Consider the following 56,534-nt stretch of genomic DNA (forward strand, 5'->3'; position numbering starts at 1 on the left):
GAGCGCGACCGGGCCATCACCCGGTCCTGCCTGCAGGTGCTGTCCGAGTTCAACCACCCGGTGGGCATCGTGACCAAGGGCGCCCTGGTCGAGCGCGACATCGACATCCTGGCGCCCATGGCCCGGCAGGGGCTGGTCCGCGTGGGCATCACGATCACAACGCTCGACGACGACCTGTCACGCCGGATGGAACCTCGCGTGCCCCTGCCGCGCCGGCGCCTGGCGGCCATCCGCCGGCTGGTCGATGCGGGGATTCCGGTGTGCGTCATGGTGTCCCCGGTGGTTCCGGGGCTGACGGATCACGAGCTGGAAACCATCCTGGCCGAAGCCGCTGCCGCCGGGGCCGATGCCGCCAGCTGGATCATGCTGCGCCTGCCGCGCGAAGTGTCGCCCCTGTGGCAGGACTGGCTGGCCGAACATGAACCGAACCGCGCGGCCAAGATCATGGCCCGACTGCGCGAGATGCATGGCGGGCGGGATTATGATCCGCGCTGGGGCCACCGGATGCGCGGCGAGGGCGAGTTTGCCGAACTGACGGCCCGGCGGTTCAAATCCGCCTGCCGCCGTCTTGGCCTGCGCGAACGCACCGCCCCTTTGCGCAGCGATCTCTTCGCGCGACCACCGATGCCCGGCGACCAGATGAGCCTGTTCTGACACAACCGGCGCCCCATCCGAGCGGCCGGCCCGGTAGGACAATCGGGGCAGGGATATTTTCAAAGAGAAAGAAGCAGCAGGTCGGTGCGCCGTCCCGGCCGCGCGCGGGCGTCCTGCTTCTTTCTCTTTCCAAGTATTCCCGGGGGAGTCCTCCAACGGAGGACGGGGGCAGCGCCCCCAGGTCATACGTTGCAGCAGGAATGACGCCCGGGGCCTATCCCCGACGCCGGCGCCCGCGCCGTTCGCGCACCGGCCCGCCGTCATCGCCGGTGCCGTCGCTGGCCGAGGAAAACCCGCCGAGTGCGGCCTGGATCGCGTCAAGATCGGGGGCCTCGCCGCCCGGCTCGACACTGTCCAGCGCCTCGCGCATGGCGCGCAGGTGATCGGGCGTCGTGCCGCAGCAGCCGCCGATGATCCGCGCCCCGCAATCGCGCGCCATCAGCGCATAGGTCGCCATCAGCTCGGGCGTGCCGTCGTAATGGATGTGGCCTTCGACATATTTCGGAATGCCCGCATTGCCCTTGGCAATCACCGGCACGTCGGTTTCGGCCGCCCGGAAGCCCAGCACCGTGCGCAACAGGTCCGACGCGCCCACGCCGCAATTGGCCCCGAAGGCCAGCGGCGCCGGATCGAAATCCCCGACCAGCCCGACCATCGCCTCCGAGGTCACGCCCATCATCGTGCGCCCCGCCGTGTCAAAGCTCATCGTCCCGCACCAGGGCAGGCCGGCCAGGGCAAAGGCCTCGGCCGCCGCGCGGAATTCCTCCGGTGCCGAGATCGTCTCGACCCAGAGCACGTCGACCCCGCCGTCCTTCAGCCCGTCGGCCTGTTCGTGGAACATCTCGACGGCCAGCTCGTGCGACAGCTCGCCCACCGGCTGCATGATCTCGCCCGTGGGCCCGACCGACCCGGCCACCACAACCGGGCGGTCCTGGCGATCGGCCAGGTCGCGGCCCAGCTCGGCGCCCACCCGGTTCAGCTCGCGCACGCGTTTCTGCGCATCGTGCAGCTTGAGCCGCGAGGCATTGCCCCCGAAGGTATTGGTCAGGAACAGGTCCGACCCGGCATCCACCGCGCCCTTGTAAAGCGCCGTGATCTTCTCGGGCGCATCGACATTCCACAATTCCGGCGGCTCGCCGGCCTTGAGCCCCATGTTGAACAGGTTCGTCCCGGTGGCCCCATCGGCCAGCAGGACGCCTTTCGCGGCAAGAAGATCGGCAAGGGAGGTGGACATGGCGGCTTCCTCGTGGCGTGGGCGGTGCGTTCACATTTCACAAACGGGCATTTCACGGACGCGTCATCACCGCAATTCCAAAACGTGCCGTATTTCGGCCAAAACCGACCCGCGCAGCGGGGCGGCCCCGGGGACGGAAGCGCCGCGCAGCGGCGCGCGGCAAGTATGACGAAAGGGGCGGCGAAACGAAAACGGGCGCCGCGTCAGCGGCGCCCGGGTGGGACATGGGCATGCGGGGCCGCGTCAGCGGCCACCGGCGGGGCCGGGCGTCAGCCCAGCTCTTCCATCAGCTGGGCCTTGGCCACCGGCAGCAGCTCGGCCAGCTTGGCCCGGATCGTGTCGGCGTCGCTCTTGTCGCCCAGGTCGCCGGCCAGCTTGCGCACGACATCCTCGTGGCCTGCTTCCTCGAAATCGGCGATCACCACGGTCTTGGCATAGGCCTGGGCCTCGTCGCCCGTCTTGCCCAGCAGCTCCGCCGCCCAGAGGCCGGCCAGCTTGTTGCGCCGGGCCGTGGCCTTGAACAGCATTTCCTCGTCATGGGCGAACTTGGCTTCGAAGGCGTGTTCCCGATCATCGAAGGTGCTCATGGCGTTCCCCTTTCTCCTCGATATCCGTTACCCGAGATATGCTGTCGCGCGCCTGCGCGATCAAGCTTTTCCGGTTCGCTTGCGACCATCGGGCCCATCGCGTATGAGAGCGCATGATCGCGCGGGGACGCCCGCGCCCCTCTTTTCCCGAAAGGCCCGTTTATGGCGCGTCGCAAGAAGATCTACGAAGGCAAGGCGAAGATTCTCTATGAAGGCCCCGAGCCGGGGACGCTTGTCCAGTATTTCAAGGACGATGCCACCGCCTTCAACGCCCAGAAGAAGGACGTGATCGAAGGCAAGGGTGTGCTGAACAACCGGCTGAGCGAGTTCTTCATGACCGGTCTCAACCAGATCGGCGTGCCGACCCACTTCCTCAAGCGGCTGAATATGCGCGAGCAGCTGGTGCGCTCCTGCGAGATCATCCCGCTGGAAGTCATCGTGCGCAACTATGCCGCCGGCAGCCTGACCCAGCGTCTGGGCATCGCCGAGGGCACCCAGCTGCCCCGGCCGATCGTCGAATATTGCTACAAGGACGATGCCCTGGGCGATCCGCTGGTCACCGAAGAGCACATCGCGGCCTTTGGCTGGGCCAGCCAGCAGGACATGGACGACGTGCTGTCGCTGGCGCTGCGGGTCAACGATTTCCTCAGCGGCGTGATGCTGGCCGTCGGCATCCGGCTGGTCGATTTCAAGATCGAGATCGGCCGGGTCTACGAAGGCGATTTCCAGCGCCTGGTCGTGGCCGACGAGATCTCGCCCGACAGCTGCCGGCTGTGGGACATCGAATCCGGCCAGAAGCTGGACAAGGATGTCTTCCGCCGCGACCTGGGCAACCTGACGGACGCCTATTCCGAGGTCGCCCGCCGGCTGGGTGTCATGCCCAAGAACTCGGGCCATGCCAAGCCCACCCTGATCAACTGAACAGACCCCAATCGAAGGGATAGCCCGATGAAAGCTCGTGTCACGGTGATGCTCAAGGATGGCGTGCTCGACCCGCAGGGCGAGGCGATCCGCCAGGCGCTCGGCTCGCTGGGGTTCGACGGGGTGACCGGCGCCCGCCAGGGCAAGGTCATCGAACTGGACGTGGCCCCCGACACCGAAGAGGCCCAGATCGCCGAGATGTGCGAGAAGCTGCTGGCCAACACGGTGATCGAAAGCTACCGGATCGAGGTGCTGTGATGCGCGCCGCCGTCCTGGTCTTTCCCGGGTCCAACTGCGACCGCGACCTGGCCATGGCCTTCCGCAATGCGGGGGCCGAGGTCGAGATGGTCTGGCACAAGGACACCGAACTGCCCGCGGGCGTCGACATCGTCGGCGTTCCGGGCGGCTTTTCCTTCGGCGATTACCTGCGCTGCGGGGCCATCGCGGCCAATTCGCCGATCTGCAAGGCCCTGGCCGCCCATGTCGAGCGGGGCGGCTATGCCCTGGGCGTGTGCAACGGCTTCCAGGTGCTGGCCGAAACCGGCCTGCTGCCCGGCGCCCTGCTGCGCAACGGCAACCAGCATTACATCTGCCGCAACGTGGGCCTGGAGGTTGCGACCTCGAATTCGGCCTATACCGAGGGCTACAACGCCGGCCAGGTCGTGACGATCCCGATCGCCCATCACGACGGCAATTACTTTGCCGATGGTGACACGCTGGACCGGCTCGAAGGCGAAGACCTCGTGGCCTTCCGCTATACCGACAACCCCAACGGCTCGCAGCGCGACATCGCGGGTATCCTGTCGCCCAACCGCCGGGTGCTGGGCATGATGCCCCATCCCGAACGCGCGGCCGAAGAGGCCCATGGTGGAACCGACGGGGCGGCGCTCTTCCGCGCATTGACCGGGGCGCTGGAAACCGCCTGACTTGAGCCTGTCGCAGCGGCGGCGTAGCTTGGCTGCCATGTCGAGCGAAGACAACACCACGGCGAGATCCGGCCGAAGCTGGGGCCGCCGCCCCGGCCACATCACCTGGCGCGTGCGCATGGTGCTGATGGCCCTGTTCGGCCTGGCCGTGGTGACGGTCTGGACGACCAATTCTCTGCTGACCGAACGCTTCACCTCGACCACGCGCAACCGGGCCGAACTGCGCCTGGCGCTGTACTCCGGCAACCTGCTGTCCGAACTGCGGCGCAATGCCATCGTGCCCCAGTTGCTGGCCCGCGATCCGGCGCTGATCGGGGCGCTCAATTCCTCCGATTACACCGCCTCGTCGCAGCGGCTGATTTCGTTCAAGGACGAAATCGGGGTGGCCTCGTTGCAGCTGCTGGACCGCGACGGGCGCATCGTGGCCGCGACCGACCGCGAAAAGCTGGGCGCCCAGCTGCGCAATGCCTCCTATTTCGTTGATGCCATGCGGGCCGATGCGACGATCTTCTCGACGATCGAACGCGAGGCCGGGGGCTATCAGTTTCTCTATTCCCGGCGCATCGAAAGCGGCACCAACGTGATGGGCGTGGTTGTCGTCGAGGTCGACCTGCGCAAGTTCGAACGGGCCTGGGCCGGCATTTCCGACGCGGTCATCGTGACCGACAGCAACGGCACGATCGTCCTGGCCACCGAGAACCAGTGGCGCGGCCTGTCCGAGGAAGACGCCCTGTCGCGCGAGACCCCAGAAAGCGCCATCGAACGGGCGATCCGGGCCACCGCCGACTGGACGGCCCTGCCGCCCGATGCCTACGTGCTGGGCGAGGGCGTGATGCGCATGGAAACCCGCATCCCGTTCCGCGGCTGGCGGATGGCCTCCTTCACGACCTATGCCTCGGTGCGCGAAAAGGTGAACGGGGTGCTGGCGCTCGAGATCATGGGCTTTGCCATCCTGCTGTCGCTGGTCTTCTACGCGCTCAGCCGGCGCACGGCCCTCCGCATGATGCTGTTCCAGCGGGAATCGGTCGAGCTGCGGGCCCTGAACACCCGGCTTCAGCGGGAAATCGCCGAGCGCGAGCGGGTCCAGGAAACCCTGGCCGTGACCGAACAGACCCTGGCGCAATCCTCCAAGCTGGCCGCCCTGGGCGAGATGTCGGCCGCCGTCAGCCACGAGCTGAACCAGCCCCTGGCGGCGATGAAGACCTACCTGGCCGGCGCGCGGCTGCTGCTCAACCGCAACCGGCCCGACGAGGCGATGGCCGCCTTCAAGCGGATCGACGGGCTGATCGAGCGGATGGGCGCGATCACCCGCCAGCTGAAATCCTATGCGCGCAAGGGCACCGATTCCCTGGCGCCGGTGAACCTGAACGAAGCACTGTCCTCGTCGCTGTCGATGATGGAACCGCAGCTGCGCCAGCGGGCCGTGCGGATCACCCAGATCCTGCCCACCGAGCCGGTGCTCGTGCTGGCCGACCGGGTGCGCATCGAGCAGGTCATCATCAACCTCTTGCGCAATGCCATCGATGCCACCAAGTCGGTCCAGGATCCCGAGATCGAGATCCTCCTGGCCAAGGGCGAGACCGCGCGGCTGTCGGTGCGCGACAACGGCCACGGGATCGAAGACCCCGACCAGCTGTTCGAACCGTTCTACACGACGAAACAGCCGGGCGACGGGGTCGGCCTGGGGCTGGCGATTTCCTCGGGGATCGTGGGTGACCTCGGGGGACGTCTGACGGCACGGAACGGACAGGCGGGTGGCGCAGTTTTCGATGTGCAACTGCCGATATACGAGCCGGCGCAGGACGCCGCGGAATAAAGAAAAGATCAAAGGAGCGCCGTGAATGGCTCAAGCCATGAAGATCGCGATCATCGACGACGAAAACGACATGCGCCAGTCGATCAGCCAATGGCTGGCCTTGTCGGGCTATGACACCGAAACCTTTGCCAGCGCCGAGGATGCGCTGAAACGGTTGTCGCCCGATTACCCGGGGATCGTGATTTCCGACATCAAGATGCCGGGCATGGACGGGATGCAGTTCCTGAAAAAGCTGATGGGCACCGACAGCACCCTGCCGGTCATCATGATCACCGGCCATGGCGACGTGCCGATGGCCGTCGAGGCGATGCGGGTGGGGGCGTTCGATTTCCTCGAAAAGCCGTTCAACCCCGACCGGATGTCGGAGCTGGCCAAGCGCGCCACCCGGGCGCGGCGGCTGACGCTGGACAACCGGGCGCTGCGGCGCGAGCTGTCCGACGGCACCCAGCTGATGTCCAAGCTGGTGGGCAATTCGCCGGTCATGGAACGCCTGCGCGAGGATATCCTGGACCTGGGCCAGTCCGACGGCCACGTGCTGATCGAAGGCGAGACGGGCACCGGAAAGACGCTGATCGCCCACGCGCTGCATGCCGTGGCGAGCCGCGCGGCCAAGAAATTCGTGCTGGTCAGCTGTGCGGCCTACGAGGACGAGGCGCTGGCCAAGCGGCTCTTCGGGCCGATGAACCCCGAGGACGAGCATCTGCCGGCCATCGAACAGGCGCGCGGCGGGACGCTGGTTCTGGAAGGGATCGAGAGCATCGGGCCGACGGTTCAGGGCAAGCTGCTGGCGACGATCAACCAGCAGGGCGAGCCGGCCGAGACACGGATCATCGCGATTTCCAACATGCAGGAACAGGGCCGCACCTGCGAAGACGCGCTGCGCCCCGACCTGTTCTTCCGGCTGGCCGCGCTGCGCATCATCGTGCCGCCGCTGCGCCAGCGGGGCGAGGATATCCTGCAGCTGTTCACCCAGTTCACCGAGAGCTTTGCCGACGAATACGGCTGCGACGCGCCCAAGGTCTCGGCCCAGGAGGCCGCGCAGTTCCTGCAGGCGCCCTGGCCGGGCAACGTGCGCCAGCTGATCAACGTGGCTGAACGGGCGGTGCTGCAATCGCGGCGGGGGACGGGGACGATTTCGTCGCTGCTGATGTCCGACCACGAAGAGATGCAGCCGGTCGTGACGACCGAGGGCAAGCCGCTGAAGGAATATGTCGAGGCGTTCGAGCGGATGCTGATCGACAATACGATGCGGCGGCACAAGGGCTCGATTTCGGCGGTGATGGACGAATTGTGCCTGCCGCGCCGGACGCTGAACGAGAAGATGGCCAAGTACGGCCTGCAACGGGCGGATTATTTGGGGTGAGGCGCGCCCGGAAATCGGTCCAGTGGACCGATTTCAGCGCCGAACGGGCGGAGCCCCGGGGCAGGCGCGCCCGGAGATCGGTCCAGTGGACCGATTTCAGCGCCGAACGGGCGGAGCCCCGGGGCAGGCGCGCCCGCGTCGACACCTACAGATGAAGCCTCGGGGCAGGCGCGTCTCGAAAACACCCATAGGACGTTGCCCGCCCCAATCGGCCCCCCGGGCCAAACGCCCGGGGTGTCTGACAAAGCAGCAGCCCCTGGGCGACCCATCCCCCTCAACCACACCCCAACCAAAAAGGGCGGAGCGCCACGCGCCTCCGCCCTTTCCATTTGCTCACCCCGCCATGCGGGGCGGGATCACATGTCGCCCGGCAGGGTAAAGACCACGAATTGGGTGAACTGGGTGGCCGCGTTGAAATTGTCGTCCGAGGCCAGGACCATGATGGGCCGGCCGCCGATCTCCGGACCCCAGGACAGGGATTCGATATTGTCGATGTCCAGCCCGTGATCACCTTCGCCGATCTCGAACCAGGGCGTCTTGGTCACCGGCGCCGCCGCCGCGATGTCGTCCTGGCCCAGGATGCTGTCGGCCCCGTCCAGCGACACGGTGAAGACCCGGATGTGGTTGCCGACACCATGGGCATAGCTGCGCTCGACGGCCACCAGCCGCCCGTCGGGCAGGGTTTCAAAGGCCGTCAGCCCGTTGTCGTTCCAGAAGGGTTCCTGGCTGGCCGCCTCGAAGATCGGTTCGGTCGGGTAGACATATTCGGCCACCGGCTCCAGCGAGTTCGTGTCGATCACCAGGATGCGTGCCGGGCTGCCGGCTTCCAGCGTTGCCCGGTCGCCGTCCTGGGCCAGGCCGTTCTCGGTGCCCACGAACAGGCGGCTGCCGTCGGCCGACAGGGCCAGGGCCTCGAAGGCCAGGTTGTTGAACACGCCCCGGGTGCCGTCGCTGTCGGGCGTGTAGGCCTCGGGGATTGTCAGCCGCCGGGTCGTGCCGTCGGCTGCGGTCACGTAGATCGCCGGCACGCCGGCCGCGTCGCGTTCGGTCGACCAGAACAGCCGCTGGCCCGCGCCGTCCCAGGCGATGCCCTCGGGGTCGGTCGCCCGCGGGGCAAAGGCCGCGCCGGTCTCGTCGGTCAGTTCGGTCATCGACACGATGTCTAGGGTCACCACACCGTCTTCGCCGGCCGTCAGCGCTAGGTCATAACGCCGGGCCGGGCCGTGGTCGGCGCGGTCGTCGGAAATGGCATGGAAATGCCCGGTCGCGGCGTCATAGCTGAGATCCGAGATGCCGCCGAAGGGCACGCCGGCGATCGACAGGCCCGAAGGCACGATGATCTGGCCCAGGAAATCGGGCGCCGGGCTGTCGGCCAGGGCGATGGACGCGGCCAGCAGGGCGGGCAGGGCCAGGGCGGTGGATGTCGCGGTCGGGGTCATGGGCGGGTTCCTTGGGATCAACTGTCGCGGCAGGGTAAGGCGCGCAGGTAACGGCCGCGACACGAAGCCATGACAGGGACGTGACGCCGGGGGCAAATCCCTTGGCGCGATCCCCCGGCGCCGGTGACGGGGCAGGGGAACTGTGCAGGGCAATGGGGGCTTTGGCGCCTCGTGCCCGATGGCAAGGGGGGCTGGCCCGCGTTTGGCGCCGCAGGCCCTCCGGTCCCATGGGCTAGCTGTGGAGGCCTGTCGACATCTGGCGCAGAAGGCAAGCGGGCGGCCCGGGTCCGGGGCGCGGGACAGAGGGCAGCCGAGGGTGGCGCGGCTCATGGGCTGCGGATCGTCAGGCTTCAGGCAACACCGGGCCTGCCGCTGGCCCCGAGGGTCGGACCGGCAACGCGAACACAACGCCCGCAAGCGGCCCGGAGCCGGGCAAGTCAGGGCCCGGCCCGCAGCCGAACAGGCCCCACCGTCGGCCAGGGTGCGGGGTCAGGGCCACACCCGGTGCGGCATATTCCTGCCCTGTGGATCGTTTTTATGCATTGTCATTTCGGTATGCGTAATCATATGGTGTTCCGACGGAGTGTGCCCCGCATTGGCGGCGGCCCCCCGTATCATTGAGTTTCGCTGCCCGACCCCTGTCGCCCTATGCGCCGGCAGGATGCGTGGGCAGACCGATACGGCCCGGACATGGGGCCACCGAACCGTCCGTAACCGGGCAAGCTCCCGGGTTCCGGGCAAAGAATGGGCAGGCGGTCCGCGACCGACCTGTCGGAGAAGAACCGCGATGACGCGCGTGCAACAGCTGAGAGGACAGGCCGCAGGGCAAACTGCCCGGCTGCGCACCGCGTTTCCCATCGCCTTGACAAGACAGACCGACCCGCGTGCCGTCCCGCCAGGGAGGGCGCGTCCGTTGGTGTGCAGTAAGGATACATGGCAAAGAAGATGCTCATCGACGCCACCCACGCGGAAGAAACCCGCGTCGTGGTGGTGGAAGGCAACAAGGTCGAGGAATTCGACTTTGAAAGCGAAAACAAGCGGCAGCTCGCCGGCAACATCTACCTCGCAAAGGTAACCCGGGTCGAACCGTCGCTGCAGGCGGCGTTTGTCGATTACGGCGGCAACCGGCATGGCTTTCTGGCCTTTGCCGAGATCCATCCCGATTACTACCAGATCCCCGTCGCCGACCGTGAGGCGCTGATGGAGGAAGAGCGCGCCTATGCCGAGGCGATGCGCGCGCGGGATGAAGAGGAAGAGAAGAAGAAATCTTCGAAATCCTCGCGGTCGCGGTCGTCGAAATCCTCGTCGTCCCGGTCCTCGCGGTCGTCGTCGTCGTCGTCGACCAAGGCCGCCAAGACCCGGTCGGATGATCCGGTCGAGACCAAGGACGTCGCCTCCCCCGAGGATGCCGCCGACAAGACGGCCGAGATCCGGGGCATGGAAACCATCGACCTGGGCGATGACGAGGATGCGGTCGGCACGACCGAGGCCCTGGTCGAAACCCCGGCCGACGCTGTGACCGAGGCGGCGGACACCGACGCCACCGCGGCCGAAACGGTCGTGGCCGAAGATGCCGTTGCAGCCGCGCCCGCGGCGGATGCCGACGAGGCCCCGGCCGAGGCGGCCGCCGCTGACGAGACCGTGGCCGAAGAGGCCCCGGTCGAAGAAACCCCCGCCGAAGACGCCGCCGAGGACACGGCAACCGAAGAAGCAGGCGACGCCGCCGCAACCGATGACGCCGCCAAAGACGCCTCGGACGAGGACGACGCAGCTGACGACGCGGGCGACGATAACGACGACGACAGCGACGGTGACGACACCGACCGCGACGACGCCGCCGCCCGTGACGACACGATCGAATCCGTGGCCGACGAGGACGACAGCGACGACATCCGTCCGCCGCGCAAGCCCCGTCCGCGCCGCTACAAGATCCAGGAAGTCATCAAGGTCCGCCAGATCCTGCTGGTGCAGGTCGTCAAGGAAGAGCGTGGCAACAAGGGCGCCGCGCTGACCACCTACCTGTCGCTGGCCGGCCGGTATTGCGTGCTGATGCCCAACACCGCCCGTGGCGGCGGCATCTCGCGCAAGATCACCAATGCCACCGACCGCAAGAAGCTCAAGGAAATCGCGACCGAGATCGACGTGCCCCAGGGCGCGGGCCTGATCATCCGCACCGCGGGCGCCAAGCGCACCAAGACCGAGATCAAGCGCGACTATGAATACCTGCAGCGGCTCTGGGAACAGATCCGCGAGCTGACGCTGAAATCCATCGCGCCGGCCAAGATCTATGAAGAAGGCGACCTGATCAAACGCTCGATCCGCGATCTGTACTCGCGCGAGATCGACGAGGTGCTGGTCGAAGGCGAACGCGGCTACCGCGTGGCCAAGGACTTCATGAAGATGATCATGCCGTCGCACGCCAAGAACGTGCAGCGCTACGAAGAGCAGATGCCGCTCTTTGCCCGCTACCAGGTGGAAAGCTACCTGGGCGGCATGTTCAACCCGACCGTCCAGCTGAAATCGGGCGGCTACATCGTCATCGGCGTGACCGAGGCGCTGGTGGCCATCGACGTGAACTCCGGCCGGGCGACCAAGGAAGGCTCGATCGAGGAAACCGCGCTCAAGACCAACCTGGAGGCCGCCGACGAGGTGGCCCGCCAGCTGCGCCTGCGCGACCTTGCCGGGCTGATCGTCATCGATTTCATCGACATGGACGAGCGCAAGAACAACTCGGCCGTCGAGAAGCGCATGAAGGACCGTCTGAAGACGGATCGCGCGCGCATCCAGGTCGGGCGGATCTCGGGTTTCGGCCTGATGGAAATGTCGCGCCAGCGGCTGCGCCCGGGCATGATCGAGGCGACGACCCAGCCGTGCCCGGCCTGCCATGGCACCGGCCTGATCCGGTCGGACGACAACATGGCGCTGACCATCCTGCGCCAGGTCGAAGAGGAAGGCGTGCGCCGCCGCTCGCGCGAAGTGCTGGTGAAATGCCCGGTGGGGATCACCAACTTCCTGATGAACCAGAAGCGCGAACACATCGCCCAGATCGAACAGCGCTACGGCCTGTCGGTCCGGCTGGAGGCCGATCCGCACCTGGTCAGCCCCGATTTCTCGATGGAACGCTTCAAGACGGCGACGCGCAGCGTGCCGGCGGTGAGCGCGCCGGTGGTCTCGGCCGACAGCTCGATCATGGACATGATCGATGCCGAGGACGAGGTCGAAGAGGATCTGACCGAAGTCCAGGCCGAAGAGCAAACCGACGAGCGGTCGGACGGCGGCGCGTCGAACAGGTCGAACGGCTCGGACGGTGAAACCTCCGAGGACGAGGATGCGCCCAAGCCCAAGAAGCGCCGTCGTCGGCGTCGGCGCAAGTCGAGCAAGTCGTCGAGCAGCGGGTCGGATGCCGAGAATGGCACCGAGACGGATGGCGAGACGGCCTCGGACGAGGATCAGCCCAAGGCGGATGCGGTGAACGACGCTGCGACCGAGGGCACCGAGGCGCCGGCCGAAGAGGCGGCGGAAGCGCCGGCCGAGGTCGAGCTGCCGATCGAGGCGAATGCCGAAGAGGCGCCCAAGCCGGCCTTTGATCCCGAACCCGAAGCCATGGACGAGCCGGTCGCTGCCGCCGAACCCGAGGTGGCGCCCGAAGTGGCGGCGATCACCGAGGTCGAGGCCCCGGCCGAAGAGGTGGCTGTCGATGAAGTGGTTGCCGATGAGGTAGTCGCGGAAGAGGTGGCCGAGCCCGTGGCCGAAACACCCGCCGAAGAGCCTGCCATCGAGGAACCGGTAAGCGAGGCCCAGGAAGAGGTGGCTGGCCTGGCCGATGCCTCGGACACGGCCGAAGAGGCGGTGGACACGCCGGCCGATGACGCGCCGGCCGACGAGGCCCCCGCAGCCCAAGCGGCGCCCGCACCCGAAGAGGCGCCCGCCACGGCCGATGAGGCACCCGGCGAAGAGGCCGACACGACCGAAATCGATTCGGACGAGCCGGCCAAGCCCAAGCGGCGCGGATGGTGGTCCATGGGCTCCTGACCGGACCCTTGCACGGAACAAGACAAGAGCGCGGCCCCCGGGCCGCGCTCTTGCATTTCAGGCGATCCCTGGATCCTGCGCGCAACACGTTTTCCGACGGAAAAACGGGTCCGGCCCTGTGCCAACACGCTGGATTGCAGGTCGGTGAAGGCAGCAGTGATTGCAGATCGGTTTGGGCAGGCGGGGCTTCAGTCCGCTGAGGGCGGTCCGGGATTGCGGGCTGATGCGGGAAGTCGTGGCTGTAGGTCGACGAGGGAGGCCGGGATTTCACGCCGGTAACGGCAGGCGGGCTGCAGTCCGCTGAGGGTGGTCCGGGACTGCGGGCCAGTGAGGGAGGTCGTGGCTGCAGGTCGACGAGAGCAGCCGGAGTTTCACGCCGGCGAAGGTAGAGAGGGTTGCGTGTCGGTGACGGCAGGCGGACTTGCAGGCCGGTGAGAGCAGTCCAGGGGTGCGGGCTGCCAAAGGAAGCTGCGATTGGAGGTCGATGAAGGCTGACGGGACTGCCAGCCGCCGAAGCCAGACTATAGCGCCGTCCGGCTCAGGCGGGCGGGATAGAAGGTCGGGTCAGGCGGGGTGTTGGCGCCGGTTGAGGCGCGGCTTCGGGGCCGGGTTCAGCCGCCCTTGCGGATCAGGTAGACCTGCATCTCGTCGCGTTCGTCCTGCGACAACAGGCCATGGCCGGCCTCGTTGCAGAAATGCGGCACGTCGATCACGGCAGCCGGATCATCGGCCCAGACCTGCAACACCGCGCCCCGGGGCAGGGATTGCAGGCGCTTGCGGGCCTTGAGGACGGGCAGGGGGCACAGCAGGCCCCGGGCGTCGAGCGTTTCGCTGATTTCGATCATTCCAGAGTGATAGGACGGCGCCCCAGTCCTGTCCATCACTCTGTCCGGGGCGCGCACCGGACATGGGCGCGGGCTTGCCGGGGCGGGTGGTCAGCGTTTTGTCCTTGTCCTTGTCCTTGTCCTTGTCCTTGTCCTTGTCCTTGTCCTTGTCCTTGTCCTTGTCCTTCTGTCTCTGTCTCTGTCTCTGTCTCTGTCTCTGTCTCTGTCTCTGTCTCTGTCTCTGTCTCTGTCTCTGTCTCTGTCTCTGTCTCTGTCTCGTTCCGCTTTTCCGATGCCCCGTCTCTCCTGTGGTGCGGGGATGCGTGGCGATGATGACCGCTCCACGGCTTTGCGTCCGACGAGGCGCCGAATAGCAAAATCCAACCAGCAGACTTTCGTTATGATTGAGGGACCCGCAGCGGGCAGATCACGGGCGATAAGATCCGACCCCTTCCTGACCTATGACGTCGATACCGGCCTGCGTGGTGCCCACCGAAATCTGCCTGTTTGATGGCGCTGACATCGGTCCGCCGGATGGCATTGATACCCGCCTGCGCGGTGATCTCGTCAGCTGACGGCACTCTGTCCTCCCGCATGCGCCGCGCTGGCCCGGTCGCCTATTGGCCATCGATGCGCGCCGCCGATGCCCGTCGACCTCTGCCCGCCCTGAGGTAGCTTGCCGCCTCCGCCGATGGGCGCCGCTTTGTGCTTGCCAATACAGGCCGTGTTGGGTCCGGCGATATGCGTCTGACCGATGCTTACCAACATGCGTTCGACCGGTGTCCGCCGGCTTGTGCTCTACCCGCCCTACGGTCACGGATACCGGCCCGACACGTGCCCCCAAACACCCGCCCGGTCCTGCGCCGCCAAAGGCACCCCCGGCCTGACACATGATCCACGGGGATGTGACCTTGCGGCGCGTGACTGGCCGGGCGGAATGGCCTAAGCGGGACGGATGTTCGGACTGGATATCATCGACGCCGCGCTTCTGCCGGCCATGGCCATCGCCCTCGTCGCAGGGCTGATCAGTTTTCTGTCGCCCTGCGTTCTGCCCATCGTGCCGCCCTACCTGGCCTACATGAGCGGCGTGTCGGTCAGCGATCTCAACGACGGGGCCAAGGGCCGGGGCTCGGCCCTGGTGCCGGCCGTGTTCTTCGTGCTGGGCCTGTCGACGGTCTTTCTGTTCCTGGGCTTCGCCGCCTCGGCCATCGGCTCGGTCTTCCTGGCCTACCAGGGCTGGTTCAACACCGTCGCCGGCCTGCTGGTCATGGGCTTTGGCGCGCATTTCGTCGGCGTCTACCGCATCGGTTTCCTCGACCGCGAGGCCCGGATCGACGTGGGCGACCGGGGGGGATCGTCCTTTGGGGCCTATGTGCTGGGCCTGGCCTTTGCCTTTGGCTGGACGCCGTGCATCGGCCCGCAGCTGGGTGCCATCCTGTCGTTGGCGGCCTCCGAGGCCTCGGTTTCGCGCGGGACGATGCTGCTGGCGGTCTATGCGCTGGGGCTGGGCGTGCCCTTTTTGCTGGTCGCGGCCTTTCTGCCCCGGCTGGGCGGGCTGATGGGCTGGATGAAACGCCACATGGAACAGATCGAGCGGGTCATGGGCCTGCTGCTCTGGACCGTCGGGCTGCTGATGCTGACGGGCGGGTTCTCGCGGTTTTCCTATTGGCTGCTCGAAACCTTTCCGGGCCTGGCCATGCTGGGCTGACGCGGACTGGTGGGCGTAGGTCCGGCCGGGCCTGAAGGTGGCGCAGAGAGGCCTTAATCCCGACAAGCTGGCGGGCTATGGTGGGCCCGAGAGGTCCGAGATGAGCAGCGCCCAGGGGCGGCAGGTGAGGCGGCGCCGGGTGTTTTACATTCCCGGCTACGATCCGATCCCGCCGCGCAAGTACCGAGAGATCTATCGCCGGGAAGGGGCCGAACAGGCCCGGATCTCGGGCTATCGCATCGCCGTGGCCGGGCGCCCGGCGGGGGCGGGGCCGTTCGGCTGGGACGTGCGGGCCACGATCGAGGGCGAAGAGGTCGCGGCGCGGGTCGAGGTGCTGGTCTGGTCGGACATCGTCAAGGCCAGCATGTCGGGCACCATCGCGGCAACCTATGGCCAGCTGTGGCGTACGGCCCGGGCCTACCTGGGCACGGGGGCGTTCTGGCCGTTGCTGCGCCTGCGCAAGGGCCCGGTGATTGCCGCGCTCTACCCGGTGGGGATGCTGTTACTCTACGCGCTGCTGGCCCTCGGGCTGGGACGGCTGGCTTTCTGGCTGGTGCTGGCGCTTTTGTCCGGGCTGGGGGCATGGGCGGCTCTGCCCGCCCTTGCGGCCGGTCTCGCGACGGCCATCGGGGTGCTGCGGCTGGCCCGAAGGGTCGACGGGCGGACCTTTGTTTTCTACCTGATGCATGATTTTGCCTATTCGGCCGAGGCCCGGGGGGCGATCCCGCCCGCCCTGTCGGACCGGCTGGCGCGTTTCGGCGACCTGGTGGCCGAGGCGCTGGCCGATGATGTCGAAGAGGTGCTGGTCGTCGGCCATTCCTCGGGGGCGCACCTGGCCGTAACCGTGCTGGCTGACCTGGTGCGGGCCGGGCGGGTGCCGCGGGACGGGCCGGCGCTGGCCTTCCTGTCGCTGGGCCAGGTGGTGCCCATGGTGTCCTTCCTGCCCGGGGCTGACCGGCTGCGCCGCGACCTGCGCGACCTGTCGGTGGCCGGGGGGGTGACCTGGGTGGATGTGACGGCGCCGGGCGATGGCTGTGCCTTTGCCCTGTGCGACCCGGTGGCGGTGACCGGCGTGGCGCCCGAGGACCAGCGATGGCCGCTGGTGATCTCGGCAGCCTTCACCCGGACGCTGTCGCCCGAACGTTGGGCGGCCCTGCGCTGGCGTTTTCACCGGCTGCATTTCCAGTACCTGCATGCGTTCGACCGGCCGGGCGATTACGATTACTTTTGCATCACCGCCGGGCCCCGGACGCTGGCCGGGCGGTATGACGGGCGGGCGCCGTCGCAGTCGCGCATCGTCACGCCCCTGTCAAACTATCGGTCGGTGGCGCCATGATGCCCCCGAAGCCGCCGTCGCGGCCCGACAGGGTATCGCTGCTACGGTATGCCCGGCTGTTTCGTCGGGACATCCTGTCGGCCCAGCCCGAACGGCTGTACCGAGCCTGGATGGCCGAGTTCCGCACGCCGTTCTTCCGGTCCTTCCTGGTCAACCAGCCCGACCTTGTGGCCGAGATCCTGAAGGCCCGGCCGCGGGATTTCCCCAAGTCGGACCGTGTGGGCGAGGGGCTGCGGCCGCTCCTGGGCAATTCGGTTTTCCTGACCAACGGGGCGACATGGGAACGCCAGCGGCGGATCATCGACCCGGCCTTCGAGGGCGGCCGGCTGAAGGACACCTTTCCGGCCATGCTCGCCGCGGCCGACCGGGCCGTCGAGGGGTTGGCGGAGGGCATCGTCGAGATCGAGGCGGTGACCAGCCAGGCGGCGGCGGACGTGATCTTCCGCACGCTGTTTTCCATTCCGATCGATCACCGGGTGGCGGGCGAGGTCTTTGACGCCTTCCGCAGCTACCAGCGCAGCCAGCCGATCCTGAACCTGGCGGCCTTTGTGCCGGTGCCGCGCTGGGTGCCCCGGTTCTTCTCGCGGCGCACGCGGGCCACGGCGCGGACGATCCGCGACCTGATCACAGGGCTGACCGAAGCGCGCCAGCGCGAGATCGATGCGGGCCGGGCGCCGGACGACCTGGCGACCAAGATCATGACAACGGTCGATCCCGAGACGGGGCAGGGCTTTGACACCGACGAGATGGTCGACCAGGTGGCGATCTTTTTCCTGGCCGGGCACGAGACCAGTGCCTCGGCCCTGGGCTGGGCGCTGTACCTGCTGGCCACCCATCCCGAGTGGCAGGAGAAGGTCGCGGCCGAGGCCCGGGCGGTGACGCATTGGGATTTCGCGGCGATGTCGCGGCTGCGGGTGACACGGGACGTGTTCCGCGAGGCGCTGCGGCTGTATCCGCCGGTGCCGATGATGGTGCGCGAGGCGACGGGCTGCGAACATTTCCGCGACCGGGAGGTACCCCGGGGGGCGCAGCTGGTGCTGAGCCCCTGGCACCTGCATCGCCATGCGCGGCTGTGGGACAATCCCGACGGGTTCGACCCCGAACGCTGGCAGGGGGAGAACGGGCGGCGTTGCGGGCGCGAGGCCTATATCCCGTTCTCGGCCGGGGCGCGGGTCTGCACCGGGGCGGGGTTTGCGATGATCGAAGGCGTGCTGATCCTGGCGCGGTTGATGGCGCGGTATCACGTGGCGCCGGTCGAGGGGCGCGTGCCGGTGCCGGTGGCGCATCTGACGGTGCGGTCCAAGGACGGGATCTGGTTGAAGGTCAATGCGCGGGGGTGACGGGCAAAACTTTCATTGAAAGTTTTGGGAAAAGTCTCGGGGAGACTTTTCGGGCGTCAGAGCCAGATGCGGATGGGTTCGTTGTTGCAGAAGATGACAACCTGCTCGCCGTTGAGCACGGCATGATAGCCACGTCTTCGAAGTTCTTGTTCGAAGGCTTCGCGTCCGACGATCATTTCCATGTCGCGAATGGAGCGACGCACGACCTGGCCTTCACGGGCGGCCTTGGCGTCGAAGATACGTTGCATCCAGAGATCGGGCGGCAGGTGACGGGAAATGTGGGACATGCCGCCAGTTTTGCGGCAGCGAGGTTAACGCGCCCTTAACCGGCGCAGGACAAACAGCCGGATGGCCGAGGCCAGCCCGGTATCAAGGTCGCGCCCGGCGTCGATCTCGGCCGCCAGGGCGTTGATCGCAATGCCATCCTCGGCCGCGATCTCGCGGAACACGTCCCAGAACTCGTCCTCGAGCGACACGCTGGTGCGATGCCCGCGCAGGGTCAGCGAGCGTTTGCGCGGCGGGCTCATTCGTCGGTCTTGTGGCCGTCCAGCCGGCGCTCGGCCAGGCTGGTCCGGGCCTTGTCGCGGGTCTTGTCGGCCTTGCTGCGCCCGAATTTCACCGCGTTCTCGTCGGCGCGGGCCTTCTTCTCGGCCCGCGCCTTGTCTTTCCGGAACCTGTTCAGGTTGACCGGTTTGCTCAATCCTTCGGCCCGATCATGTCTTCGGGACGCACCACGCGGTCAAAGGTCTCCTCGTCGACATATCCCAGCGCGATGGCCTCTTCCTTGAGCGTCGTGCCGTTCCTGTGCGCCGTCTTGGCCACGGTCGTCGCCTTGTCGTAGCCGATGGTCGGCGCCAGCGCCGTCACCAGCATCAGGCTTTCCTTCATCAGCTTGTCGATCCGGGTCTCGTTGGCCTGGATGCCGGCCACCATGTTGTCGGTGAAGGCCGAGGCGCTGTCGCCCAGCAGCTGCATGGATTGCAGGACGTTGTAGCTCATCATCGGGTTGTAGACGTTGAGCTCGAAATGACCCTGCGAGCCGGCCATGCCGACGGCCGCGTCATTGCCCATGACATGCGCGCAGACCATGGTCAGCGCCTCGGCCTGGGTCGGGTTGACCTTGCCGGGCATGATCGACGAGCCGGGTTCGTTTTCCGGCAGGATCAGCTCGCCCAGGCCCGACCGCGGGCCGGAGCCCAGCAGGCGGATGTCGTTGGCGATCTTGAAGAGCGAGGCGGCGACCGTCTTGAGCGCGCCCGAGAACATGACCATCGCGTCATGGGCGGCGAGTGCCTCGAATTTGTTGGGCGCGGTGACGAAGGGCAGGCCGGTGATCTCGGCCATGTTGGCCGCCACGGCCTCGCCCCAGCCTTTCTTGGTATTCAGCCCGGTGCCCACGGCCGTGCCGCCCTGGGCCAGCTCGTAGATGTCGGGCAGGCAGGCCTTGACCCGCTCGATGCCCTTGGCCACCTGGTGGGCATAGCCGCCGAATTCCTGGCCCAGCGTCAGGGGCGTGGCATCCTGGGTATGGGTGCGCCCGATCTTGATGATGTCCTTGAATTCTTCCGATTTCGCCACCAGGGCCGCATGCAGCTTTTCCAGCCCCGGCAGCAGCACGTCGCGGGCCTGCATGGCGATGCCCACGTGCATGGCCGTGGGGAAGGTGTCGTTGGACGACTGGCCCATGTTGCAATGGTCGTTGGGGTGCACGGGGGTCTTCGACCCCATCTCGCCGCCCAGCATCTCGATCGCCCGGTTGGAAATCACCTCGTTGGCGTTCATGTTCGACTGGGTGCCGGACCCGGTCTGCCAGACGACCAGCGGGAAATTGTCGTCGAACTTGCCGTCGATCACCTCGCCGGCGGCGGCGATGATGGCATCGGCCAGCTCGGGCGCCATCGCGCCGTTGGCCTTGTTGGCCATGGCACAGGCCTTCTTGACCACACCGAGCGCCCGGATGATCGGCACGGGCTGTTTTTCCCAGCCGATGGGGAAATTGATGATCGACCGCTGGGTCTGTGCGCCCCAGTACTTGTCGGAGGGGACTTCCAGCGGGCCAAAGCTGTCGGTTTCGGTGCGGGTCTCGGACATCTGTCGCTCCCTTGCGTGGACACTTGCAGGCGGGTTTAGCGGGGTGGCCGGGTTTAGGCAATCTGGCTGTTTCCCCTGCGGTTTCCGCAAGGTGCATGGCGGGCGGTGTCGCCAACGTGATGGGCGCGGTGAGAAAGGGCTTGAGTTCGCCGGGGCGAGAACGGAAACTTCGGCGCGGCGGGATCAAGCCCCGCCAGGATCAAGGAGATCGCCGATGCCCCGTTGCGCAGGTTCCCATGCCCGTCCGGCCCTGTCCCGGGTCCGCCCGGCCGCCCGTCGGGTGGCAGGCCGGTCCGCCGTGGCGCGGGCCGTGGCCCGCCCGGCCGATGACCTGCGCCCGCTCAAGACCCTGGGCCTGACCCTGCTGGTCGCCCTGGCGCTGGCCCTGCTGGCCGCGGGCCGGGCAGGGGCGGCCGAGATCGCCGATTTCGTGGGCTCGTACAAGGGCAAGGCCCAGATCGCCTCGGCCGGCGAGATGCACCAGCGCGACCTGTCGGTCGAGATCCAGGAGACCCGCGAAGGCTTCAAGGTCGATTGGAGCACGATCACCTACCGCGCCGACGGGCGGACCAAGGAAGCGGTCTATTCGATCAATTTCGTGCCCAGCGACCGCGACGAGGTCTATTCGGCGGCCATGCGCAAGAACATGTTCGGCCATGACGTGCAGATGGACCCGATGAAGGGCGAGCCCTATGTCTGGGCGCGCATCATCGGCGACACGATGACGGTCTTCTCGCTCTTCGTCGACGACCAGGGCGGCTATGAGATCCAGGAATTCAACCGCACCCTGACCGAAGGCGGGCTGGACCTGGATTTCCTCAGCGTGCGCAACGGCGCCGTGCGCCGGCGGGTCGAAACCTTCCTGGCGCTGGAATAGGCGCGGCCCCGGCGCGGGATCGGGTGTTGGTGCCTGCCGAGGCGGGGGTCAATGTGGCGATTGCGTTCGCTGCCGGCCGGACGAGGGGCGGCGCCTGATCCTTTGGCACTGCATGGCGTTTGACCCGTCGCCCGGGGGCAGCCTGTTGCTGCATCGTAATGTGCGAGGGCAACTCCGGTGGGGACGTGATCTGCGAGGTCGCCTGGGCCTCTGCAGCACGTCCCGGCTGAAACTTTACCTGTAAGGCAATCTCCGGCGGCACCCTTCCCGGGAAACACGCGCCGCGTCCACCAGGCCTTAGGGCGGCCATGGTTCCGGCGTCGGGCGGTGCAGGGGCAGCACGTCGGGGAAAACGCAACGGGCGCGCCCATCGGCACGCCCGGGATCGTTCAATGCGGCCCGAAGGCCCCGGCTTACTTGCGGAACTTGTCCAGCGACACGACCTCGGCATCCGAGGATTTGCGTTCCTCGGGCTCGGGCTGGTCTTCCGGCTCGATGGGTTCGGGCGGCTCGGTATCGGGGTCGTCATCCTCGGGCGATTCGAATCGCAGGCCGAATTCGACCGACGGATCGACGAAGGTCTTGATGGCGTCGTAGGGGATATAGAGCGGCTCGGGCTGGTCGCCAAAGTTCAGCGTGACGGCAAATCCGTCATCGGTCACGTCGAGATTGTCGAACCAATGCTGCATGACCACCGTCATCTCCGACGGATAGCGGTCCGACAGCCAGTCGGCCAACAGGGCGTCGGGATGGGTCGTGTCAAAGGTGATGAAGAAATGATGCGCCCCGGGCAGGCCATTGGCCTGCACATCCTCCAGCACGGCCTTGATCAGCCCGCGCATCGCCGTGTGCATCAGATTTCCGTAGTCGATATTGCGTGGCATCGCACCATTCCCTGCCGTCTTGGCTACAGAATAGGGGATTCGGAGGGAAACGAAAGACGCCCTTTGCGTTAATCCGTCAGAGCAGATTCAGCCCCAGTGCAACCGCCGCGCAAAGCGTCAGTACCGGCACCATCGACCAGCGTGCGCCAAAGGCCAGCGCGGCGGCCAGGGCGGTCAGGGCCAGGGCGGTGGGATCGAGGCTGGCCAGGTCGGGCCAGGGCAGGGCCAGCGGGCCGATGTCCAGCCGGCCGACCCGGGCAAAGAGCACGTGCAGGGCAAACCACAGCGAAAGGTTCAGGATCACGCCGACCACGGCGGCGGTCACCCCCGACAGCGCGGCGGTCAGGCGCGGGCGGGCGGCGAGACGGTCCAGGAAGGGACCGGCGAGGAAGATCCAGAGGAAACAGGGCACGAAGGTCGCCCAGAGCGCCACCGCCCCGGCGGCCAGCGCCAGCCCGGGGCCGCCCGACAGGAAGCCGGCCAGCATGGCCACGAACTGGGTCACCAGGATCAGCGGTCCGGGGGTGGTCTCGGCCAGGCCCAGGGCGTCGATCATCTGGGCGGTCGAGATCCAGCCGAATTGCGCGACCACGGTCTGGGTCATGTAGGCCAGCACGGCATAGGCGCCGCCAAAGGTGACCACGGCCAGCCAGGCAAAGAACCAGCCGATCTCGGCAAGCAGCGGCGGGCCGGCCAGGGAGAGCAGCGCCAGCGGCGCCAGCCAGAGCACCAGCCAAGTTGCCGCCGTGCGCAGGGGATGGGCCGCCGGCGGGGCAGGGGCCGCGGCCGGTGCAGCGGGGCCGGACATGCGTGCATAGCCCCAGGCCGCGGCGGCGGCGATGATCAGGGGAAAGGGCAGGTTCAGGGCGAAGATGGCCAGGAAGGCCAGCCCGGCCAGCGCCCAGGCATCGCGCGATTTCAACGCCCGCCGGGCGACCCCGCGCAGGGCCTGCAGCACGATGACGATGACCGCGGCCTTGACCCCGGTAAAGGCCGCCTGCACCGGGCCCAGCTGGCCGAAGGCCGCGTAAAGCGCGACCAGGACGCCGATGACAAGGGCGCCGGGCAGAACGAACAGCCCCCCGGCCAGCAGCCCGCCGGCCACCCCGCGCTGGCGCCAGCCGGCATAGGTGGCCAGCTGCATCGCCTCGGGTCCGGGCAGCAGCATGCACAGCGACAGGGCGCGCAGAAAACCGTCCTCGTCGAGCCAGGGCCGGTCTTCGACCAGCTCCTTGTGCATCAGGGCAATCTGGGCCGCCGGGCCGCCGAAGGACAGCAGGCCGATACGCCCGAAGACCTGGACCATCTCGGCCATGGAGGGCGGTTCAGGCTGATTATCCAGGGGATTGGCGGGGGCGCCGGCGCCATCCGGGCCATCGGGCGTGGGCGCGGTGTCGGGCGGCGTGGCGGCGGCAGTTTCGGGCACGGGGCTCTCCATCCGTCAGGCCAGCACGCGGCCCGGTTGCCGCGACCTGACCCGCCCGGGGCAAATCTGTCAATAGATCCGCCCGGACGCGCCGGTGGGCGCGTGGTGCAGGGGGGATGGGGGCGGCGTGTGACGATGCGGGGGAAACCCGATCAGGGATCGCGTGATGTGGCGAAGGGGCCAGGCCGTGCGGGGGCGACGTCAGGCAAGCCCCCCGATGCCAGGTGCAGATGCCGTTGCGTGGTATGTGGGTTGATCCCATTGCGCGGGGGGGCAGGATCAGGCCGTGGATTGTCCGATCGCACGCACGGATGCCGGATCACGCGGTGGATTGCCTGATCGTACGGACGGATACCGGATCACGCGGTGAATAGACGGATCGCGGGGGCGAATATCGGGTCGTGCCTTGGATTACTGGATCACGCGAACAGAAGCCGGGTCGTGCCGTGGATTGCCGGATCGCGCGAACGAAAGCCGGGTTATGCGGTCGGATGTCGGATCATGCAGGGGAGGGAAATGCAGGTTTCTGTTGCCAGGTACCTGCGAACCCCGCCTTACGCGGCTAGGCGCAAGGGCTTAGATTTCGGTCTTGTTACTGCTTACGCAGCAACGGCGACCGGAGCACGATTGTCGTTGGCAATTGTACTATGTTCGCCGGTAACGGTGGCAGACAGCCGAGACAAAGCATAACCCCTTTAGACGTTCGTCGATCCTGTTTCGGCCCCATGATCCCCCAACGCGGGATGTTTGGTGGAGCCGCCGGGTACCGCCCCCGGGTCCGATCCGCTTATTACGAGCGCGTTTATGTCCATAGCTCCGAAGAGCAGATCGAATGTATGGGAGAGCCGCGCGGGTTTCAAGAGCATGCCGCCGGGCGGTGCCCTGCGATCTGCCCGGGGACGCGGCGGCGCGGCGGGTGATTCACTCCGGTTGGGGTATTATGTGACTCTGCTTTGGGGTGTGTCGCGGCAGGGCTGCCCATTTTTTGCCCCGAATGCCGCGATATTGTTGTCGCTGCGTCAACAATTTCCTGACCTTTTCCATCATTGAATCGTGAAATTCACGGAACGCCACAGATTTTTCATGAATTGAAGCGACCTGCGCCCCCGGTTCTGTTAACACCCTGTCACTGACAATGGGCTGCCGATTGACGATTCCGGGAATTTTCCCCGGGCAAGTGTAGGGGGAAACAGCATGGCCACAGATGTTCAGACGGTTGATGACGTCGAGGTGAATCCCGACTCGAACAACCCTACGTTGTTCGACATGACCTCAACCCTCTACATTCTCGACGAAGGCGCAGACGATGACGGCTTTCAGCTCTCGGCCGAGTTGCAGGGCGCCGATACCGACCAGGACCGGATCGACGTGGCCATCGTCATCGACACCTCGGGGTCGACGCGCGATTCCTCGGGCAGCGATTTCACCGGCGACGGCAAGGACGAATCGATCCTCGAAGCCGAGCTGATCGCCGCGCTCGAAGTCTTTGATTCCTACATCGCCGCGGGCTACGAGGGCGACGAGGTGGTGATCTCGCTGGTCACCTTTGCCTCGGATGCCGATGACCGGGGCTACTACACGCTGGACGACCGCGACGATTTCGTCGCCATGCTGGACGACATCAAGGATGACGGGCCGAACGGGGGCACCGATTTCGACGAGGGGCTGAAATCGGCCGAAGACGCCTTTGAGGCGGCGGGCGCCGACCCGGATGGCACCAATATCGTGCTCTTCATGTCCGACGGCTATCCCACCGAATCCTCGGACAACGCCATCCGCAATGCCGCCGAAGACCTGGAAGACAATTACAACGCGGTGATCCGGGGCATCGGCATCGGCGACAATTCCTCGCTGACCAAGCTGAACATCCTCGACAATACGCCCGGCGGCGCGGTGCAGGTCGAAAACGGCCAGGAGCTGGTCGACATCATCGTCGAGCCGCTGACCGATGCCGATTTCCTGCGCTTCGAGATCGAGATCGAGGGTGTCGACGCCAATGGCGACCCGCTGACCCAGACGATCACCCTGCAGGAAAGCGACGCGGCGGTGATCAAGACGCCGCTGGGCTGGTCGATCGACAAGCTCGAGATCGACCCGAATTTCATCGCCCCGCAGGATCTGACGGTCACGGTCAACGGCATCTTTGCCGAGGATCCGGGCAACCCGGGCAGCGGCGAGCAATATGTCACGACAATGCACAACATCCCGCTGGTGATCTGTTTCACCCCGGGCGTGATGATCCTGACGCCGACCGGCGAGGTGGCGATCGAGGACCTGGGCATCGGCGACCGGGTGATCACCCGCGACCACGGTGTGCAGCGTATCCGCTGGATCGGGGCGACAACCCTGCCGGCGGGTTATGTCAACCGGACCTCGGCCATGCGCCCGGTGCTCGTGCGGGCCGGGGCGCTGGGGCCGGACCAGCCGGTGCGCGACATGCGCCTGTCGCGCCAGCACCGCATCCTGGTGCGCGACTGGCGGGCCGACCTGCTTTTCGGCAAGCCCGACGGTGTGCTGGTGCCGGTGGTCTCGCTCCTGAACGACAGCACGATCATCGAGGACCGGCCGACCGGCCCGGTGACCTATATCCACATGGCCTTCGACACCCACGAGGTGGTCTATGCCGACGGGATCGAGGCCGAGAGCTTCCATCCGTCGGAACGCTCGGTCTCGGGGCTGACGGCGGCGCAGCGCGAGGAATTGTTTACGCTGTTCCCCGAGCTGCGCGGCGCGCCGCAGAGCCATGCCTTTGACGCGGCGCGGTCGAACCTGCGGGCGCGCGATGCCCGGGTTCTGGCCGAAACCCCCGAGGATTGAACGACGCCCGGCCGGGCGATCCGGCCGGGTGCTGTTGCCGCTTCGGCCTGCCGTTGATCCGGGCCTTGTGGTTCGGATGGTTGAACCGCCTTTGGTCATCGTCCGCCCGTCGCGGTGTCGCTGCTGCCCGTGGCCCGGCTGCGGGCGGTTGGCTTTGCGCGCAAGTGGTGGTCGGGGCGCTGCCGCCGCCGTGACCGGCCCTTGATCCTGGCCCTTGATTTCGGCCTTTGACCAGCCTTTGACCATTGTCCGCCCGATGCGGCGGCACTGCCGGCGGTGGCGTGACCGCAGGCGGTCGCCTTCGTGCGCAAGTGATTGTCCGGGCAGGCGCAATCTGGCATGCAGCCTGTCATGGAACATGGCTGTCCGGCCCATGGTATCGGGCCGGCCGGCCGCAGGGTGAACATGGTTTGAAAGGGCCGGTACGCAATGATCGACCCCGGTTACTGCCGCGTCATGGTGCGGTACAATTCCTGGCAGAACAGCCAGCTGGCCGAATGCCTGGCGGATCTGCCGGCCGAAGAGCTGACGCGCGAGCGCGGAGCGTTCTTCGGCTCGATCCTGGCCACGCTGAACCACCTGCTGTGGGCCGACCTGATGTGGATGTCGCGGTTCGACGGCTGGGACAAGCCGGCCACGGGCATCGCGGGCAGCACGACGCTTTGTCCGACGCTGGCCACCTGGAGCGCCGAGCGCTACCGTACGGACCGGCGGCTGACGCTCTGGGCCGAGCGGCTGCGGGCGGTGGACCTGGCGGGCGACCTGACCTGGTATTCCGGGGCCACGGGGGCCGAAATGGCGCGGCCCATGGCGCTCTGCGTGACCCACATGTTCAACCACCAGACCCACCACCGGGGCCAGATCCATGCGATGATCACCGCCGCCGGGGCCAAGGCGCCGGTCAGCGACCTGGCCTTCATGCCCGACGAGGGGTGAACGGATCGGGTCGGTCGGGGTGGTGGCAGGGGCTGGCTGACACCTCGCATGCGTCCGAGCGTGTCTCCGGGGCAGGTGCCGGTGTTTCCGCCTTGCGTCACGCTTGTAGGGCTGGCCGCTTTCTGAGGGCTGAGGGCTGAGGGCTGAGGGCTGAGGGCTGAGGGCTGAGGGCTGAGGGCTGAGGGCTGAGGGCTGAGGGCTGAGGGCTGAGGGCTGAGGGCTGAGGGCTGAGGGCTGAGGGCTGAGGGCTGAGGGCTGAGGGCTGAGGGCTGAGGGCTGAGGGCTGAGGGCTGAGGGCTGAGGGCTGAGCTTTTCGTGTCCCTTGTCCCGCGTCTGCGCTCCGTGGCCGGCGTGCTCTTTTGAGCCCGGCGTCTTGCGGCCTGCACCGGTGCGTGGCCCCGAGGGGCGGGGGCTGCTGATTTTGCCATGCAGCACGCCCCGGCCGGGCGACGGCTGATCCTTGCGCCCTTGGCGGGCGGTGGCTTGTGCCGGTCCGGGCGGGCCGTTACCCCTTGGGCGATCGCCGGTCGGGGGACCGGCGCGGGAAGGAGAGTTCATCATGTTCAAGGCACTGGTCGTCGACAAGGATGCTGACAGCGGCAAGACCTCCGCGGCGGTGAAGGACATCGCCCTGGCGGATCTGCCCGAAGGCGAGGTCACCGTGGCCGTCGAATATTCGACGGTGAATTACAAGGACGGGCTGTGCATCGGCCCGGGCGGCGGGCTGGTGCGCAGCTACCCGCATGTGCCGGGCATCGACTTCGCCGGCACGGTCGAGGCCTCGGACGATCCGCGCTATGCGTCGGGCGACAAGGTCGTGCTGACCGGCTGGCGCGTGGGCGAGGCCCATTGGGGCGGCTATGCCCAGAAGGCCCGCGTGCGCGCCGACTGGCTGGTGCCCCTGCCCGAAGGGCTGGACACGCGCCAGGCCATGGCCGTGGGCACGGCCGGGTTCACGGCGATGCTGGCGGTGATGGCGCTGGAAGACCACGGGCTGACCCCCGGGCAGGGCCCGGTGCTGGTGACCGGCGCGGCCGGAGGCGTGGGGTCGGTGGCCACGGCGATCCTGGCCCGGCTGGGCCACGAGGTGGCCGGGGTGACCGGCCGGCCCGAGACGGCCGATTACCTGCGCAAGCTGGGCGCCACGACGATCGTGCCCCGTGAAGAGCTGGCCGAGACGGTCAAGCGGCCGCTGGAATCGGAAACCTGGGCGGGCTGTGTCGATGCCGTGGGCGGGGCCATGCTGGCCCGGCTGCTGGGTCAGATGAAATACGGCGGATCGGTCGCGGCGGTGGGCCTGGCCGGGGGCGCGGGCCTGCCGGCCACGGTGATCCCCTTCCTGCTGCGCGGGGTGAACCTTCTGGGGATCGACAGCGTCATGCAGCCTTATGACAACCGCCTGCGTGCCTGGCAGCGCATCGCCCGCGACCTGCCGATGGACCGGCTGGAGGACATGATCCGCCCGGCGACACTGGGCGATCTGCCGGGCCTGGGCGCCGACATCCTGAATGGCCGCGTGCAGGGCCGGGTGGTCGTCGACGTCAACGCCTGACGCGCGGTCATGGCGGCCATTGGGCCCTGACAGGGCGGCTTTTGGTCGGTTTTGGTTAAAAAATTGCCTCCATCGGGTGGGTTGTGCCCGGTGGGTGCGCTACCCTTTGTCAATCGCGGCACATTGCCCCTGCGGCAACAAAGATCGCGAAAGACGCGGCCGACCCCGGTTCGGACCGCGCTTGGACAGGAAGGAGCGCAAGTGTTCAGTAAAATCATGTGTCCGGTGGACCTGGCCCACGCGGACAAGTTGCAAAAGGCCCTGCAATGCGCAGCGGACCAGTCCAGGATGTACGGGGCCGAGGTGGTCTATGTCGGCGTGACATCGACCAGCCCCGGTTCGGTGGCCCACAACCCCCAGGAATTCGGCGACAAGCTGACGGCCTTTGCCGCGGCCCAGGGCGCGGCCCATGGCCATGCGGCCAGCGCCCATGTCCAGATCAGCCATGATCCCGGCGTCGACATGGAACGCAGCCTGCTGAAGGCCGTGAGCGAGACCGGTTGCGACCTGGTGGTCATGGCCAGCCACGTGCCCAACGTGCTTGATCACATCTGGCCGTCCAACGGCGGCAAGCTGGCCGAACATGTCAAATGTTCGATCATGGTGATCCGCTCGTGAGCCGGCGTGCGGACGGCCCGACAGGCCCCCGGACCAGCCCCCCAGCCACCCCAGACAGGGAGACCTTGCATGGTCGATGAAACCTCACAGGGCATCCCCGAGCCGGAAGGCCACTCGGATGTCATCGAGACCGATTACGAGATCGGTCAGGACAATATCGAAACCCAGATCGGGCCGTTCGGGCTCGATATTCACAACCCGGTCTTCCTGATTTCCGGGTTGGCCGTCATCCTTTTCGTTTTCTACACCCTCGCCCTGCCGGAGCAGGCCAGTTCGGTCTTTACCTGGCTGTTCGGCGCGGTGACCAAGGGCTTTGACTGGTTCTTCCTGTCGGCCGCCAACATCTTTGTCATCTTCTGCCTGCTGCTCATCGTCCTGCCCGTGGGCTCGGTGCGGCTGGGCGGCACGGATGCCACGCCCGATTACAGCTATATCGGCTGGTTCGCGATGCTCTTTGCGGCCGGCATGGGCATCGGCCTGATGTTCTACGGCGTGTCCGAACCGATGAGCCATTTCGCCTCGTCCATGGGCGGCACGGCCGTCGGCGAGGACGGGCTGCGCACCGACTGGGCGCCGCTGAACGGCGCGGCCGGCGATGAACAGGCCGCCGTCCGGCTGGCCTTTGCCGCGACGATCTTCCACTGGGGCCTGCACCCCTGGGCGATCTATGCCGTGGTGGCCCTGGCGCTGGCGCTGTTTTCCTACAACAAGGGCCTGCCGCTGACGATCCGCTCGGCCTTCTACCCGATCCTGGGCGAACGGGTCTGGGGCTGGTGGGGCCATGCCATCGACGTGCTGGCCGTCTTTGCCACGCTGTTCGGCCTGGCCACCTCGCTGGGCTTCGGCGCGACCCAGGCCAATGCCGGGCTGAACGAGCTTTTCGGCATCCCGATCTCGTCCTCGACCGAGGTCATCCTGATTTCCTGCATCACCGCCGTGGCGCTTGTCTCGGTGCTGCGCGGGCTGGATGGCGGGGTCAAGGTCCTGTCGGAAATCAACATGGGCCTGGCCTTTGCCCTGCTGCTCTTCGTGCTGCTGGCCGGCCATACCCTGGCCACGCTGACCGGCTTCCTCGATTACCTGGTGGCCTATGTCGAATACCTGCCGGCGCTGTCGAACCCGCTGGGCCGCGATGACGTCAACTTCATGCAGGGCTGGACGTCGTTCTACTGGGCCTGGTGGATTTCCTGGTCGCCCTTCGTCGGCATGTTCATCGCCCGCGTCTCGCGCGGCCGGACCGTGCGCGAATTCGTCATCTGCGTGCTGCTGATCCCCTCGCTGGTCTGCGTGCTGTGGATGTCGGTCTTTGGCGGCGTGGCGATCCAGCAGGTCGTCCAGGACGGCTATACCGCGGCGCAAGAAGCCGAACTGCCGCTCAAGCTGTTCAAGATGCTGCAGGAACTGCCCCTGACGGGCATCACCAGCCTGGTCGGCATCGTGCTGGTCATCGTCTTCTTCGTGACCTCGTCGGATTCCGGCTCGCTGGTGATCGACACGATCACCGCCGGCGGCAAGGTCGATGCGCCGGTGCCCCAGCGGGTGTTCTGGTGTGTCTTCGAAGGCGCCGTGGCCATCGTGCTGCTGCTGTCGGCCGGCGGGCTGGCCTCGCTGCAATCCATGGTCATCTCGACGGGCCTGCCGTTCACCGTGGTGCTGCTGGTCATGTGCTGGGCGATCTACAAGGGTCTGGTCGACGAACGGCGCTGACAGGATTGCGACTGGCAAGGGCGCGGGGTAAGCCTGTGCCCGGAAACGGCCCCGATGCGCGCGTCGCGTCGGGGCCGTCATCGTGACGGAGGATCTTCATGGCGCTGGACATTGAATTCGTGCGCGGCCAGTTTCCGGCCTTTGCGCAACCCGGGCTGGACAGCCAGCCCTTTTTCGAGAACGCCGGGGGATCGTATACCTGCCGCCAGGTCGTCGACCGGCTGCACCGGTTCTACACCCAGCGCAAGGTCCAGCCCTACGGGCCCTTTGACGCCAGCCGCCTGGGCGGCGAGGAAATGGACGAGGCCCGCGACAGGCTGGCCGCGCTGATGGGTGTCGAGCCGCAGGAACTGTCCTTCGGGCCATCGACGACGCAGAACACCTATGTGCTGGCCCAGGCCTTCCGGCAATGGATGAAGCCCGGCGAGACGATCATCGTGACCGACCAGGACCACGAGGCCAATTCCGGGCCCTGGCGGCGGCTGGCCGACGAGGGGATCACCGTTCGCGAGTGGAAGATCGACCCGGTCACCGGGCGGCTGAACCCCGAGGACCTGGAAAAGCTGCTGGACGAAAGCGTTCGGCTGGTCTGTTTCCCCCATTGTTCCAACGTGGTGGGCGAGATCAACCCGGTGATCGAGATCACCGCCATGGCCCATGCGGCCGGGGCCTTTGTCTGTGTCGACGGGGTGTCCTATGCCCCCCACGGCCTGCCCAACCTGGGCCAGATGGGTCCCGACATCTACCTGTTCTCGGCCTACAAGACCTATGGCCCGCACCAGGGCATCATGGTCATCCGCAAGGCGCTGGCCGCGCTGCTGCCCAACCAGGCGCATTATTTCAACGCCGACAGCCTCTACAAGAAATTCACCCCGGCCGGGCCCGACCATGCCCAGGTCGCGGCCTGCGCGGGCATCGCCGATTACATCGACATGCTGCATGACCATCACGGCGGCACCGGGCGCAGCCCGGCCGAGGCCGGCGATTTCGTGCATGACCTGATGCGCGACCACGAGATCGCGCTGTTGCAGCCGTTGCTCGATGCCGTGTCGTCGCGCAACGACCTGCGCCTGCTGGGCCCGGCCGAGGCCGCGCGCCGGGCGCCGACGGTGGCGCTGGACCTGGGCCGCCCGGCCGAGCCGGTGGCCGCCGCGCTGGCGCAGCGGGGGATCAATTGCGGGGGCGGCGATTTCTATGCCGTCCGGCCGCTGGGCGCGATGGGCGTCGATGCCCGCCAGGGCGTGCTGCGGCTGAGCTTCGTGCATTACACCACGATGGACGAGATCGACCGCCTGATCGCGGCGCTCGACGAGGTGCTCTGAGCCGCCGCCCGGTCCCCGCGACGCGGCGGCCGGGAGGCGGGCAGGGCGGGGCAGCGGCGGTTGACCGGCTGCATTAGCCGGGCCGGGCGCGGCGGATGGCCGGGGGCGGCACCTGCGGCAGGGCACTGCCGGTGGCCGGGTGCGGCACCTGCGGCCAAGCACTGCCGATGGCCGGGGGCGGCAGCGGTGGACTGGCACGCCGGACCGCCGGGCGCGGCAACGGCGGCTGGGCACGTCAGAGAGCCGCGCGCATCAACGGCGGCCGGGCAGGGCGTGTGATCCGGGTGTGTTAACCCGGCGACAGGGGGCGGCGGGCCATGCTTGCCGGATCGCGGCCAAGGGCTAGGTCTGGTCGCAACTCGATCCCGCGCGCCGCCAAGGAGCCCCGATGCCCGCACGTCCGATCCTCGTCTGGTTCCGCCGCGACCTGCGGCGGAGCGACCATGCCGCGCTGACCGCCGCCTGCGAGGCCGGCGGCCCGGTCATTCCGGTCTTCATCTGCGACGAGACGGTCGAGGACATGGGCGCCGCCCCGAAATGGCGCCTGGGCCTGTCGGTCGACCGGCTGGACCGCGATCTGCGCGCGGCCGGCAGCCGGCTGATCCTGCGCCGTGGCCCGGCGCTGGACGTGCTGCGCGCGCTGGTGGCCGAAACCGGGGCAGGGGCCGTGCACTGGACCCGCACTTATGACCCCCAGGCCATCGCCCGCGACACGGACGTCAAGGCCGGGCTGAAGGACGACGGCACCGAAGCGCGGTCCTTCCCGGGCCACGTGCTCTTTGAGCCCTGGACGGTCGAGACCAAGCAGGGCGGGTTCTACAAGGTCTATTCGCCGTTCTGGAAGGCCGTGAAATCGCGCGACGTGGCCGGGCTTTTGCCCGCGCCGTCGATGCCCGCGCCCGAGAGCTGGCCCGACAGCGACCGGCTTGAGGATTGGCAACTGGGCGCGGCGATGCGGCGCGGGGCCGGTGTGGTGGGCGATTTCGTCACCGTCGGCGAGGCCGCCGCGCAGGACCGGCTGGATGGTTTCATCGAAGACCGCATCGCCGGCTACAGCGAGGGCCGCGACCTGCCGGCCGAGGATCGCACCTCGCGGCTGTCCGAGAACCTGGCCTGGGGCGAGATCAGCCCGGCCCGGCTGTGGCATGCCGGGATGCGCGCCCGCGAGGACGACAGCGGCCGTGGCCCCGAGACCTTTCTCAAGGAAGTGGTCTGGCGCGACTTTGCCTATCACCTGGCCTATCACACGCCCCGCATCACGACCGACAACTGGCGCGAGGAATGGGAGGCCTTTCCCTGGAAGACCGACGAGCGTCTCAAGGAGATACGGGCCTGGAAACGGGCGCGCACGGGCATTCCATTCGTCGATGCCGCCCTGCGCGAGATGTACGTGACCGGCCACATGCACAACCGCGCGCGGATGATCGTGGCCAGCTACCTGACCAAGCACCTGATGTTTCACTGGAAGGTCGGGATGGACTGGTTCGCCGATTGCCTGATCGACTGGGACCCGGCCTCGAACGCCATGGGCTGGCAATGGACAGCCGGGTCGGGGCCCGATGCAGCGCCCTATTTCCGGGTCTTCAACCCGATCACCCAGCGCGAGAAATTCGATCCGCGCCGGGTCTATGTCGACCGCTGGATCGCCGAAGGCCGGGCGCGGCCCGACCGGCTGGCCCTGCGCTATTTCGAGGCCGTGCCCGAAAGCTGGGGCCTGTCGCCCGAGGATGCCTATCCCGATCCGGTGGTCACCGCCGAGGACGGCCGCCGCGCGGCGCTGGAGGCCTATGAAGGCCGGTCGTTCTGAGCGGCGCGCGCGCCGTGTTTCATCCGAAAACCGGTGTATTTTGTGCCAAAGAGCCGGGCGCCTGGCCCAATCCGCGTGATCCGGCCGGCGCCGGCCGGCCCGGGGGCGCACTTTTTGCACGCTGCCCGCTTGCCGCAGGCCGGATCCCGGCCTAGCCTTTTTCATGGACAAAGTGGGGGGACAAGATGATCCTGACCAGTACCGATGCCCAGGCCAACCTGCCGCGCTATTTCCCGCAGGTTTTCCAGCAGTTGCAAAAGACCAACGCCGGACGGCTGGACATGGTCCTGCCCGATGGCCGCCGCTTTCGCGCCCAGGGCGCGCGGCCGGGGTTCGTGGCCGAGATCCACATCCACAATCCCGATTGCTTTGCCCGGCTGATCCGCGAGGGCGACCTGGGCTTCTGCGATGCCTATCTCGACGGCTGGTGGTCCACCCCCGACCTGCAGGCCTTCATGGATTTTGTCCATGCCGAGAACGACGAGGTCTATGACGGCTTTCCCGGCATGGGGCTGGTGCGCACCTACGAAAAGCTGCGCTTCTGGCTGCAGCGCAACCACAAGGCCCAGGCCCGCAAGAACATTTCCTATCACTACGACCTGGGCAACGATTTCTACGGCCTCTGGCTGGACAGCACGATGACCTATTCCTCGGCCCTGTTCGAGACCGGCCAGGAAAGCACCGAACGGGCGCAGACGGCCAAGTACAAGAGCATGGTCGACCAGATGGGCGCCCGGCCCGGCGATCACGTGCTGGAAATCGGCTGCGGCTGGGGCGGCTTTGCCGAATATGCCGCGCGGGAACGGGGGCTGAAGGTCACCGGGCTGACGATTTCCAAGGAACAGCTGGCCTATGCCCGCGACCGCATCCAGCGCGCCGGGCTGGCCGACCTGGTCGAGTTCAAGCTGCAGGATTACCGCGACGAGCGCGGCCGCTACGACGGCATCGCCTCGATCGAGATGTTCGAGGCCGTGGGCGAGAAATACTGGCCGGTCTATTTCGAGACCATCCGCGAGCGGCTCAAGCCCGGGCGCAATGCCACGTTGCAGATCATCACCGTGGCCGACCGCCGGTGGGAGGTCTACAAGCGGGGGGTGGATTTCATCCAGAAGTACATCTTCCCCGGGGGCATGCTGCCCAGCCCGACGGTGCTGCGCGACCAGATCGAAAAGGCCGGGCTGGCCTTTGAACGGTCCATCGAGTTCGGCAAGAGCTATGACATCACCCTGCGGCGCTGGCATGAAACCTTCAACGACCGCTGGGAGTCGGTGGCCGCCCACGGGTTCGACGACAGGTTCCGGCGGATGTGGAATTTCTACCTGACCTCCTGCGCGGCGACCTTCGACAGTGGCAATTGCGACGTGACCCAGATCACCGTGTCGCGCCCGTCTTGATTTTGCGCCCCGGGGTCGTGCAGAACCCGGGGTGATCGCGGCCGGGCCGATCCGGCGGGATGCGGTCACGACCACGCAGAAACCCGGAAGACCGCCCCGATGCCCACAGCCGCCCGTCTCGTCGCCGCGCTCAGCCTGGCCCTGCTGGCCTTTGTCGTCTCGGGGATGGTCATCCCGCTTCTGCCCGACGGGCGGGGCGTGGGTGACTGGTTCGCGCCGGTCAACATGGCCATCGGGCTGGTCACCGGCTGGGTGGTCATGGGCCCAAGGGCGGGCCGGGGCACGGTGCCGGGGATCAACAACGGGCTGACGGCCATGGTGGCCATGATGTTCTGGGAACTCTTCGTCCATGCGACCGACGAGATGGTGCGCCTGGCCATGCGCAACCGCTATGACGGCCCGTTCGAGGCGATCGTTGGCATCCTCTACATCGGGCAGGATTACGCCATCATGATCATGACGACCGAGATCATCGTCACGCTTCTGGTCGGAGGGGTGGCGGCCGGGCTCGCGACGGAATATGCCAGCCGCAGGTGGCGCTAGCGCCGCCACAGGCAATCACGGTCAAGGCGGCACGTTTTCCATGGATGTATTCCTGTTCGGCTCCCTGGTGCATGCACCCCTGCGCGCGCAGGTGCTGGGCTGCGACCTGGCCGGGCGCCCGGCACGGCTGGACGGCTGGCAGCCCGTTGCCGCCGCTCCGCGCGGGCCGGCCACGCTGATCGCCCGAGACGAGGCGGTGGCCCCGGGGCTGGTGCTGGAGGGGCTGGATCCGCAGGCGGCCGACCGGCTGGCCTATTTCACCGCCGTCCATGGCTGCCGCCCCGACACGGTCACGCTGGATGGCCGTGACGTCCGGGTGTTCCTGGCCGACATGCCGCAGGACGGGCCGCAAGACGGGCTACAGGATGGGCCGCAGGAGGCGCCGGCATTCGATGCCACGGACTGGGCCCGCGACTGGGCGCCGCTGTGGTCCCTGGCCGCCGAAGAGATCATGGCCCAGCATGGCCGCCTGGAGGGCGCGGCCTTTGGCGCCCACCGCCTGCGCGCCGTCGAGACCCGCGCGGCGGCCCGGCTGCGGGCCGATGAGCGGCCGCGCCCCTCGGCCTTTGACCTGGACCGCGACGTGGTCGTGCACGCCCGCCATCTGCCCTATCTCAATTTCTTCAGCCTGGCCGAGATCGACCTGCAATACCGCCGCCACGACGGCACGCTGGGCCCGGTGATGAACCGCGCCGCGCTCAAGGTCGGCGACGCGGCCATCGTGCTGCCCTATGACCCGGTGCGCGACTGCGTGCTGCTGGTCCAGCAATTCCGCGCCGCGCCCTATGTGGCCGGCGACAGCTCGCCCTGGATCTGGGAGGCCCCCGCCGGGCTGGTCGATCCCGGCGAAACCCCGCCCGAGGCCGCCCTGCGCGAGGCCGTCGAAGAGGCCCGGCTGACCCTCGACCGGCTCGAACCCGTGGCCCAGGCCTATTCCTCGACCGGTTCCTCGACCGAATTTTCGCATATCTTCGTGGGCATCGCCGATCTGCGCGGGGCCGGGGCGGTGGCCGGGGTCGAAGCCGAGGGCGAGGATATTCGCAGCGAAGTCATACCCTTCGCCCGTTTCCTTGACGACCTCCAGGCGGGCCGGCATGTCAATCTGCAGCTGGTCACGGCGGGGCTGTGGCTGGCATTGAACCGCGAACGCCTGCGCCGGGCCGGCTGACCGGGTTGTTGTCCCGGGGCACCGACGCTACATCTGACCATACGACAAGACTGGGGAGCGCCCATGCGCATTGCACGAGACCTGGCCGACGCCGTCGGCAACACGCCGTTGATCCGCCTTCGCAAGGCCAGTGAAGAGACCGGGTGCGAGATCCTCGGCAAGGCCGAGTTCATGAACCCCGGGCAATCGGTCAAGGACCGGGCCGCGCTTTACATCATCCGCGACGCCATCGCCCGCGGCGAGCTGAAGCCCGGCGGCACGATCGTCGAAGGCACGGCCGGCAACACGGGCATCGGCCTGGCGCTGGTCGGCGCGTCGATGGGGTTCAAGACGGTCATCGTCATCCCCGAGACCCAGTCCGAGGAAAAGAAGGACATGCTGCGCCTGGCCGGGGCCGAGCTGGTCCAGGTGCCCGCGGCGCCCTACAAGAACCCCAACAACTACGTGCGCTATTCGCAGCGGCTGGCCGAGAAGCTGGCCCAGACCGAACCCCATGGCGCGATCTGGGCCAACCAGTTCGACAACGTGGCCAACCGCCAGGCCCATGTCGAAACCACCGGCCCAGAGATCTGGGAACAGACCGGGGGCAAGGTCGACGGCTTTGTCTCGGCCGTGGGCTCGGGCGGCACGCTGGCCGGCGTCGCTGCGGCGCTGCAGCCCAAGGGCGTCAAGGTTGCCATCGCCGACCCGCTGGGCTCGGCCCTGTTCCAGTACTACGCCCATGGCGAACTGGGCGCCGAGGGCACGTCGATCACCGAGGGCATCGGCCAGGGCCGGATCACGGCCAATCTCGACGGGTTCACGCCCGATTTCTCTTACCAGGTGCCCGATTCCGAGGCCCTGCCGATCATCTTCGACCTGCTGCGCGAAGAGGGCCTGTGCATGGGCGGATCGACGGGCATCAACATCGCGGGCGCCATCCGCCTGGCCCGCGAGATGGGCCCGGGCCACACGATCGTCACCGTGCTGTGCGACTATGGCACGCGCTACCAATCCAAGCTGTTCAATCCCGCTTTCCTCAAGGACAAGGGGCTGCCCGTTCCTGACTGGATGGGCCGCGGCCCGGCCAGCATTCCGGGTGTCTTCGAAGACGCGTGAGTGCAATGACCTTTCTGATCCGTCTGCTGACGGTCCTGAGCCTGGTGCTCTGGGCCGGGCTTTCTGCCGCCCAAACCACAAGCTCGGATGTCATCGACCAGGCCGCCTGGCAGGCCCTGGCCGACCGGGCCGAGGCCACGCTGGACGCCGGGCGCGCCTCGGACGAGGCGCTCGAGGACCTGCGAGCCGAGATCGCCGATTACCGCCAGCGTTTTGCCGATGCCCGCGACGAGAACGCCGCGCGCATTGCCTCGCTGCAATCGCAGCTGGATGCGCTGGGGCCCGAACCCGAGGACGGATCGGAAAGCGAAACCGTCGCCGCGACCCGCGACCAGATGGAAGCCCGCCTGCAGGAGCTGCGCGCGCCGTCCGTCGTGGCCGAGGCGGCCTATACCGAGGCCAACGGCCTGGTGGCCGAGATCGATTCCATGCTGCGCTCGCGCCAGACCGAGGCGCTGTTCACGCGCGGGCCGGTGCCGATCAACCCGGTGCTGCTGCCCGCCGCCCTGGGCGAGCTGGCCCAGTTCGTCGATGACCTGGCCTCGGAAACCGAGCGGGCGCTGAAAAACGAGGTCACCCGCAGCCAGGCCGTCAGCGCCATTCCCATCGCGCTGTTCCTGGTCGTGCTGGGCCTGGGCTGCATCCTGCGTGGCCGGCGGCTGGCCGGGCGGCTGGGCGATTACCTGCGCAGCTTCGGCGGGGCCGGCAGCGGGGTCTGGAGCTTTGTCGTCTCGCTGGGCCGCATCATCATCCCGCTGATCGGCGTGGTGCTGATCCTGACCGCGCTCAAGGTCACCCAGCTGACCGGCATGCGCGGCAATGCCGTGATCGACGGGGTGATGCACTGGTCGGTCATCATGCTGTGCTTCGGCTGGCTGGGCGAACGGCTGTTCGACAGCGATGACGAGGACGGGCTGCTGCCTAACACCCAGCGCAGCAAGGCCGAGGTGCGGGCCACGGTCTGGTCGCTGGCCATCGTGCTGGTGCTGAAGGATGCCGCCGACCTGGTGATCCGGCTGGACCGGATCGGGACGGAATCGGCGGCGGTCATCCATTTCCCGATCATCATCCTGGGCGCGATCATCCTCTACCGCCTGGTGTCGATCACCCGGCCGGTCAAGTCGGCCGAACCGGTCGAAACCCCCGACGAGGCCGAGGCCCCGGCCGCGAGCCAGGCCATGGGCAGCCTCAGCCGCATCATGCCCCCGGTGCGCACCATCGCCCAGATCATCGCCATCGCCGCGCCGCTGGCCGCCGCGGCGGGCTACATGAACGCGGCCGAAGCCGCGCTCTACCCGATGATCTGGACCCTGGCGATCTTTGCCCTGGCCGCCGTGCTGCAGCGGTTCATCACCGGGATCTACGGCTATGCCACGGGGCAGGGCGACGGCGCGATGGATTCGCTCTTTGCCGTGCTCGTGGGCTTTGTCCTGGCGGCCATCTGCCTGCCCTTCATCGCCCTGGCCTGGGGGGTGCGCGACAGCGACCTGGGCGAGCTCTGGTCACGCTTCCTCGAAGGGGTCAGCGTCGGCGGCACGCGGATCTCGCCGGTCGATTTCCTGACCTTCCTGGTGATCTTCGGCGTGGGCTACGGGCTGACCCGGCTGTTGCAGGGCGCGCTGAAAAGCTCGCTTCTGCCCAAGACCCAGATCGACGTCGGCGGCCAGAACGCCATTGTCTCGGGCACCGGCTACATCGGCCTGTTCCTGGCCGCGCTGATCGCGGTGACCAGCGCGGGGATCAACCTGTCGTCGCTGGCCATCGTCGCCGGCGCGCTGTCCGTCGGCATCGGTTTCGGCCTGCAGACCATCGTGTCGAACTTTGTCTCGGGCATCATCCTGCTGATCGAACGGCCGGTCTCCGAAGGCGACTGGATCGAGGTTGCCGGCACCATGGGCATCGTCAAGGACATCTCGGTGCGCGCGACGCGGATCGAGACCTTTGACCGCACCGATGTCATCGTGCCCAATTCCGACCTGATCTCGGGGGCGGTGACCAACTACACCCGTACGCCCACGGGGCGGGTGATCATCAATGTCGGCGTGGCCTATGGGTCGGACACCAAGAAGGTGGCCCAGATCCTGCAGGAGATCGCCGAGGATCACCCGATGGTCGTGGCCCGCCCGGCGCCGTTCATCGTGTTCCAGGGCTTCGGCGCGGATTCGCTGGATTTCGAGGTACGGGTGATCATCCGCGACGTCAGCTGGGGCCTGTCGGTGCGCACCGAGATCAACCATGCCATCGCCGAGCGCTTTGTCGAGGAAGGCATCGAGATACCCTTTGCACAGCGTGACATCTGGCTGCGCAACCCCGAGGCCCTGGCCGAGGTGCCCAAGCCCGCCCCGGCGCCGATGCAGCCCCCCCAGCGCGAGCTGGACCCGGGCGAGGACGGGGCGGATGACGGGCTGGACGAAGGCCCGGGCAATCCGCAATCGGCCTGACGCAAGGGAAGCTCGCCAACCGGCGATGAAACCCGCAAGAGCAGCGGCCTTCGGCACGGATTTCCTGCCAAAGGCCGTTGCACGCGCCTTCGGAGTTCTGCTAAGGGGTCGCGAACGGAGAGGTGGCCGAGTGGTCGAAGGCGCACGCCTGGAAAGTGTGTAGGCGGGAAACCGTCTCCAGGGTTCGAATCCCTGTCTCTCCGCCATATCCCACCAGCCTGAATGTTTGCGCCTGCTTCGATTTGGCGTGTTTCGATCTGGCCTTTGCCGATCTGGCTGCGCTCCCACACAATGAAACATCGCCACTCCGCATATCGGGGCCGGTAGCCTGCGCGCGTGGAACGGCGTCGGCACCTGTCATCGGGTTGTTTTCGGGTCATTCGTGACAAGAGACGGGCACGGGACTTGTGGGGCGGACCTCTTGGGCCGGACCGTTTTGCGGTTTGGCAATCTGGGGGCGCCATGTTCAGATTGGATCGATTTGTGTTCATAATATCTGAATAAACGTTTCAATTTTCGCAATTCACGCCTCCGGCTACCCTGTCCTCACCAGGTCGCAACCCAACCGGGAGGATCAGCATGATCGGGGACCACGCAGAACCGGATACCGCTCCGCGCGGGCGGGTCCCGGCCGTTGCCGGACCGCAGGAACCTTCAAGAACCGCGCCGGGCGTCCGGCTATCCTTGTGCCATGCGCCGGCCGGACGGACCGGGCGGCGGCACGGGCGGCACAGGCGGGCCGGATGGGCCGGGCATTGGGACAGGCACGGGGGCAAGGTGGGGATCGCGGCAGGACAGAACGATGGGATCGGGGCCGCTTTCGGCCTGCCAGCAGCGCCCAGCCTGCGGGTGGTGCCCGCCCGCGTGGCGCCATTCACCGCAACGCGGCTGGATCTGCGCGGGGCCGGCGATGGTTTGACCCGGGTGGCGCTGCCGGCGCGAGACAGCTGGTTCCTCATGCTCTATCTCGCCCCGGCGATGCATGCCGATATCCTGGCCGGCGGCGCGCGCCTGCCGCTTCGGACCTACCCGGCCGGGTCGATCTGCCTGGTCGACCTGCGGCGGGGCGCGGCCATCGCGATCCGGGGGCGGTTGCAGGCACTGGCCTTGGGGCTGCCCCGCGACCTGCTGGCCGAAATCGCGGACATGGGCGCCGGGCCGGGTCGGCCGCGGCCGACCGGGCTGCGCTGCCTGCGCGGGGTGCCCGACCCGGTCATCGCCAGCCTGTCGCGGGCCTTGCTGCCGCTCTTTGATGCGCCGGACCTTCCCGGGCCATTGCTGCGCCACCTGGCCGTGGCGATCTGTGCCCATCTGCTGCACAGCTACCGGGCCGATGGGCCGGGCGGGGCCGGAGGGCGGGGCCGATGAAGATGACCCGCATCCCTGCATCCCGGCGGTTCCGCCTCGACCTGCCATCGATGCATGTCGAGCGGCTGATCCATGACGGGCGCGGCGCACCATGCGAAGATCGACTGCCCCGCGCCGACGGCTTTGCCGTCGAGATCCAGTTGGCGGAAGTCGGCCCGCATCGCCGCGTGGCGGCGGGCGAGACACGACATGTCGGGCCGCTGGCCGCCGGGGCGGCGACCATCCACGACATGACCACAGGCCACGTGGCCCTGTACCACACGCCCGTCGACCGGATGTGTTTCACCATCCCCCGCCGGGCCCTGCGCGCCTTTGCCGCCGGGGCGGGGCGGCCCGAATTCAACGGGTTGCGCGCGGCCGGGCCGCTGCAGGATTCGACCCTTCACGGGCTGGCCCAGGCGCTCATCCCGGCGCTGGACGGTGCATCGCCGCCCAGCCGGCTCTTTGTCGAACAGGTCGGGCTGGCGGTGCTGGCCCACCTGGTCCAGGCCCATGGCGGGCTGCACTTTCCGCCGCATCGCAAGGGTGGGCTGTCGGCCCGGCAGGAAGCGCAGGCCCGCGATTACCTGGCGGCCCACCTGGCCGGGGATGTGTCGATGGATGACCTGGCCGGGGTCTGCGGCCTGTCGCGCAGCTATTTCGGCAAAGCGTTCAAGGTGACCTTCGGCAAGTCGCCCTATCGCTGGCTGACCGAATACCGGGTGGCCCGGGCCTGCGACGCACTGCGCACGGGCATGCCCATCGCCCAGGTAGCGCTGGCCTGCGGGTTCACCGACCAGAGCCACCTGACCCGGGTGTTCGCCGCGATCATGCAGGAAACCCCGGGCAGCTGGCGGCGCACCCATGCCGCCCCGGGCCCGGCACCGGCGGGGCAGGAGGTCAGGACCGGACGGCCTTGCGCCAGCTTCCCGGAGACATGCCCACCGATCGCGAAAAGATCCGCGTGAAATGGCTTTGGTCGGTGAACCCGCAGGCCAGGGCCACGTCGCTCAGGGGCAGGGCCGTTCCGCGCATCAGCGACATGGCCTTGTCGATGCGCCGGCGCATCATCCACTGGTGCGGCGGCATGCCGGCCGACAGCTTGAAGGCCCGGGCGAAATGCGACGGTGACAGCCGGCAGGCCCGGGCGATCTGGGCCACCTGCAGGTTGCCGTCGAGCTGGGCGTCGATCATCTCCTTCGCCCGGGCCAGTTGCCAGGGCGCCAGCCCGGCGGGGTGCGGGGCCGGGGTGGGGCGCGCGGCGCCATAGCTGGCCGTCACGTGCAGGCACAGCGCCAGCCCGACGTGATCGACGAACAGCATGCTGGCCTCGTCGGGCGCGGCAAAGGCCGGCAACAGCGCCTGGACCAGCCCGAGCACGGCCTGGTCGGCAATGCTGGCCCCCGGGGCGATATCCAGCGTCTCGATCCGCCGGGGGCCCAGGTCCTCCTGCAGGTCGGTCAGCGCGGCGCGGGGGATATGGAAGTTCACGCAGTCGAAATCCGACTTCATGTTGGCCTGCCAGATCCGGTTGTAATCATAAAAGGAAAACTGTCCCCGGCGCAGGACGGGCAGGGCGACGTTGCGGCCATCAACCCAGAGCTCGCCCCGGTAATCGCGCAGCTGCACCGACATCATGAAGGCGTCTTCGGTCACGTGCTGGTCGACAAAGCCGTGGTTGGGCGTGTCGCGGGTCAGGCGCGTGGCGGTCACCGTGCCCTGGTCCAGGGCCGATGTGCGGATCGTCTGCCCGTCGCGGACGCGCAGGTAATCCATCTCGTCGTTGGTGGTCCTGGGGGCGCTCATGGCCGATTGCTCCGCATGCCGGGCCTGGCCAGGGGCGGCCGTCCCGCCGTTGGCATGATGCATAAGGCCCGCGGCCGGCCCGCGCCAGACCGATCGACGCCGGCGCCGCGCTTGGGGATCGTTTCGTTAAAAAAACGAGCAATGGCGACAAGAGCGGACCGGAGGGCGAGGGCTAAGGTCACACCCATGATGAACCGCCGCCCGCCGGCACACCGCGATGCCGGGCAGGAAAGCCCGGCCAGCAAGGTCCGGGCGGGCCGCCGGCCGGGGCCGGCGCGACGGCGGGCGGTCGCCAGCCGAAAGGGCGCGAGAGATGAAACTGTACCTGATGTCGCTGGGGGCCGGGCTCCTCGTGGGAATGGTCTATGGCCTGCTGAACGTCCGCTCGCCGGCGCCGCCGGTCATCGCGCTGGTCGGCCTGCTGGGCATCCTGATCGGAGAACAGGCGGTGCCGCTGCTGCGCCATGTGCTGGTGGGCGGGCAGGTCGATACCGGCTGGTTCGACCGCCAGTGCCGCCCGCATGTGCTGGGCCATCTTCCCGGCGCCACGGGCGCCGATGCGCCTTGCCCGCGTGACCGGGGCTGAACCCGCGCCGCTCGGCGCCCCGGACGCCGCACAAGGTGACCCCCGCCCGATCCGAACACCGCCTTTCGCCCCGCCGCAGGTTTGGCCGGGCACCGGCGGCCCGACTTCCGCACGCGTGACAGGAGTATGCGCAATGGGTTTCGTGACAACACCCGACGGCACCGAGATTTTCTACAAGGACTGGGGGCCGCAAGACGCCCGGCCCATTGTCTTCCACCACGGCTGGCCGCTGTCGTCCGACGATTGGGATGCGCAGATGCTGTTCTTCCTGTCCAAGGGCTACCGCGTCGTGGCCCATGACCGCCGCGGCCATGGCCGGTCGGCACAGGTTGGCGATGGGCACGACATGGCCCATTACGCGGCTGACGCCTTTGCCGTGGTCGAGGCTCTGGACCTGAGCGACGCCGTCCACGTCGGCCATTCGACCGGTGGCGGCGAGGTCGCGGCCTATGTCGCACGTCACGGGCAGCCGGCAGGACGGGTGGCCAAGGCGGTGCTGGTCGCCGCCGTCCCGCCGCTGATGCTGAAGACCGAGACCAACCCCGAGGGCACGCCCCTGGAGGTGTTCGACGGCTTCCGCAGCGCGCTCGCGGCCAACCGGGCGCAGTTCTTCCGCGATGTGCCGGCGGGGCCGTTCTATGGCTTCAACCGCGACGGCGCCGAGGTGCACGAAGGCGTCATCCAGAACTGGTGGCGCCAGGGCATGATGGGCGGCGCCAAGGCGCATTACGACGGCATCAGGGCGTTTTCCGAAACCGACCAGACCGCCGACCTTCAGGCCATCACCGTGCCGACGCTGGTGCTGCACGGCGAGGACGACCAGATCGTGCCCATCGCAGCCTCGGCCATGAAATCGGTCGCCCTGCTGCAGAACGGCACGCTGAAGACCTATCCCGGCTTCTCGCACGGCATGCTGACGGTCAACGCCGACGTGCTGAACGCCGACATCCTTGCCTTCATCGAAAACTGATCCCCCAAACGACAGGTATCCCCCATGTCCAAACTCGACGTGCTCACTCCGCTCAACAGCCAGGTCATCTTTATCGACCACCAGCCGCAGATGGCCTTCGGCGTGCAATCCATCGACCGCCAGCAGCTCAAGAACAACACCGTGGGGCTGGCCAAGGCGGCCAGCATCTTCGGCATCCCGACCACGATCACCACGGTCGAGACCGAGAGCTTCTCGGGCCACAGCTATCCCGAACTGCTCGACGTCTTCCCCGATGCGCCGCTGCTCGAACGCTCCTCGATGAACTCCTGGGACGACCAGAAGGTGCGCGACGCGCTGATGGGCCATGCCACCGCCGGGGCGACAAAGGTGGTTGTCTCGGGGCTCTGGACCGAGGTCTGCAACCTGACCTTTGCCCTGTCGTGCATGAAGGACACGGATCTCGAGATCTACATGGTCGCCGATGCCTCGGGCGGGACCACGAAAGAGGCGCATGATTACGCCATGGAGCGGATGATGCAGGTGGGTGTGGTGCCGGTGACCTGGCAGCAGGTGCTTCTGGAATGGCAGCGCGACTGGGCGCGGCGCGACACCTATGACGCGGTGATGGAGCTGGTGCGCGAGCATTCCGGCGCCTACGGCATGGGCGTCGATTACGCCTATACGATGGTTCACAAGGCGCCGCACCGGTCCAAGCACAAGGGCCCGCGCCACGCGCCTGTCCCGGCGGCCATCTGATCCCGCGCGCCCGGCCGGATAGGTCCCGCCGGGCGCGTTCCCTACAGGAGACACCCCATGTCCACCGACCGCCGCAAAGTGCTGGCGGGGCTTGGCGCCGGCGCGGCCCTTGGCCTTGTCCGCCCGCGCTTGGCCCGGGCACAGCAGGAGAGCGATGCCATGACCGAAACCACGACCATTCTGCGCAATGGCAGGATCACCACGCTTGATCCCGACACGCCCGAGGCCCAGGCCATCGCGATCCGCGACGGTCTCATTGCAGCCATAGGGTCTGACGCCGATGTCATGCGGCTGGCCGAGGGTGCGCAGGTGATCGACCTTGGCGGGCGCCGGGTGATCCCCGGACTGAACGACAGCCATACCCACGTGATCCGGGGCGGGCTGAGCTACAACATGGAGCTGCGCTGGGAGAACGTGCCCTCGGTCTCGGACGCGCTGGCGATGCTGCGCCGGCAGGCGGCCAACACGCCCGCGCCGCAATGGGTCCGGGTGATCGGCGGCTGGTCGGAATTCCAGTTCGCCGAGCGCCGGATGCCCACGCTGGACGAGATCAACGACGCGGCGCCCGACACGCCGGTCTTTGTCCTGCACCTTTATGCCCGCGCGATGCTGAACCGCGCCGCGCTGCAGGTGCTGGGCATCACCCGCGACACGCCCAACCCGCCCGGCGGCGAGATCGAGAAGGATGCCAAGGGCAATCCGACCGGCATGCTGATCGCGAAGCCTTCCGCGCTGATCCTATACTCGACGCTGGCGCAGGGGCCGAAGCTTCCGGTCGAGGATCAGGTGAACTCCACCCGCCATTTCATGCGCGAGCTGAACCGGCTGGGGGTGACATCGGTGATCGACGCAGGCGGCGGCGGGCAGAACTATCCGCAGGATTACGATGTGGTCCAGAGGCTGCACGAAGATGGTCAGCTGACCCTGCGGATTGCCTACAACCTCTTTGCCCAGACGCCCGGGCAGGAGCTGACGGATTACGAACGCTGGATCGGCATGACCGAGCCGGGAGCAGGGGACGGGTTCCTGCGGATGAACGGGGCGGGCGAGAACCTGGCCTGGTCGGCGGCGGATTTCGAGAACTTCCTCGAACCGCGCCCCGACCCCGCGCCGGTGATGGAGGAGGAGCTGGAGCGCATCGTCGAGTTGCTGGCCGACAACCAATGGCCCTTCCGTATCCACGCCACCTATGACGAGACCATCGACCGCTTCCTGACCGTCTTCGAACGTGTCAACGGCCGCACGCCCTTCCGGACCCGGTTCATCATCGACCATGCCGAGACGGTGTCCCCGCGCAATATCGAGCGCATCAGGGCGCTGGGCGGGGGCATCGCCACGCAGCACCGGATGGCGTTCCAGGGCGAGTACTTCGTCGACCGCTACGGGGCCGAGGCCGCCCGTGCCACGCCTCCGATCCGCGAGATGCTGGCGACCGGGCTGCCGGTCGGCGGCGGCACCGATGCGACGCGGGTGGCGAGTTACGACCCATGGGTCGCGCTGCACTGGCTGACCACGGGCCAGACCGTCGGCGGGCTGGCGCTCTACGGTGACGAGAACCTGCTGACCCGCGAAGAGGCGCTGGCGATCTGGACCACCGGCTCCGCCTGGTTCTCGGGTGAGCAGGAGGTCAAGGGACGTCTCAGCCCCGGCATGTATGCCGACCTGGCGGTGTTGTCCGCAGACCTGATGTCGGTGCCGGATGCGCAGATCCGGGGGATCCGCTCGGTGCTGACCATGGTGGGCGGCAGGGTCGTCTTTGCCGATGATGCCTTCCGTGATCTTGACCCGCCGATCCCGCCCGCCAGCCCGTCGTGGTCGGTCAATGCCCATTTCGCCAGCCCCGGCGCGCGCGAGGTTCCGCTGGCCCCGGCCGCACTGCCGATGCGCGCCTGTGCCGATGGGTGTGCGCATGGGTGCGGCCTGCATGGGCATGACCATGGCGTTGCCTGGGTCAACCCGATCCCCGTTCGCGACAAGGGCGCTTTCTGGGGCGCGCTTGGCTGTTCCTGTTTCGCTGTCTGAAGGAGACCCGAAGATGACCGACGTCACCATCACCTATTCCGAAAGTGACACCAAGGCCCGCTACGGCGCCACAGTCGAGGGTGTCGAGGGGGAGGGAGAGCTGACCATCTCCAAGGTCTCGCCCTCGCTGATCATCGCAGATCACACGGCGGTGCCCGACACGATGCGCGGCATGGGCGTGGCCAAGGCGCTGGCCGAGCGGTTGATCACCGATGCGCGTGGGAAGGGGCAGCGGATCGTGCCGCTGTGTCCCTTCGTCCGGGCGCATGCCACGAAACACCGCGACGAGCTGGCCGATGTCATCCAGTGGTGACACGGCACCCGGCGCCTATGCCCCGTTCGGCCAGCGCGCCTTTGCGCTTTTGTGGACAGCCACGCTGATCTCGAACATCGGGACGTGGATGAACGACGTGGGCTCGGGCTGGCTGATGACGACGCTTGATCCCAGCCCGGCGGTGGTGACGCTGGTGCAGGCGGCGACCACGCTGCCGGTCTTCTGTTTCGCGTTGCTGGCCGGGGCGCTGGCCGACCGGCTGGACAAGCGGCGGATGCTCATCGGGATCAACATCGGCCTGCTGGCGGTGGTGAGCCTGCTGACGGCCCTGGTCTGGGCGCAGGCGATGACGCCTCTGCTCCTGATCCTCTTCACGCTGACCATCGGCACGGGGGCGGCGTTCATGGCGCCGGCCTGGCAGGCCATCGTGCCGCAGCTGGTGCCGCGCGATCAGCTGAAACCGGCCATCGCGCTGAATTCGATGGGCATCAACATCGCCCGCGCCATCGGTCCGGCCGTGGCCGGTATGCTGATCGCCACGGTGGGTCTTGCCGCGCCCTTTGCGGTGAACGCCGCCAGCTTCCTTGTCATCATCGGCGCGCTGTTGCTCTGGAAGCCCGAGGCGCAGGCCCCTCGCCGTCACAGCGGATCGCTGCTGTCGGAGATGCGCACCGGGCTGCGCCACGTGCGCCACAACCCGGCGATGCTGGCGACGGCGGTGCGGGCGGTGGCGTTCTTCCTCTTTGCCTCGGCCTATTGGGCGCTGCTGCCGTTGATCGCGCGCAGCGTCGAGGGCGGAGGATCGACCCTTTACGGTCTGCTCATGGGCCTGATCGGGGCAGGGGCCGTTACCGGCGCGGTGGTGCTGCCGAAGCTGCAGGCGGTGGCCTCACTGGATGCCACGGTCCGGATCGGCACGGCTGGCACGGCGCTGGCGCTGCTGCTGATGGCGCTGGCGCAGGGGCCGGTGGCGCTGTTGCCGGCGGCGTTCCTGGGCGGCATGTCGTGGATCGCGGTGCTGACCTCGTTCAACGTCTCGGCCCAGACGGCCCTGCCGAACTGGATCCGGGCGCGCGGGCTGTCGGTCTTCCTGATGGTGTTCTTCGGCTCGATGGCCTGCGGGTCTATCCTGTGGGGGCAAGTCGCGTCACGCACGTCGGTCCCGGTTGCCCTTCTGGTGGCAACCGCCGGCCTTGGCCTTGGCCTGTTGCTGACCCGCAAGCTGGCCGTTGGGCTGGCCGAGGGGCTGGACCATGCGCCCGCCGCGCTCTGGCCCGAGGCGCCGATGCCTGGCGAGGGCCAGGCCGAGGATCAGCCCGCCATGGTGATCGTCGAATACCGCATCCCGCCCGAACACCGCGATGACTTCGTGCAGCGGATGCGGGCGGTCTCGAAGGAGCGGATGCGCAACGGCGCCACCCAATGGCACGTGCACCAGAGCGTTGAGGACCCCGGCCTCTGGATCGAGACCTTTCACCTGCCCAGCTGGGCCGAGCACCTTGAACAGCACGAACGGGTCAGCGTGTCGGACATGGATCTGCACCACGACCTGCGCCGGCTGCATGAAGGGCCCCAGGCCCCGGTCGTGCGTCACTTCATCGGGCCGCGGCGCTAGCCGCCCGGCCCGATGAATGGTTCAGCCGGTCAGAAGCCCGGCCAGGGCGGCAACCTCGCCCTGGCGGATCTCGTGCCCGCCATCGTGGATCTCGGTGGCCACCTCGGCGCCCTGGGCCGAGGTCCAGCCGATCAGCCGCTCGCTGAGAGGCCAGGGGCAGATCGGGTCGCGTCGCCCGGCGGTGATCAGCACGCGGCGTCCGGTCAGATCGGCCGCGGCCGGATCCCAGGGGATCAGCGGATGCAAAAGGCCGACCCGGTCGAAGAGTTCGGGCCGGGCCATCATCACCGAGGCCAGGATATTGGCCCCGTTGGAATAGCCGAAGCCGTAGATCGGCGCGCCCGGGTGGGCGGCCTTGTGATCGGCGACATAGCCGGCCATCCGCGCGGTGCGCAGAGCCAGGTCGTCCATGTCATAGACACCTTCGCCGGTGCGCCGGAAAAACCGCGCGGCCCCGCCTTCGGACACATCGCCCCGGGGCGACACGATGCCCGCGTCCGGCCGGACCTGGCGCACGAGGTCGAAGAACTGGTCTTCGGTGCCGCCGGTGCCGTGAAAGGCAAAGATCAGCGGCGCCCCCGGATCGGGGGCGCGCAGTCGGGCGTGGTAGGGATCTGTCATGGGCTCAGGCTCCGATGGCGGGCAGAAGCCCTTCGATCTGGCTGCGGTAGGGCTCGTACCGGGTTGGCAGCTTGAGCGCCTGGCCGAGCTGGGCGGTGTCTTCGTCGCGGTCGAAGCCGGGCTCGTTGGTGGCGATTTCGAACAGCACGCCGCCGGGGGTGCGAAAGTAGATTGCCCAGAAGTAATCGCGATCGATCACCGGGGTGACCTGGTAGCCGGTATCCACCAGCGCCTCGCGCACCCGCAGCTGGGCCGCGCGATCCTCGACGGCAAAGGCGATGTGGTGGACCGACCCGGCGCCCTGCGAGGCGGCCTTGCCATCGGCAATGGCCTCGAGGTCGATCGTGTCGGCGGCATTGCCCCCTTCGATCCGGTAGCGGGTCACCGCGCCGTCGGTCTCGTCCTTCTGGTAGCCCATGAAGGTCAGCAGCTCGCCGGTGGCGGCACTGTCGCGCAGCCGCATCCGGGCGCCGTGAAAACCCAGGATGCCCGCGTCCTGCGGCACGTCCGCGCCGGTCCAGGCCGTGCGGCCCCGGTCGGCGCTTTCGACCAGCGCAAAGCCGTCGCCGTCCGGACCGGTGAACTCAAGCCGGTTCTCGCCGAGAAAGCTGGTCTCGCCCAGCCCGGTTGCGCCCCGGGCGGCGAGGCGGTCGCGCCAATAGGGCAGGGCGCCTTCGGGCACGGCAAATTCGGTCACGCCGACCTCGCCGGTGCCCCGGCGGCCGCGCGGCATCTGGCCGAAGGGGAAATAGGTCATCACCGAGCCGGGCGTGCCGATCTCGTCGCCGTAATAGAGGTGATAGACCTCGGGCGCGTCGAAGTTGACGGTCTTCTTGACCCGGCGCAGGCCAAGCGTGTCGGTGAAGAAACGGTTGTTCTCGGCCGCATCCGCCGCCATCGAGGTGACGTGGTGCAGGCCGCGGATATCCTTCAGCATCTGGGGCTCCATCTGGCTGTGTTCATGTTGACCCCAATCTACGTCCGGCGCAGATCGGGAAGAATAGACGCCTTCGGCCATTTACTATTTCGATCGGTCGCAACAATCTGGCGCCATGCAGACCATCAAGCCCATCCGTGTCTTCCTGGCCGTCATCGAACAGGGCAGTTTCGCCGGCGCCGCGCGGCACCTGCGGATGACACCCGCATCGATCACCCGGATCATTGCCCAGCTGGAACAGGACCTGGGCCAGCAATTGCTGCTGCGCACCACGCGCCAGGTGTCGCTGACCGGGGCCGGGGCCATGGTCGCGGCGCGCTACCGGCCGGTGGTCGAGGAATTCGACCGGGTCACCGAAGAGGTCACCCGCACCACCCGGCCCGACCGGGGCCGGCTGGCGATCAATGCGCCGCTGTCCTTCGGCATGCGGCTGATGCCCGGGCTGGTGGCCAGTTTCCGGCTGGCCTATCCCAATATCGCGCTCGACGTGCAGCTGACCGACACGCTGGTCGACATTCTCGATGAAAGTTGCGACCTGGCGATCCGCATCTCGGCGCCGCCGGGCGACAAGTCGACGATCTGGCGCCGGATCTGTCTTGTGCCGCGCCACGTGGTGGCCGCTCCGGCGCTGTTTGACCGGATGCCCCGTCCGGTTTCGCCCGATGACCTGGGGCCGGATCATTGCCTGTCCTACGGGCAGAAGGGCACGGCCGAAAGCTGGACCTTCACGCGCGGCGGGCTGCGCCGGACGATCCGGGCGGGCAGCGACGTGGTGTCGAACAACGGCGAGTTCCTGCACGCGCTGGCACTGTCGGGCAACGGCATGGTCAACCTGCCGGATTTCCTGGTGCGCGACGATCTGGCGGGCGGCGGGCTGGAGGCGGTGCTGCCGGACTGGCAGGTCACGCCGCTGAACCTCATGCTGTACTACCCGCCCTACGAAAAGCTGCCGCCGCTGGTGGCGACCTTCACCGATTTCTTCGAGGCCTATATCCGCGAGGTCGAGAGTTTCGATTTCGGCACGGGGGCCTGACGGGGGCCGCGTGGCGGTCCCTTTCCGTGTCCCCCGCATCGGATCTTGACCGGGCCATGGGGTCGCCGGTTCTTGCCTGTGCCTTTGACAGATGCCTGCCACTCCCTGAAACGGCCCCTCGGGCCGGCCCGTGTCACGCCCGTGTTCCGATCCGTGCCGGTGACGCGTCCCGATCCGCGCCGGTGTGGTGTGACGGGGGCCAGGCCAAGCCTTCGGGTGCGAACCGGGGACGGGATCTTCCGAGGTACGCCGTGAAGGGCGGGGCGGCCAGAGCCATCCAGCGCCAACCGGGGGCGGGATCTGCGACCTAGGTCGTAGCCCGCGGAGACTCTGTTGACAGATCAACTCATGGGCGGCTAGCGTCGGCGTAGTTGATCTTTCAACTCATGTGCCGGGAGGCGGCACCGGGAGGACCATGACCATGCTCACCGCAGCACGGCCTTCGGCGCGGCGCCGAAGGTGAATGACGGCCGGCCATCGCCCATGGGGCGGTGAGGCCGGCGCATCCGGACAGCCCGAACCAGACCATCTTCCGCCCGGGCCCCGGGCGGGACCGGAGGATCTTTGCACAGCCCCGGGACGGGGGCGCATTCGGCGGCGCAAGCGCGCTGCGACAGGGAGGAACCATGAAACAGACAGCCAAGGCCCTGGGCCTGACCCTTGCCCTCGCCACATCCACGGCGGCGGCGGCCGACGAGATCAAGGTGGGCGTGATCGCCCCGTTCTCGGGGCCCTTCGCCCAATACGGCATCCAGTACCAGCAGGCCATCGAGGTCTACCAGGCCCAGCACGGCACCCGGGCGGGCGAATACGAGATCAGCTTCATCTACAAGGATGTCGGCGGGGTGAACCCGGACCAGTCGCGCAGCCTCGCCCAGGAATTGCTGATCCGCGACCGGGTGGATTACCTGGCCGGCTTCACCTTCACGCCCAATGCGCTGGCCGTCGGCCCGGTGATCACCCAGTCGGAAACGCCGACGGTGATCTTCAACGCGGCGACCTCGGCGATCAATGCCGAAAGCCCGTTCTACCTGCGCACCAGCTACACGCTGTGGCAGGTCGCGGCTCCGCTGGCCGAATGGGCCCATGACCAGGGCATCCGCAGCGTGATCACGACGGTCAGCGACTACGGCCCCGGGATCGATGCGGAAAAGGCCTTTCAGGAGGCGTTCGGCGCCCGGGGCGGCACGGTCGTCGATGCCGTGCGCATGCCCCTGTCGACCACCGATTTCACGCCCTTCCTGCAACGGGTCAAGGACCAGGCCCCGGATGCGGTCTTTACCTTCCTGCCCGGCGGGCCGCCGACCTTCACCTATACCAAGACCTACAACGAGAACGGGCTGAAGGAGGCCGGGGTGACCTTCCTGGGCACGGCCGAGACCGAAGAGACCAACCTGCAGGGGCTGGGCGACATGGCCCTGGGTCTGACCACGGCCTACCATTACTCGGCGGCCCATCCGTCCGACCTGAACCGGGCCTTCCTGGCCAAGCTGGCCGAGCTGCATCCCGAGGCGGTGGCCAACTGGGCCTCGGTCGGGGCCTATGACGGGGTGCACCTGATCTACGAGATGGTCCGGGCGGCGGGCAGCGACGGGCCGGCGGCCGTCGAGGCGGCGCGGAGCATGGCCTGGGAAAGCCCGCGCGGGCCGGTGCAGATGGATCCCGAGACGCGGACCATCGTGCAGAACGTCTATATCCGCGAGGTCACGCGCAACCCCGACAGCGGCCTGCTGGAAAACACCGAGACCGGCGTGATCGCCACGGTCGGCGATCTCGGCTGGGCCAAGTGACCGGCACGCGGGGGCGGGGAGACCCGCCACCGCGCCCGGCTGCGGACTGAACACATGGACCTTATCCTGAACATTGCGGTCGATGGCATCGCCTACGGCATGATCCTCTTCATGATCGCCGTCGGCCTGTCGGTGACCATGGGGCTGATGCGGGTGGTGAACCTGGCCCACGGGGGCTTTGCCCTGATCGGCGGCGCGCTGGCCCATTGGCTGGGCACCGACCTGGGCCTGGGCTTTGCCGCGGCGGCGCTGCTGGCCATCGCCGGCACGATCCTGGTGGCCCTGCCGCTCGAACGTCTCGTCTATCGCCGGATCTACGGCTTCGGCGAATTGCAACAGGTGCTGGCCACCATCGGCCTGACCTTCCTGATGATCGCCACGATCAACCTGTGGCAGGGTTCGACCCTGCTGGCCATCGAACTGCCCGAGGGCCTGCGCCGGTCGATCGACCTGGGCTTTCGCCGGCTGACTGCCCACCGGGCGCTAGTCATCGTCATGGGCCTTGTCGTGACGCTGGGCCTGTGGTGGCTGCTGGACCGCACGCGTTTCGGCATCCGGCTGCGGGCCTCGGTCGACAATCGCGACACCGCCGCGTCGCTGGGCATCGTGACCAGCCGCATCTACATGGTGACCTTTGCGCTTGGTGCCGGGCTGGCCGCGCTGGGAGGCATCCTGGGGGCCGAGCTGCTGCCCATCGATGCCTATTACCCGCTGCGCTACATGGTGCTCTTCCTGATCGTCGTGGCCATCGGCGGCATGGGCTCGATCCTGGGGTCCTTCGCCGCGGCGCTGGGGATCGGGCTGATCGAGACGGCCAGCCGCTACCTCGTGCCCGACCTGGCCACGATCACCTTCTTCTCGCTTGTCATCCTGTTCCTTGCGGTGCGCCCGCAGGGGCTGTTGGGGAGGGCCTGACATGGCGCGCCTGACCGGACCCGTGCTGATGATCGCCCTGGCGGTCGCGGCCTATGTCCTCTTTCCGTTCAACCTGGCCTTCCTGACCCGGATCGTCATCATGATCCTGCTGGTCCTGTCGCTGGACCTGGTGCTGGGCCTGGCCGGCATCGCCACGCTGGGACAGGCGGCAATGTACGGGGCCGGGGCCTATGCCGCCGGGCTCTTTGCCATCCATGTCTGGGCCGATCCGCTGGCCGGTCTGGCCGTCGGCGCCCTGGCCGGGGCGGCGCTTGCCGGGCTGTCGGGGCTGGTGCTGATGCGCACCCAGGGCCTGACCCTGATCATGCTGACCATCGCCGTGGCCCAGATCTGTGCCGAGATTGCCAACCGGGCCCGCGACCTGACCGGCGGGGCCGACGGGTTGCGCGGCATCCGCATGCAGCCGGTCCTGGGCCGGTGGGACTTCGATTTCATCGGCCAGACGGCCTATTGGTATGCCTGTGCCGTGCTGGCCGTGGTCTTTGCCCTGCTGGTGCTGATCTCGCGCTCGCCCTTCGGCCTGTCGCTGCGCGGCATCCACGAAAGCCCCGAACGGATGGAGGCCATCGGCGCGCCGATCTACCGGCGCCGGGTGCTGGCCTATGCCATCGGCGGGGCGATCGCCGGGGTGGCCGGGGCGCTGACCGCCCAGATCACCCAGCTGGTCAGCCTGGAGACCTTTGCCTTTGCGCTGTCGGCCGAGGCGCTGATCATGCTGATCCTGGGCGGGACCGGCCGGCTGTACGGCGCGGTGATCGGCACGGTGATCTTCATGACCGTCCATCACACGGCGGCGGCCAATGATCCGTTCAACTGGCTCTTTGTCATCGGGGCGATGGTCCTGGCGGTGGTGTTCTTCCTGCCGTCCGGCCTGATCGCCCTGCCCACGGCCTTGGGCCGTCTGTTCCGGGGAGGTCGCCATGCAGGGTCTTGAGGTTCGTGGCCTGTCCAAGCATTTCGGCGGGCTGGTCGTGTCGGAGAACATCGATTTCGACCTGCCGCCGGGCGCGCGCAAGGCG

General features: G+C 67.7%; 49 protein-coding genes, 1 tRNA gene and 1 other RNA gene (2 of these 51 only partly in view). 37 read left to right on the forward strand and 14 right to left on the reverse strand.

The window, feature by feature from the left end:
- Positions 1-654 carry the 3' portion of a PA0069 family radical SAM protein gene (locus ACK3BB_RS11250; protein WP_428924738.1) on the forward strand. The gene continues 426 nt to the left of window position 1, outside the view, so 654 of the gene's 1,080 nt are visible here — the last part of the coding sequence; its start codon lies beyond the left edge, outside the window; the stop codon is at positions 652-654.
- A gap of 214 nt (positions 655-868) precedes the next feature.
- Here the strand turns inward: ACK3BB_RS11250 and bmt are convergent, their stop codons facing one another.
- Positions 869-1,888, reverse strand: a complete 1,020-nt coding sequence (bmt, locus tag ACK3BB_RS11255) for a betaine--homocysteine S-methyltransferase (protein ID WP_428924739.1) — start codon at positions 1,886-1,888, stop codon at positions 869-871.
- 269 nt (positions 1,889-2,157) lie between these two features.
- Positions 2,158-2,475 carry a DUF1476 domain-containing protein gene (locus ACK3BB_RS11260; protein WP_428924740.1) on the reverse strand — a complete coding sequence of 106 codons (318 nt, stop codon included), beginning with the start codon at positions 2,473-2,475 and terminating at the stop codon, positions 2,158-2,160.
- Positions 2,476-2,637: 162 nt separating this feature from the next.
- Here ACK3BB_RS11260 and purC point away from each other — a divergent pair, with 162 nt between their 5' ends.
- The 5 genes from purC to ACK3BB_RS11285 are packed head-to-tail and all read left to right on the forward strand — an operon-like array spanning position 2,638 to position 7,501.
- Complete coding sequence (purC, locus tag ACK3BB_RS11265; protein WP_428924741.1) at positions 2,638-3,396, forward strand: phosphoribosylaminoimidazolesuccinocarboxamide synthase; 759 nt, start codon at positions 2,638-2,640, stop codon at positions 3,394-3,396.
- A 27-nt stretch (positions 3,397-3,423) separates the two neighbouring features.
- Entirely contained in the window at positions 3,424-3,654 is a 231-nt protein-coding gene (purS, locus tag ACK3BB_RS11270) for a phosphoribosylformylglycinamidine synthase subunit PurS (protein WP_428924742.1), read from the forward strand.
- Positions 3,654-4,322, forward strand: a complete 669-nt coding sequence (gene purQ / locus ACK3BB_RS11275) for a phosphoribosylformylglycinamidine synthase subunit PurQ (protein WP_428924743.1) — start codon at positions 3,654-3,656, stop codon at positions 4,320-4,322. The genes purS and purQ overlap by 1 nt, the downstream gene beginning before the upstream one ends.
- A 37-nt stretch (positions 4,323-4,359) precedes the next feature.
- Entirely contained in the window at positions 4,360-6,138 is a 1,779-nt protein-coding gene (locus tag ACK3BB_RS11280) for an ATP-binding protein (protein WP_428924744.1), read from the forward strand.
- A 25-nt stretch (positions 6,139-6,163) separates the two neighbouring features.
- Positions 6,164-7,501, forward strand: a complete 1,338-nt coding sequence (locus ACK3BB_RS11285) for a sigma-54-dependent transcriptional regulator (protein WP_428924745.1) — start codon at positions 6,164-6,166, stop codon at positions 7,499-7,501.
- 356 nt (positions 7,502-7,857) lie between these two features.
- Here the strand turns inward: ACK3BB_RS11285 and ACK3BB_RS11290 are convergent, their stop codons facing one another.
- Entirely contained in the window at positions 7,858-8,940 is a 1,083-nt protein-coding gene (locus ACK3BB_RS11290) for an esterase-like activity of phytase family protein (RefSeq protein ID WP_428924746.1), read from the reverse strand.
- Positions 8,941-9,873: 933 nt separating this feature from the next.
- Between ACK3BB_RS11290 and ACK3BB_RS11295 the strand changes: the two genes are divergently transcribed.
- Positions 9,874-12,972, forward strand: a complete 3,099-nt coding sequence (locus ACK3BB_RS11295; RefSeq protein WP_428924747.1) for an Rne/Rng family ribonuclease — start codon at positions 9,874-9,876, stop codon at positions 12,970-12,972.
- A 611-nt stretch (positions 12,973-13,583) separates the two neighbouring features.
- Here ACK3BB_RS11295 and ACK3BB_RS11300 read toward each other — a convergent pair.
- Complete coding sequence (locus ACK3BB_RS11300) at positions 13,584-13,853, reverse strand: sulfurtransferase TusA family protein (RefSeq protein ID WP_428924748.1); 270 nt, start codon at positions 13,851-13,853, stop codon at positions 13,584-13,586.
- An 898-nt stretch (positions 13,854-14,751) separates the two neighbouring features.
- Here ACK3BB_RS11300 and ACK3BB_RS11305 point away from each other — a divergent pair.
- The 3 genes from ACK3BB_RS11305 (at position 14,752) to ACK3BB_RS11315 (ending at position 18,180) form a co-directional block, all read left to right on the forward strand.
- Positions 14,752-15,504: a cytochrome c biogenesis CcdA family protein gene (locus tag ACK3BB_RS11305; RefSeq protein ID WP_428924749.1), complete on the forward strand. Its 753-nt coding sequence runs from the start codon at positions 14,752-14,754 to the stop codon at positions 15,502-15,504.
- 100 nt (positions 15,505-15,604) lie between these two features.
- On the forward strand, positions 15,605-16,840 hold the full coding sequence (locus ACK3BB_RS11310; RefSeq protein ID WP_428924750.1) for a hypothetical protein: 1,236 nt from the start codon (positions 15,605-15,607) through the stop codon (positions 16,838-16,840).
- The gene (locus ACK3BB_RS11315; RefSeq protein WP_428924751.1) at positions 16,837-18,180 is read left to right on the forward strand and encodes a cytochrome P450; all 1,344 of its coding nucleotides are present in this window, start codon (positions 16,837-16,839) and stop codon (positions 18,178-18,180) included. The genes ACK3BB_RS11310 and ACK3BB_RS11315 overlap by 4 nt, the downstream gene beginning before the upstream one ends.
- A 56-nt stretch (positions 18,181-18,236) precedes the next feature.
- Here the strand turns inward: ACK3BB_RS11315 and ACK3BB_RS11320 are convergent, their stop codons facing one another.
- Genes ACK3BB_RS11320 through fumC form a run of 4 tightly spaced genes read right to left on the reverse strand, consistent with a single transcriptional unit; the run spans position 18,237 to position 20,271 of the window.
- Positions 18,237-18,467 (reverse strand): N-(5'-phosphoribosyl)anthranilate isomerase, encoded by a 231-nt coding sequence (locus ACK3BB_RS11320; RefSeq protein ID WP_428924752.1) that lies wholly within the window; start codon positions 18,465-18,467, stop codon positions 18,237-18,239.
- A gap of 24 nt (positions 18,468-18,491) precedes the next feature.
- The gene (locus ACK3BB_RS11325) at positions 18,492-18,707 is read right to left on the reverse strand and encodes a ribbon-helix-helix domain-containing protein (RefSeq protein ID WP_428924753.1); all 216 of its coding nucleotides are present in this window, start codon (positions 18,705-18,707) and stop codon (positions 18,492-18,494) included.
- Entirely contained in the window at positions 18,704-18,880 is a 177-nt protein-coding gene (locus ACK3BB_RS11330; protein ID WP_428924754.1) for a DUF4169 family protein, read from the reverse strand. The genes ACK3BB_RS11325 and ACK3BB_RS11330 overlap by 4 nt, the downstream gene beginning before the upstream one ends.
- Positions 18,877-20,271, reverse strand: coding sequence for a class II fumarate hydratase (fumC, locus tag ACK3BB_RS11335; RefSeq protein WP_428924755.1), 1,395 nt, complete (start codon positions 20,269-20,271; stop codon positions 18,877-18,879). The genes ACK3BB_RS11330 and fumC overlap by 4 nt, the downstream gene beginning before the upstream one ends.
- A gap of 214 nt (positions 20,272-20,485) precedes the next feature.
- On the opposite strand from fumC, the gene ACK3BB_RS11340 reads away from it, so the two are divergent.
- Positions 20,486-21,148, forward strand: coding sequence for a hypothetical protein (locus ACK3BB_RS11340; RefSeq protein WP_428924756.1), 663 nt, complete (start codon positions 20,486-20,488; stop codon positions 21,146-21,148).
- 413 nt (positions 21,149-21,561) lie between these two features.
- On the opposite strand, the gene ACK3BB_RS11345 is transcribed toward ACK3BB_RS11340, so the two are convergent.
- The 3 genes from ACK3BB_RS11345 to ssrA form a co-directional block, all read right to left on the reverse strand.
- Positions 21,562-22,032, reverse strand: a complete 471-nt coding sequence (locus ACK3BB_RS11345; protein WP_428924757.1) for an SspB family protein — start codon at positions 22,030-22,032, stop codon at positions 21,562-21,564.
- A gap of 76 nt (positions 22,033-22,108) precedes the next feature.
- Complete coding sequence (gene chrA, locus ACK3BB_RS11350; protein ID WP_428928727.1) at positions 22,109-23,347, reverse strand: chromate efflux transporter; 1,239 nt, start codon at positions 23,345-23,347, stop codon at positions 22,109-22,111.
- A 626-nt stretch (positions 23,348-23,973) separates the two neighbouring features.
- Positions 23,974-24,322: a transfer-messenger RNA gene (gene ssrA, locus ACK3BB_RS11355) on the reverse strand.
- Between the two features lie 402 nt (positions 24,323-24,724).
- On the opposite strand from ssrA, the gene ACK3BB_RS11360 reads away from it, so the two are divergent.
- The 15 genes from ACK3BB_RS11360 (at position 24,725) to ACK3BB_RS11430 (ending at position 43,176) form a co-directional block, all read left to right on the forward strand.
- Positions 24,725-26,275: a Hint domain-containing protein gene (locus tag ACK3BB_RS11360; protein WP_428924758.1), complete on the forward strand. Its 1,551-nt coding sequence runs from the start codon at positions 24,725-24,727 to the stop codon at positions 26,273-26,275.
- Positions 26,276-26,704: 429 nt separating this feature from the next.
- The gene (locus tag ACK3BB_RS11365; RefSeq protein WP_428924759.1) at positions 26,705-27,211 is read left to right on the forward strand and encodes a DinB family protein; all 507 of its coding nucleotides are present in this window, start codon (positions 26,705-26,707) and stop codon (positions 27,209-27,211) included.
- A 559-nt stretch (positions 27,212-27,770) separates the two neighbouring features.
- The gene (gene acuI, locus ACK3BB_RS11370) at positions 27,771-28,763 is read left to right on the forward strand and encodes an acryloyl-CoA reductase (protein WP_428924760.1); all 993 of its coding nucleotides are present in this window, start codon (positions 27,771-27,773) and stop codon (positions 28,761-28,763) included.
- A 201-nt stretch (positions 28,764-28,964) separates the two neighbouring features.
- Positions 28,965-29,381, forward strand: a complete 417-nt coding sequence (locus ACK3BB_RS11375) for a universal stress protein (RefSeq protein WP_428924761.1) — start codon at positions 28,965-28,967, stop codon at positions 29,379-29,381.
- Between the two features lie 69 nt (positions 29,382-29,450).
- Complete coding sequence (locus tag ACK3BB_RS11380) at positions 29,451-31,088, forward strand: BCCT family transporter (RefSeq protein WP_428924762.1); 1,638 nt, start codon at positions 29,451-29,453, stop codon at positions 31,086-31,088.
- A gap of 98 nt (positions 31,089-31,186) precedes the next feature.
- Positions 31,187-32,410 (forward strand): aminotransferase class V-fold PLP-dependent enzyme, encoded by a 1,224-nt coding sequence (locus ACK3BB_RS11385; protein WP_428924763.1) that lies wholly within the window; start codon positions 31,187-31,189, stop codon positions 32,408-32,410.
- Between the two features lie 388 nt (positions 32,411-32,798).
- A complete protein-coding gene (locus ACK3BB_RS11390; protein ID WP_428924764.1) occupies positions 32,799-34,217 on the forward strand; it encodes a cryptochrome/photolyase family protein in 1,419 nt (472 codons plus the stop codon).
- Positions 34,218-34,402: 185 nt separating this feature from the next.
- Entirely contained in the window at positions 34,403-35,611 is a 1,209-nt protein-coding gene (locus ACK3BB_RS11395) for a class I SAM-dependent methyltransferase (protein ID WP_428924765.1), read from the forward strand.
- 99 nt (positions 35,612-35,710) lie between these two features.
- On the forward strand, positions 35,711-36,154 hold the full coding sequence (locus tag ACK3BB_RS11400) for a TrgA family protein (protein ID WP_428924766.1): 444 nt from the start codon (positions 35,711-35,713) through the stop codon (positions 36,152-36,154).
- A gap of 40 nt (positions 36,155-36,194) precedes the next feature.
- A complete protein-coding gene (locus ACK3BB_RS11405) occupies positions 36,195-37,322 on the forward strand; it encodes an NUDIX domain-containing protein (protein WP_428924767.1) in 1,128 nt (375 codons plus the stop codon).
- Positions 37,323-37,385: 63 nt separating this feature from the next.
- Positions 37,386-38,420 carry a cysteine synthase A gene (locus tag ACK3BB_RS11410; protein ID WP_428924768.1) on the forward strand — a complete coding sequence of 345 codons (1,035 nt, stop codon included), beginning with the start codon at positions 37,386-37,388 and terminating at the stop codon, positions 38,418-38,420.
- Positions 38,421-38,425: 5 nt separating this feature from the next.
- The gene (locus ACK3BB_RS11415) at positions 38,426-40,861 is read left to right on the forward strand and encodes a DUF3772 domain-containing protein (RefSeq protein WP_428924769.1); all 2,436 of its coding nucleotides are present in this window, start codon (positions 38,426-38,428) and stop codon (positions 40,859-40,861) included.
- 116 nt (positions 40,862-40,977) lie between these two features.
- A tRNA-Ser gene (locus ACK3BB_RS11420) sits at positions 40,978-41,067 on the forward strand.
- A 658-nt stretch (positions 41,068-41,725) separates the two neighbouring features.
- A complete protein-coding gene (locus ACK3BB_RS11425; RefSeq protein WP_428924770.1) occupies positions 41,726-42,229 on the forward strand; it encodes a hypothetical protein in 504 nt (167 codons plus the stop codon).
- Positions 42,226-43,176 carry a helix-turn-helix domain-containing protein gene (locus ACK3BB_RS11430; RefSeq protein WP_428924771.1) on the forward strand — a complete coding sequence of 317 codons (951 nt, stop codon included), beginning with the start codon at positions 42,226-42,228 and terminating at the stop codon, positions 43,174-43,176. Before ACK3BB_RS11425 ends, ACK3BB_RS11430 begins: the two co-directional genes overlap by 4 nt.
- On the opposite strand, the gene ACK3BB_RS11435 is transcribed toward ACK3BB_RS11430, so the two are convergent.
- Positions 43,109-44,014, reverse strand: coding sequence for a helix-turn-helix domain-containing protein (locus ACK3BB_RS11435; RefSeq protein ID WP_428924772.1), 906 nt, complete (start codon positions 44,012-44,014; stop codon positions 43,109-43,111). The two genes, ACK3BB_RS11430 and ACK3BB_RS11435, sit on opposite strands and share 68 nt — an antisense overlap.
- A gap of 313 nt (positions 44,015-44,327) precedes the next feature.
- On the opposite strand from ACK3BB_RS11435, the gene ACK3BB_RS11440 reads away from it, so the two are divergent.
- The 6 genes from ACK3BB_RS11440 to ACK3BB_RS11465 all read left to right on the forward strand — a co-directional run bounded on the left by ACK3BB_RS11440 (position 44,328) and on the right by ACK3BB_RS11465 (position 50,198).
- On the forward strand, positions 44,328-44,600 hold the full coding sequence (locus ACK3BB_RS11440; RefSeq protein ID WP_428924773.1) for a XapX domain-containing protein: 273 nt from the start codon (positions 44,328-44,330) through the stop codon (positions 44,598-44,600).
- A gap of 133 nt (positions 44,601-44,733) precedes the next feature.
- Positions 44,734-45,570 carry an alpha/beta fold hydrolase gene (locus ACK3BB_RS11445; RefSeq protein WP_428924774.1) on the forward strand — a complete coding sequence of 279 codons (837 nt, stop codon included), beginning with the start codon at positions 44,734-44,736 and terminating at the stop codon, positions 45,568-45,570.
- A gap of 24 nt (positions 45,571-45,594) precedes the next feature.
- Positions 45,595-46,287, forward strand: a complete 693-nt coding sequence (locus ACK3BB_RS11450; protein WP_428924775.1) for a hydrolase — start codon at positions 45,595-45,597, stop codon at positions 46,285-46,287.
- 57 nt (positions 46,288-46,344) lie between these two features.
- Positions 46,345-48,309, forward strand: coding sequence for an amidohydrolase (locus ACK3BB_RS11455; protein ID WP_428924776.1), 1,965 nt, complete (start codon positions 46,345-46,347; stop codon positions 48,307-48,309).
- Between the two features lie 13 nt (positions 48,310-48,322).
- Positions 48,323-48,622, forward strand: a complete 300-nt coding sequence (locus ACK3BB_RS11460; protein ID WP_428924777.1) for a GNAT family N-acetyltransferase — start codon at positions 48,323-48,325, stop codon at positions 48,620-48,622.
- Complete coding sequence (locus tag ACK3BB_RS11465) at positions 48,606-50,198, forward strand: MFS transporter (RefSeq protein WP_428924778.1); 1,593 nt, start codon at positions 48,606-48,608, stop codon at positions 50,196-50,198. The genes ACK3BB_RS11460 and ACK3BB_RS11465 overlap by 17 nt, the downstream gene beginning before the upstream one ends.
- Positions 50,199-50,219: 21 nt before the next feature.
- Here ACK3BB_RS11465 and ACK3BB_RS11470 read toward each other — a convergent pair whose 3' ends face one another.
- Both ACK3BB_RS11470 and ACK3BB_RS11475 read right to left on the reverse strand, forming a co-directional pair.
- Positions 50,220-50,819, reverse strand: a complete 600-nt coding sequence (locus ACK3BB_RS11470; protein ID WP_428924779.1) for an alpha/beta hydrolase — start codon at positions 50,817-50,819, stop codon at positions 50,220-50,222.
- Between the two features lie 4 nt (positions 50,820-50,823).
- Positions 50,824-51,756, reverse strand: coding sequence for a VOC family protein (locus tag ACK3BB_RS11475; protein ID WP_428924780.1), 933 nt, complete (start codon positions 51,754-51,756; stop codon positions 50,824-50,826).
- A gap of 115 nt (positions 51,757-51,871) precedes the next feature.
- Here ACK3BB_RS11475 and ACK3BB_RS11480 point away from each other — a divergent pair, with 115 nt between their 5' ends.
- The 5 genes from ACK3BB_RS11480 to ACK3BB_RS11500 form a co-directional block, all read left to right on the forward strand.
- Entirely contained in the window at positions 51,872-52,789 is a 918-nt protein-coding gene (locus tag ACK3BB_RS11480; RefSeq protein ID WP_428924781.1) for a LysR family transcriptional regulator, read from the forward strand.
- Between the two features lie 626 nt (positions 52,790-53,415).
- Positions 53,416-54,579, forward strand: coding sequence for an ABC transporter substrate-binding protein (locus tag ACK3BB_RS11485; protein ID WP_428924782.1), 1,164 nt, complete (start codon positions 53,416-53,418; stop codon positions 54,577-54,579).
- Between the two features lie 54 nt (positions 54,580-54,633).
- The gene (locus ACK3BB_RS11490) at positions 54,634-55,494 is read left to right on the forward strand and encodes a branched-chain amino acid ABC transporter permease (protein ID WP_428924783.1); all 861 of its coding nucleotides are present in this window, start codon (positions 54,634-54,636) and stop codon (positions 55,492-55,494) included.
- Between the two features lies 1 nt (position 55,495).
- Positions 55,496-56,449: a branched-chain amino acid ABC transporter permease gene (locus ACK3BB_RS11495; protein WP_428924784.1), complete on the forward strand. Its 954-nt coding sequence runs from the start codon at positions 55,496-55,498 to the stop codon at positions 56,447-56,449.
- Positions 56,436-56,534 carry the beginning of an ABC transporter ATP-binding protein gene (locus tag ACK3BB_RS11500; protein ID WP_428924785.1) on the forward strand. It continues 648 nt past the right edge of the window, so 99 of the gene's 747 nt are visible here — the first part of the coding sequence; the start codon lies at positions 56,436-56,438; its stop codon lies beyond the right edge, outside the window. Before ACK3BB_RS11495 ends, ACK3BB_RS11500 begins: the two co-directional genes overlap by 14 nt.

The sequence above is a fragment of the Marinibacterium sp. SX1 genome (assembly GCF_050389775.1).
Lineage (GTDB): Bacteria > Pseudomonadota > Alphaproteobacteria > Rhodobacterales > Rhodobacteraceae > Marinibacterium.

What these genes read in the sequence shown, in the direction of transcription:
- bmt (WP_428924739.1), bottom strand. Translation starts at nt 1,888, where the DNA reads ATGTCCACCTCCCTTGCCGATCTTCTTGCCGCGAAAGGCGTCCTGCTG.
- ACK3BB_RS11260 (WP_428924740.1), bottom strand. Translation starts at nt 2,475, where the DNA reads ATGAGCACCTTCGATGATCGGGAACACGCCTTCGAAGCCAAGTTCGCC.
- purC (WP_428924741.1), top strand. Translation starts at nt 2,638, where the DNA reads ATGGCGCGTCGCAAGAAGATCTACGAAGGCAAGGCGAAGATTCTCTAT.
- purS (WP_428924742.1), top strand. Translation starts at nt 3,424, where the DNA reads ATGAAAGCTCGTGTCACGGTGATGCTCAAGGATGGCGTGCTCGACCCG.
- purQ (WP_428924743.1), top strand. Translation starts at nt 3,654, where the DNA reads ATGCGCGCCGCCGTCCTGGTCTTTCCCGGGTCCAACTGCGACCGCGAC.
- ACK3BB_RS11280 (WP_428924744.1), top strand. Translation starts at nt 4,360, where the DNA reads ATGTCGAGCGAAGACAACACCACGGCGAGATCCGGCCGAAGCTGGGGC.
- ACK3BB_RS11285 (WP_428924745.1), top strand. Translation starts at nt 6,164, where the DNA reads ATGGCTCAAGCCATGAAGATCGCGATCATCGACGACGAAAACGACATG.
- ACK3BB_RS11290 (WP_428924746.1), bottom strand. Translation starts at nt 8,940, where the DNA reads ATGACCCCGACCGCGACATCCACCGCCCTGGCCCTGCCCGCCCTGCTG.
- ACK3BB_RS11295 (WP_428924747.1), top strand. Translation starts at nt 9,874, where the DNA reads ATGGCAAAGAAGATGCTCATCGACGCCACCCACGCGGAAGAAACCCGC.
- ACK3BB_RS11300 (WP_428924748.1), bottom strand. Translation starts at nt 13,853, where the DNA reads ATGGACAGGACTGGGGCGCCGTCCTATCACTCTGGAATGATCGAAATC.
- ACK3BB_RS11305 (WP_428924749.1), top strand. Translation starts at nt 14,752, where the DNA reads ATGTTCGGACTGGATATCATCGACGCCGCGCTTCTGCCGGCCATGGCC.
- ACK3BB_RS11310 (WP_428924750.1), top strand. Translation starts at nt 15,605, where the DNA reads ATGAGCAGCGCCCAGGGGCGGCAGGTGAGGCGGCGCCGGGTGTTTTAC.
- ACK3BB_RS11315 (WP_428924751.1), top strand. Translation starts at nt 16,837, where the DNA reads ATGATGCCCCCGAAGCCGCCGTCGCGGCCCGACAGGGTATCGCTGCTA.
- ACK3BB_RS11320 (WP_428924752.1), bottom strand. Translation starts at nt 18,467, where the DNA reads ATGTCCCACATTTCCCGTCACCTGCCGCCCGATCTCTGGATGCAACGT.
- ACK3BB_RS11325 (WP_428924753.1), bottom strand. Translation starts at nt 18,707, where the DNA reads ATGAGCCCGCCGCGCAAACGCTCGCTGACCCTGCGCGGGCATCGCACC.
- fumC (WP_428924755.1), bottom strand. Translation starts at nt 20,271, where the DNA reads ATGTCCGAGACCCGCACCGAAACCGACAGCTTTGGCCCGCTGGAAGTC.
- ACK3BB_RS11340 (WP_428924756.1), top strand. Translation starts at nt 20,486, where the DNA reads ATGCCCCGTTGCGCAGGTTCCCATGCCCGTCCGGCCCTGTCCCGGGTC.
- ACK3BB_RS11345 (WP_428924757.1), bottom strand. Translation starts at nt 22,032, where the DNA reads ATGCCACGCAATATCGACTACGGAAATCTGATGCACACGGCGATGCGC.
- chrA (WP_428928727.1), bottom strand. Translation starts at nt 23,347, where the DNA reads ATGGCCGAGATGGTCCAGGTCTTCGGGCGTATCGGCCTGCTGTCCTTC.
- ACK3BB_RS11360 (WP_428924758.1), top strand. Translation starts at nt 24,725, where the DNA reads ATGACCTCAACCCTCTACATTCTCGACGAAGGCGCAGACGATGACGGC.
- ACK3BB_RS11365 (WP_428924759.1), top strand. Translation starts at nt 26,705, where the DNA reads ATGATCGACCCCGGTTACTGCCGCGTCATGGTGCGGTACAATTCCTGG.
- acuI (WP_428924760.1), top strand. Translation starts at nt 27,771, where the DNA reads ATGTTCAAGGCACTGGTCGTCGACAAGGATGCTGACAGCGGCAAGACC.
- ACK3BB_RS11380 (WP_428924762.1), top strand. Translation starts at nt 29,451, where the DNA reads ATGGTCGATGAAACCTCACAGGGCATCCCCGAGCCGGAAGGCCACTCG.
- ACK3BB_RS11385 (WP_428924763.1), top strand. Translation starts at nt 31,187, where the DNA reads ATGGCGCTGGACATTGAATTCGTGCGCGGCCAGTTTCCGGCCTTTGCG.
- ACK3BB_RS11390 (WP_428924764.1), top strand. Translation starts at nt 32,799, where the DNA reads ATGCCCGCACGTCCGATCCTCGTCTGGTTCCGCCGCGACCTGCGGCGG.
- ACK3BB_RS11395 (WP_428924765.1), top strand. Translation starts at nt 34,403, where the DNA reads ATGATCCTGACCAGTACCGATGCCCAGGCCAACCTGCCGCGCTATTTC.
- ACK3BB_RS11400 (WP_428924766.1), top strand. Translation starts at nt 35,711, where the DNA reads ATGCCCACAGCCGCCCGTCTCGTCGCCGCGCTCAGCCTGGCCCTGCTG.
- ACK3BB_RS11405 (WP_428924767.1), top strand. Translation starts at nt 36,195, where the DNA reads ATGGATGTATTCCTGTTCGGCTCCCTGGTGCATGCACCCCTGCGCGCG.
- ACK3BB_RS11410 (WP_428924768.1), top strand. Translation starts at nt 37,386, where the DNA reads ATGCGCATTGCACGAGACCTGGCCGACGCCGTCGGCAACACGCCGTTG.
- ACK3BB_RS11415 (WP_428924769.1), top strand. Translation starts at nt 38,426, where the DNA reads ATGACCTTTCTGATCCGTCTGCTGACGGTCCTGAGCCTGGTGCTCTGG.
- ACK3BB_RS11430 (WP_428924771.1), top strand. Translation starts at nt 42,226, where the DNA reads ATGAAGATGACCCGCATCCCTGCATCCCGGCGGTTCCGCCTCGACCTG.
- ACK3BB_RS11435 (WP_428924772.1), bottom strand. Translation starts at nt 44,014, where the DNA reads ATGAGCGCCCCCAGGACCACCAACGACGAGATGGATTACCTGCGCGTC.
- ACK3BB_RS11440 (WP_428924773.1), top strand. Translation starts at nt 44,328, where the DNA reads ATGAAACTGTACCTGATGTCGCTGGGGGCCGGGCTCCTCGTGGGAATG.
- ACK3BB_RS11445 (WP_428924774.1), top strand. Translation starts at nt 44,734, where the DNA reads ATGGGTTTCGTGACAACACCCGACGGCACCGAGATTTTCTACAAGGAC.
- ACK3BB_RS11450 (WP_428924775.1), top strand. Translation starts at nt 45,595, where the DNA reads ATGTCCAAACTCGACGTGCTCACTCCGCTCAACAGCCAGGTCATCTTT.
- ACK3BB_RS11455 (WP_428924776.1), top strand. Translation starts at nt 46,345, where the DNA reads ATGTCCACCGACCGCCGCAAAGTGCTGGCGGGGCTTGGCGCCGGCGCG.
- ACK3BB_RS11460 (WP_428924777.1), top strand. Translation starts at nt 48,323, where the DNA reads ATGACCGACGTCACCATCACCTATTCCGAAAGTGACACCAAGGCCCGC.
- ACK3BB_RS11465 (WP_428924778.1), top strand. Translation starts at nt 48,606, where the DNA reads ATGTCATCCAGTGGTGACACGGCACCCGGCGCCTATGCCCCGTTCGGC.
- ACK3BB_RS11470 (WP_428924779.1), bottom strand. Translation starts at nt 50,819, where the DNA reads ATGACAGATCCCTACCACGCCCGACTGCGCGCCCCCGATCCGGGGGCG.
- ACK3BB_RS11475 (WP_428924780.1), bottom strand. Translation starts at nt 51,756, where the DNA reads ATGCTGAAGGATATCCGCGGCCTGCACCACGTCACCTCGATGGCGGCG.
- ACK3BB_RS11480 (WP_428924781.1), top strand. Translation starts at nt 51,872, where the DNA reads ATGCAGACCATCAAGCCCATCCGTGTCTTCCTGGCCGTCATCGAACAG.
- ACK3BB_RS11485 (WP_428924782.1), top strand. Translation starts at nt 53,416, where the DNA reads ATGAAACAGACAGCCAAGGCCCTGGGCCTGACCCTTGCCCTCGCCACA.
- ACK3BB_RS11490 (WP_428924783.1), top strand. Translation starts at nt 54,634, where the DNA reads ATGGACCTTATCCTGAACATTGCGGTCGATGGCATCGCCTACGGCATG.
- ACK3BB_RS11495 (WP_428924784.1), top strand. Translation starts at nt 55,496, where the DNA reads ATGGCGCGCCTGACCGGACCCGTGCTGATGATCGCCCTGGCGGTCGCG.